Source organism: Rufibacter ruber (assembly GCF_014138425.1).
Classification (GTDB): Bacteria; Bacteroidota; Bacteroidia; order Cytophagales; family Hymenobacteraceae; genus Nibribacter; species Nibribacter ruber_C.
In genome coordinates this window covers 172,746-230,416 of record NZ_JACJIQ010000001.1, presented here as the reverse complement: position 1 = coordinate 230,416, position 57,671 = coordinate 172,746, and the positions used below count along the sequence as shown (strand labels likewise).

Here is a 57,671-nt window from a genome sequence, read left to right as displayed (position 1 = left end):
GCGGCGGCGGTCACACACATAATCCTGTAACAGCCCCTGGCGTCGCTTCAGAAGAACGCATTTTGCCAGCGGCCTTTCTGGCCCCTTTTAAAGAACCTGGCTTCGGCAACGCCGAGGCCTAAAGCGGCCCCTTTCTGTTTCCGGCCTGTTTTTCAGAAAACAGGCCGGAAACAGGTCAGCCTTGCAAGCCAGATTTTCGTACCTTTTGAGCCGTTGGCCCTGCTGGGCACCCGGCCCCCTTGCTGGTGCGGGGAAGGCTGCGCCGTTTTTGAACCTGATTGTGCATGACAGATTACCATATCCCTAAGCGGCTTCGGCCGGACACTATCTCCCGGAAGGCCGGGCAGCGGCCGGGGTCGCTGGCCCTGCCGGAGAACGCCCTTGCGCCCCGGTTTTTCCTGATTTCTTACGGGCCTGATTTTTTTCTGGAGCAGGAGCACCAGGGCTATGACAGCCTCATGCACACGTTCAGGGAACACCCGCAGGCCAAGCACTGGCTTGATGTACGGGGCTACGCCGATGTGCCGGTGCTGGAACGCATGATGGCTGATTTCCAGATCCACCCGCTGCAGATGGAAGACATAGTCAATGATTACCAGCGCCCCAAGGTGGAAGACGAAACCGACCGCCTGTTCATTGTGTCCCGCATGATTGAGTTCAATGAGGAGCACAAGCTGGAAGACCGGCAACTCACCCTGCTCACCGGCCCCAACTATGTGCTGACCTTCCAGAGTGACTACCATGACTGCCTGGACGTGCTGCGGGACCGCATCAGGTCGGGCAAGGGTACTATCCGGAAACGCCCCGTCATGTCGCTCACCCATGGCATTTTAGACGTGATCACTGACTACTATTTTCCGGCCATGGCCAAGATTGGCGACTACGCAGAGGAGCTGGAAGACTGCCTGTTTGAGAACCCCGGCCGCCAACTGCTCACCCAGATCCTGGACCTGAAGCGCGAGGTGGTGAAGCTGCGCCGCACGGTGTGGCAGGAGCGGGACAAGATCAACGAGCTGCTGCGCATGGATGAGGAGGTGATTCCGGCGGAGCTGAAAATCTACTTCCGGGATGTGTATGACCACGCCGTGCAGCTCATGGACCTGGTAGACAACTACAAGGAGACCACCAGCAACCTCTCAGACCTGTACCTCTCAAACGTGAGCAACCGCATGAATGAGGTCATGAAAGTATTGACCATCATCTCCACCATCTTTATTCCGTTGAGTTTTATTGTGGGGTTGTACGGCATGAACTTTTCGCGGGAGAACCCCCGCGGCGGTATCAATGAGTGGAACATGCCGGAGCTGTACCACCCGTACGGGTATGTGTACCTGCTCACTTTTATGGGGTTGGTGGTCACCGGTATGGTGTATTTCTTCTACCGCAAAGGCTGGCTCAGTAATAAGTAGCGCCAGTTTTGGGCCTTTTTTTCAGAAAACAGGCTCAAAACAGGCCTTCAAGCTACCCACTAAAAAAGGCGCCCCTTTTGGGAGCGCCTTTTTTGTTTTTGTAATTCTGTGTGCTGCTTATTTCTTAGCTACCAGATTGATGTCTAGCACAAAGTCATTGCTGATGGCTTTATCACCCAGGTTGTCAAAGAAGCTGCCTGACCCGTATTTGATGTCATATTTGGTTCTGTCAACGGTTACCTTGGCGTTGGCTTTGATCTGGTTACCGGCGTGCTGTATAGTAGCCGGGAACTGGATGGGCTTGGTGATGCCTTTGATGGTCAGGTCACCAGACACCAGGTACTGGCCTTTGCCGGTGGCTTTCGCGTTTTTGATCACCAGGGTAGACGTTGGGTATTTGGCGGTCCCAAAGAAATCTTCTGACTTCAGGTGACCCACCAGGTTCTGGTTCATTTTAGCATCAGAGATGTCTGTGCAGGCAATAGAACCCATGTCAATGGTAAAGGTACCCCCTAGAATGTTCTTGCCGTCGCTAACCAGTTTACCATCTGCAATACTGATGGTGCCTGAGTGCTCACCAGTCACCTTGGTGCCTACCCAGGCCACTTTAGACTGATTGGCTACTACTTTGTAGTCTGCGCCTTTGCCTGCAAATGCGAATGTTACCAACGCTACCAGCGCTGCTAAAACGGTGTTTCTTAGTTTCATTTCTTTTTGACTTACTGTTTAAGTGCTGCAAATGTATAAACAATTAATGTACATACAAATGTTGTGCAGAAAAAAAATTTGTCAACCCCGTCAAATAATCCCAAGTCTGTCAGCAAGAAAGCCCCTCTGCCTGTCTGCCACCAGGAAAGCCCCCGCTGTTTTAGGGCTGTTTTCCAGAAAACAGCCCTAAAACAGCAGCAGAGAAGCCAAAAGAAGTAGAAGCCCCGGTGGGCAGAGGTGGAGCTGCAGCGCTAATCAGTTTCTACCCTGCACCGTTATCTTCTGCAGCACCCGGTTAAAGGAGGCAAAGAGAATGTACTGGTTCTGCACCTCGTTGAACTGCACACTCACCGGGAATGAGGCGTTGATGGGGTCTTTGCCCAGCGGCTGGGCCTGCACGTCAAACAGATAGGCTTTGCGCGTACCGGTCTCCCTGATCACGTACAGCTTCTTGTCTCCCCCAAAGTGGAAGTACTGCACCTCCTTAGCTGACGACGTGACAAACCGCCGGTCTAGCAGCAGTTTGAGCTCCTGGCTGTACAGCGCCACCCGCCCAGGGTCTGTCCGGGCTATGATGTAAGATTTCCCGGTTGGCTCCGGCACCAGCTCAAAGGTGCTTCTCCGGTCTGGGCGCAGCAGCTGTTTCCGGCTAATGATTTCGCCCGTCAGGTCAAATGTGACCACTTCGCCACTCTGGGTAACGGTGGCGCAGGTAGAGCGGCGGAAGGAAATGCCCGGCTTGACAAAAAGCCCTGACCGCAGGTTGGCCCCCAGGTTGATGGGGAAACCGGGGTATGTCTCCCCCTGTTCGCCAAAGGCATAGACAAACCCATTCTCCAGCACCACCATGATCACGTTTCTGCCGTTGACCTTGAGGTGCTGCGGCGGCGCGGCCAGCCGGCTGTCTAAGCGCATAGGCGTCCACCCGCCCTGCAGGTTGCCCTGCATGTCCAGCAGGAAGATATTGCCCAGCTGGTCATCTACCGCCAGCCGGTAGTTCCCGTTCTTGTCATAGTCAAACACGGTCAACTGCTGCAGACGCAGGGAGTCTCCCAACGTAAACGGGAAGTTCTCCAGGTCATTCCCGTTCTTGTCTACCCCAAAGATACGGTTAGGCGTGGCGAAAAAATATTTGAGCCGTTTGTCTGCCCCATACACCAACTGGTGCACCGGCCCCATGACCCGGGCATCCAGCGTGTCTGTCCAGTTCTGCCTGTCCAGCTGGGCTGACACCCCGTGCAGCACCAGTGCCGAGTCCTGCACCACCAGCTCAGCGGTGTTGTCAACGGGGTACTGCAGCAGGAACGGCATGGTGAGCAACCGGCTCTTCAGGTCATACGTCTCTTCCTGGGTGATTCCCTGGGAGGCCAGCACCTTCTTCACAGAAGACTCCTCCTGGTGCCGCAAGATCAGGCTGGTGTAGTACTGCTGCTCGGCGGCGCTGAACTGGAAACTCAGGTAATTGAACTTCTTTACAATGCTGCTGTTGCGCAACAGGGCCGCCTGGTTCTGGTTGTTCATAGACCGCACCAGCAGGTTCCAGGCGTTGGCGGTGTGGATGTACAGCCCCACGTTGTCTTCCTGCTGCGTTTCTGCCAGCAGCGGCTCCATGGCCTCAGACTTGCCCCAGACCTTGCCCGCCTTCACCTCTGCCAGGAGCGAACGCATGGTGGCGACATCATCTGTGAACAGGATATAGTTTTGCAGCGTGGTATAATAGGTCTGGTCAAACCCCTTGAACATGTCTCCAAACAGCTGCTGCGGAAGATCTTTGGCCGTCAGCAACCGAATGGTGTGGTCGGCATACTTTTCCTGGGTACCGGCGGTCTGCCCCGGCTGCAGGCGGTTCAGCAGGGACTGGGTGTACGCCGGGTTAGACGCCTGCGCAAACAGGACCTTCTCTGGCGAGGTTCTGGTGTCATAGGCCTCTAAGTAGCAGAGCCCCAGCTCCCCGGCAAACGAATTGGCCAGAGTGTCCAGAAACGAGGCATTGGGCTTGCCTGACACCGCCCTGAGCACCCCCATCTGGTTCATGCCCAGGTGCAGCAGCACCGCCGCCCGGTTGGGAATCACCTCCCTGAGCTTGAAAGATTTGGCGGCATGCCCTTTCAACCGGCTGAACAGGGACCCCTCCACCGTCTCCGGGTTAGAGAAGCCGTTCAGGAAAAGCCGGTTGTTGTTCAGTTTCAGCTCCAGCATGCTGTTGCGGCAGAGGCTGCTCAACAGGTTCACGTCATCCAGCAGGTCTTCCTTCAGAAAGGTACTGAACAGGTCTGGCACGTGCTGGTAGTTGATGAACACGTTGGCGTACACCTCTGGCTGGCTCAGGTAGTTGGTGTTCTTGTAATCTTTGGCCGGTGATTCCAGCTGCCCCCGGTTTATGCGCCGCACCACCTCCTCAACCAGCACCGGGCTGGCGCTGATCACCAGGTTGTTGTGGTAGCTGAAAAAAGAAAAGTTGTTGGTGTTGTTCTGGTGAACGATGTCTGTGATCTGAAACCCCTGGTAATCCCGTACCTCCTGCCGGTACTCGTCTGCCTTCACCACATTCTCCACCAGGGTCCTGATGTAGCGGTGCTCTGCCACGGTGTTTACCGGTATGTAATAGAGCAGCTCCTGGTCAGTGCGCCCCATCACGTGCAAAGACACCAGCATGTTCTTATTGACCAGGAAGTTTCTGAACTGGGAGCGGCCGCCAGAAAGGCTGTCCAGGGTGGTCAGCTGGTCTTCCAGCCGCAGCACAAAGGGCATCTGCGAGACGGTAGACCACAGGTCTGACTCCTGCAGGTGGTCAATGAACCGGGGCACGCTGTTGGTTTCGGCAATAAAGACGGCATCATCAGGTACCAGCGTCCAGAGGTCTACTTTTTCGCGAGCCTCTGTCCATTTGGTAAACCCGTAAAAGCCCAGCGCCAACAGCACCACCACACCACAAAGCCAGTAAATCGTCTTTTTCGGCATCCTGTAAGGGTTAGGAAACACAAAAATAACGGAAAAACCTCCGCTTCAGCGTCCTTTCTCTACAAATTGATATGATCAGGGTGCAAAGCCACCCCGCGTTTTCTTAGTAACTTGCGCAAAGTTCAGAGCGCCCGGGGGAAACACCCCTCATGGGCGGTGTCTGTATTGGCGGCCGCCCGGGTCTGTTTTCGGCCTGTTTTCCCAAAAACAGGCCGAAAACAGAATACGCCCCCTCCTGTAGAGGCAGGTTTTTCTGAACCGATGACATTCACACAGTTAAAATTATGCGCGTAGTGCTACAGCGGGTCACGCAGGCATCTGTGACCATTGAAGGAAACGTGAACGGCCAAATTGGCCAGGGGCTGCTGGTGTTAGCCGGCTTCACCCCCACAGACACCCCCGAAGACCTGGCCTGGACAGCCCGGAAAATTGTCCAGCTCCGTATTTTCAATGACGCGGAAGACAAGATGAACCTGAGCGTGCAAGACGTGCAGGGCGGCCTTCTGCTCATTAGCCAGTTCACCCTGTACGCCAACACCAAGAAAGGCAACCGCCCTTCTTACATCAACGCCGCGCCGCCGGCCGTGGCCATTCCGCTGTACGGGCAGTTTCACCAGACCCTGGAAAAGGAGCTGGGCAAACCGGTTCCCACGGGTATTTTTGGCGCAGACATGAAGGTGAGCCTGCTCAATGACGGCCCCGTCACCATCACCATTGACTCGCAAAACCGCGAATAATTGTTCATTGTTGATTGTGTTTGGGCATCGGCCACAGGCCGAAACTAGAAAACGTGTTTTTGGCTTATTTCCCCGAAAACAGCCCTAAAACACAATTCTCATTTGCACATCAGTTCATTAAGAATTAGCACATTACAAAATTCACTCAATCTCGCATTCACTTCTTCACTCATTAAAAAATGACCCTAGAGCAAGCCCAACAAGCCGTAGACACCTGGATTAAAGACGTGGGCGTTCGGTACTTCTCTGAACTGACCAACCTGGCCATTCTCACAGAGGAGGTGGGCGAAGTGGCCCGCATCATTGCCCGCCGGTACGGGGACCAGTCTTTCAAGAAGAGCGACGAGGAAGTAGACCTGGCCACTGAGATGGCTGATGTGCTGTTCGTATTGATTGCGCTGGCGAACCAAACCGGCGTAAACCTGACCGAAGCGTTCCAGAAAGGCCTGGAGAAACGCACCGCCCGGGACAAAGACCGTCACCAGAACAACCCCAAGCTAAAGGGATAATTCAACAAAAGAGAAAAACCGTTTTCGGGCTGTTTTTCTGAAAACAGGCCAAAAACGAGAATTTAGCCAACATCACGCCTCCCCTCTTTGTCAATCTGGAAGAATCTTAGGGAACAGTGGGCGAACTAGAAAGCGGTAGCTATTACCGTTCGCCACCGGGATCCTTTCAGGATGACAGATTTAAAAAAGCAGAGAAAGAATTTACGCTTGCTTATTAGGGCTGTTTTAGCGCTGATTTCTAGAAAATAAGCCAGAAACGAAATTGCTACTAATTGGTATCTGTGGGCCGCTCCTGCCGTTTATGGAAAAAAGCGCTTACCCCAACTCTGCCGGCACCAGCACGTCACCTTGCAGCACGGGCACCAGCTGGTACACGTCTTCCTGCAGGCAGAACTCAATGTCTGGCAGAATGTGCAGCCGCTCCAGCCGTTGCACGTGTGAGGACTTGGACAAGAAACCAAGCAAATCAGTTTTGGCGGTCTGGTAGAGGTGGTACGCCGCCAGGGTGGCGTCATGGTTCAGGTGGAAGTCAGCTTGCAGGCGTTCAGCCAGCGCCCCGGCAAAGAGCGTGTCTTCCAGGTTGAACAGGCCTTTCCAGCCGGCACAGACCACTACCACGTCTTTGCCTTTGGCCCGCACGTAGCGGGCCACGGCGCCCACGTTCACAAACGCCCCCACCAGCACCTCATCTGCCGCGCGTGACAGCCTGATGGCCTGCGTGCCGTTGGTGGTGGTGATGGCCAGCCGCTTGCCTTCTACGCCCTCCCGGTAATGAAACGGCGAATTGCCAAAGTCAAACCCGTCTGCCTTGATGCCATCCCGCTCAGCGGCCACCAGGTAGCCCTTCTCCCGGAACGCCAGGCATTCCTGCAGGTCACTTACCGGGGCAATGTGGGAAACCCCGTGCGCCAGGGCGGTCACCATGCTGGACGTAGCCCGCAGCACATCTACCGCCACGGCAATCTTTCCCTTTAAATCATACAGCGGCAACAGCTCTGGGCTGAAACAAACATCTATAGAAGGCATTTTGAAAAAGTTCTGAGTTCTGAGCCTTGAGTCATATAAAAAATTGGCGTTTTAGGGCTGTTTTCTGAAAAACAGCCCTAAAACGCCTGCGGTTGTTCTGAGTCTAAAGCCTGAAAAATTAAAATTATATGACTCAGGACCCATGACTCAAGACTCAGAACTCTTTATACTGTTGGTTTGTAGAACGGCAGTTTCACCACCTGCGCCTTGAGCTGCTTGTTGCGCACTTTGATAAAGAGTTCTGTTCCGGGGGCCGAGAACTCGGTTTTCACGTAGCCTAAGCCCACGCCCTTGCCCAGAGAGGGCGACATGGTGCCAGAGGTTACTTCGCCAATGGTGGTGCCCTCTGCGTCAACAATCTCATAGTGGCTGCGCGGAATGCCCTGCTCCATCATCTCAAACCCCACCAGTTTTCTGAAGACGCCCTGTTCCTTCTGGGCTTTGAGGTTCTGGGCATTGGTGAAGTCTTTGGTGAACTTGGTCACCCAGCCCAACCCGGCTTCCAGCGGTGAGGTGGTGTCTGTGATGTCATTGCCGTAGAGGCAGTACCCCATCTCCAGCCGAAGGGTGTCACGGGCTCCCAGGCCAATGGGTTTAATCCCGAACTCGGCCCCGGCCGCCATGATTTTGTCAAAGACCTCTCTGGCGTTCTCATTGGGCACGTAGATTTCAAACCCACCCGCGCCGGTGTACCCCGTAGCTGAGATGATCACATTGGGCACCCCCGCAAATTCGCCTTTGTCAAAGGTGTAATAGACCATGTTGGCCAGGTCAACCGAGGTCAGTGACTGGAGCGCCTGTGCCGCCTTAGGCCCCTGTACCGCAAAGAGGGAAAGCTCGTCTGAGATATCTCTGAGCTGGGCACCGTTGGTGTTGAACTGGTTAACCCAGTTCCAGTCTTTCTCAATATTAGAGGCGTTGACCACCAGCATGTATTCTTCCTCTGCCAGACAATACACCAGCAGGTCATCTACAATCCCGCCCTGCTGGTTGGGAAACGTGGAGTACTGAATCTTGCCCGGGGTCAGCTTAGAGGCATCATTAGACGTCACGCGCTGAATCAGGTCCAGGGCCTGCGGCCCAGACACCAGAAACTCCCCCATGTGTGACACGTCAAAAACGCCCACGGCTTTTCTTACCGTGTGGTGCTCCTCCAGATCAGAGCTGTAGCGAACAGGCATGTTGTAACCGGCAAATGGCACCATTTTAGCGCCCAGCGCCTCGTGCACATCATTTAGAGCTATTTTCTTTAATTCCATGTATGGGTTGTTTAGGAGCACCTTCTAACAGAAAGGCAAAAGTAGGCAATTACCCTGGCTTTAGAAACCGTTTACCAGAGAACAACGGCTGAACCTTATTATTGCACTTATTCTTTATTCCTCCAATAAACTCCTGCTTTAAATGCAAATCTGCAGGCGCGCCGCCTTGTTGTCCGGAAGCTTCTTTTTGGCGGTTTTACTCACTTTTTTGGCAGCAGCAGTTTCTGTGTCCTTTAAAAAAAACGCTCAGCCCCTTCTTTCTTCTGACGGTGCAAAGGTTTGTTCTAAAAATCTAAAACCCTCCATTCCTAGGCTTCGTATCACATTTTATTGGTACAATTCTGCCAGCCTAGGCTCCAGAATGGCCGGTTGGAGAGGAGATTGAAGTCTTCTGGAACAGAGTTGTTGCGTTAGTACTTGGTTGGATATGAGTTTTAGGGATACCATTTTACACGAGGCTTTGGTGATTTTTGAGCAGAAAGGTATTGAGGATATCTCTACTGAAACTCTTCTGGAATTACTGGATATCTCCCGGGGCACTTTGAACGAGATTGCCGGCTCTAAAAAAGAACTGGTGCAGGAATGCATAAGCCACTCCATCAGAGTCAGGCAGAAGGTGGCAGAGCAGATTATCTCTGAGGCAGACCACTCGCTAGAGGCCTTGCTGCAGGTGCTGCAGCTGTGCCTTGAAGAGGTGTATTCTTTCAACCACGCGTTTGTCTATGACCTGCAGGTGTATTACCCCCAGTCATGGGCCCGGCTGCAGCTGCTCATGCGCCTGCTTACCCGCAACTACTTACGGCCGCTCATTCAGCAGAGCAAAGACCAGGGGTACCTGCAGCAAGACGTAGACGCAGAGCTGGCGGCCCGCATGTTCCTGAACCACATGTACGGGTTGTTGAACCCCAGGCTTTTCCCGGCCTTCGCCTTTGACTACCAGGAGCTATTCAAAACCATGATTTTAAACTATATAAAAGGGTGCGCCACCCCTCAGGGGCAGGCACATATTGACGTATTTCCGCTCAAAGCAATGGCCGTGTAGGTTTGCTTAAAATTGATACTTTTGTACAGCCGGTTGACCAGAAGGTGAACGCGGCTGTTTCTGTGTATACCAAAGCGGTGGCTCACCCCACCTCCATAGCCCCTTATACATGAATCTTTCAACCAAGCTCTTTGCAGGCTTTGTTCTCATCTCCTTCATTTTCACAGCGGTGGCCATTGTCAACTACCGGCTCTCTGAAGATGTGATTGCCAACTCAGACTTTGTATCTGACTCCCAGAACATTACCCGCACCTCGGCCTCCCTGCAACGGAGCCTCATTGACATGGAGACCGGTCTGCGGGGGTATCTGCTCACCGGTAAGAAATCATTTCTGGAGCCCTACAACGTGGCCGCTGAACTTCTGCCCAGCCAGTTTTCGCTCCTCAAAGAATATGAGAAAGACCACCCAGAGCAGCTCAGGCGGGTAGAGGAGATAGAGGAACTGCACAAGCAGTGGCGGTATGATTTTGCCGAACCCCTCATTGAGGAAAAAGAGAGAGCCATGGCAGACACGCTCGCCAGCATTGAGGGCATCAGCAACCTGAAGCACGGCTACCTGGTGGTCAATGAAGAAGGCAAGCGCCTCACAGACCGCATGCGTATCTACTTCAAAGCCTTTAACACCATTGAGTTTGAGCGCCGGGCCGTGCGCAAGAACCGTCTGGATGAAAGTATAGCCGACACCCGCTACGTCTCCACCTCCCTCACCATTCTCTCAGTGCTGCTGGGCATGGGCTGGGCCTACTACATCACCCGCCTCATCACCCGCCGAATCATGAAAATGGTGAACCTGGCAGACAAGATTTCGCATGGCGAATACAAAACCCAGATTGAAGACAACGAGCACGATGAACTGACCCGCCTGTCTGACTCCCTGAACCGCATGGCGGCCACTATTGACAAAACCTTCACCGAGCTGGACAGCAAGAACAAGGAACTGGACCAGTTTGCCTACGTGGTGTCACATGACCTGAAGGCCCCGCTGCGCGGAATTGAGAACGCCTCCCGGTGGGTAGAGGAAGACATGGGCAAAGAACTGCCGGGCCACATCCAGGAATACCTCATGATGATGCGCATACGGGTGCACCGCATGGAGAACCTCATCAACGGCATTCTGGCGCTGGCCCGTGTGGGCAAGTCTAACCTGCAGGAAGAGAATGTTGACGTGCAGGCGCTATTATATGAACTGGTAGACATGCTCAACCCGCCGGCCGGTTTCCAGTTCCATATTCCCAGCCGGCTCCCCACGCTCAGGGCGGCCAAGGTAGAGCTGCAGCAGGTGTTCTCCAACCTCATGAGCAACGCCATCAAGTACCACCACGGCCCTGAAGGCAACATTACCATTCTGCACCGGGAGCTGGACGAGGTGCATGAATTCTCAGTGATGGATGACGGCCCGGGCATTGAGCCAGAGTACCATGACAGAATATTTGTGCTTTTCCAAACCCTGCAGGAGCGGGATGCCGTAGAAAGTACGGGGGTGGGCCTGGCTATTGTCAAAAAGATCATTGAACGACGCGGCGGCCAGATACGGGTAGAGTCTAAACTGGGCGAAGGCTCAGTCTTTACCTTCACCTGGCCCAAATTTAAATTGACCGACAGCTAAGAAGTCCCTATTTTTGAACCTTATTTAGTATCATTAAATAATAGATGATGAGTGATTCTCAACCTAGTATTTTGTTAGTGGAAGACGATTACCTTGACGCCATCAGTGTTGAAAGGGAGTTAAGAAAAATCAAAGTAATGGTCCCGCTGCACAAAGCTAAGAACGGTCGCGAGGCCTTGGCCATGCTGCGGGGTGAGCCCGGCATACCTAAGCTGAACCCGCTGCCCACTATTATTCTGCTGGACATTAACATGCCCAAAATGAACGGGATAGAGTTTCTGGAAGAGATTCGCAGAGACCCTTTCCTGGCGCACCTGAACGTGTTTATCATGACCACTTCCAGTGAAGACTCAGACCGCCATGCGGCCCAGAGCCTGAGAGTGAGCGGGTATATTGTAAAGCCGTTAACGTTTGACACCTTTAATGACGGCGCCTCCAGCCTGGACAGCTTTAGCCTGTTCTTAGACCTTTTGAAACTGAAACCCCAATAGCAGACCAACTACCTGCTACACCAGAAGGGCCAGCTTGTTCGCAAGCTGGCCCTTCTGGTTTTAGGCGGCGGTGCACCCGTGTTTTTGGCTTGTTTTCCCAAAAACAGCTTAAAAACAGGAAATTGCCGGTATTTGACACGGTTGCCCCTGTTCCGCCGCCGGCGGAACGCCATCATTCTCTTAGCCCCACGCCAGCTCCAGCTGCTCTGGCAGCAGCCTGAACGTGAGCCGGTGGTGCACGCAGGTACCGTAACCGGCAATGGCGCTTCGGTGGTGTTTGGTGGGGTACCCGGCGTTTCTTTCCCAACCGTACTGCGGAAACTCCTGCGCCAGCCGGCACATCAGCTCATCCCTATGGGTTTTGGCCAGTACAGACGCGGCCGCAATGCTGTAAAACCGGCCATCCCCTTTAACCATGCACGCGTGCGGTACGGCCTTGTAGGCTTTGAAACGGTTGCCGTCTACCAATAGATACTCGGGCTCTGCCTGCAGCTGGTCCAGCGCCCGGTGCATAGCCAGAAAAGAGGCGTTTAAGATATTGATCTGGTCTATCTCTTCGGGGCTCACCTCAGCCACGGCCCAGTGTACGGCTTCCCGGCACACCTCTTCGCGCAGCAGGTCCCGCTGTTTGGCGGTAAGTTGTTTAGAGTCATTGAGCAGCGGGTGAAAGTAATCTGGCGGCAGAATCACCGCCGACGCCACCACCGGCCCCGCCAGGCAGCCGCGGCCCGCCTCATCCAGCCCGGCTTCTAAGGTTTTCCCACTGTGGTTAGAGAGCAACATGGTAGAATTTTATCAATTTATCTTCAAAACAGGCTTCTAAGGTAAAAAATTCTCTTTAAGTGTGCTTTCCCTGATATAAAATCTTATATTCAAATTAATTAATATGGGAAAGCCTGCCGTGTGGGCAAATTCCCGGTTAGCAGTACTTTGTTCCACCCTATCATCAAAAAAATGAGTGACCTTTCTACCCCCCCGCATGAAATTCTGGAAAGCAGCGCTTTCAAAAAGTTAGTGAAGCAGCGCTGGTCGGTTTCCCTGGTACTCACCTTTGCCATGCTGCTGGTGTATTTCGGGTTTCTGCTGGTGGTGGCTTTCAACAAAGAGCTGCTGGCAAAAAAAATTGGGGCGTATGCCACCCTGGCCATTCCCGTAGGGCTGGGCATCATTCTGTTCGCCTGGGTTCTGACGGGCATCTATGTCTTCTGGGCCAACAGCAAATATGACTCCTCTGTTGAGGAATTAAAGAAGAAGATCTCCTAAGCACCTCTCACCTACCCATCACCTACCTACTAACAAATGCAACCTTCTCTCCTTCTGCAGGCGTTACCCGCCCCTGCCGCCTCTACGCTAGGCACCGCCAACCCGGTGTCTATTGGCATGTTCTTTCTTTTTGTAGCGGTCACCTTGTACATCACATACTGGGCGGCCAAGAAAACCAAAACCGGCTCAGAGTTCTACGCCGCCGGCAGAAACATCTCTGGCTTCCAGAACGGCCTGGCCCTGGCGGGCGACTATATGAGTGCGGCTTCCTTTCTGGGGATTGCCGGCATGGTGGCCACCAAAGGGTATGACGGTTTGATCTACTCCATCGGGTTTCTGGTGGGCTGGCCGCTCATCATGTTCCTGATTGCCGAACCACTCAGAAACCTGGGCAAATACACCTTTGCTGATGTGGTGGCCTACCGGCTGCGGCAGCGGCCCATCCGGATTGTTTCTTCCGTAGGTTCTCTCCTCACCATTGCGTTTTACCTGATTGCCCAGATGGTGGGCGCCGGCGGCCTGATCAAGACCTTGTTCGGGCTGGAATATGAGATTGCGGTGTTGGTGGTAGGCTGCGTGATGACCCTGTATGTGCTGTTTGGCGGTATGATTGCCACCACCTGGGTGCAGATTATCAAAGCGGTGCTGCTGTTGAGCGGGGCTACGGTTTTGGTGCTGCTGTCGCTTTCCAAATTCGGCTTTAGCCCGGGCAATCTGCTGGAGTCTGTGAGCACCAATTACGGACAGGAGATGTTGGCCCCGGGCGGCTATATCACTAATCCGTTTGACGCGCTTTCTCTGGGGCTGGCACTGATGCTGGGCACCGCCGGCCTGCCCCATATTCTCATGCGCTTCTATACCGTGCCAGACGCCAAAGCCGCCCGCAAATCAGTGTTTGTAGCCACCGGGTTCATTGGGTATTTCTATCTGCTCACCTTCCTGATAGGGTTCTCTGCCATGGCGCTGGTGGGCAAACCCGCCATTGAGGGCATTGACAAAGGCGGCAACATGGCCGCCCTCCTGTTGGCAGAGCAGACCGGCGGAACCGCTTTCTTAGGATTTATTGCCGCCGTGGCCTTCGCCACTATTCTGGCCGTGGTGGCGGGGTTGACGCTTTCAGGGGCCTCCAGCATTTCGCATGACCTGTACGTGCACGTGTTCAAGAACGGCGTTTCTAACGAGCAAGGCGAAATGAAAGTAGCCAAGCGCGCCACCATTGCCCTGGGCATTCTTTCTATTGTCCTGGGCCTTGTCTTTAAAGGGCAGAACGTAGCCTTTATGGTGGGTCTGGCTTTTTCTATTGCGGCCAGTGCCAATTTCCCAGCGTTGCTCATGTCTATCATCTGGAAACGTTTCACCACCAAGGGCGCCGTCTGGAGCATTGCCACCGGCGCGGTGTTGTCACTGGTCCTGATTGTGCTCAGCCCCACCATCATGGTTGACATCATGGGCTACGATGAAGCCATTTTCCCACTTAAAAACCCAGCCCTGGTGTCCATGTCGGGGGCCTTTCTGATGGGCATTCTGGTTTCCCTCCTAAAGCCCGAGCCCACTGCCGCCGCCAAATTTGAGTCAGAGAAACTCAGAACGTATTTAGGAGTAGGCGCCGAGTAGCGGCCTCTTTCTGTTTTGGGGCTGTTTTTCAAAAAACAGCCCCAAAACAGAAAGTTCTCCTGGTTCACAGCCAACGGTACTGCGGGCAGGCGCTCTAGAACCCTTCCCGGGAGGGAGTAATAAAGGGAGTCTTGAGTCCTGAGTTCTGAGTCCTGAGTATTGAGTTCTGAGTCTTGAGTCTTGAGTCCTTTCTTTTCATCTTAGGCAATTCAGCAGGAATGAAGTAGCAATGCCTGGTCTCGCAGCCGCGCCGCGGGGGCAGTCAGAGACCGCCCGTCCTCTGTAGGCACGATTCTGGGGACCCGCGCCAGCGCGGGAGTATCAGCTGGCGTTAGAAGGCACGAAAGTAACTTCCGCGCCATAGGGGGCGAAGAAGTGTGAGGCTGACCCAGATCGCAGACCTGAACCAGGTCACCAGCAACTCCCAAACAGTTATCTACTAAATCAGACCAGCAAAAGAAAATAAGAGCTGCAAGCCTGCGCCAGCGGGAGTTCAAGAATTTCAGCACGGGTAAACCAACACTGCGCATTGTCGCTGCCCGGCAGCGAGGGCAGTCAGAGACTACCCATCATCACCAGGCACGAGTCTGGAGACTCGCGCCAGCAGCTACAGCAGCCCCTATCAATATGTCACTAACAGTCTGCCACAGACATTCCACCACCCATGCCCCTGGCTGATGTGCGCAGCACGGGCTCGTCTTAGGCTAGCGGATCAGCAACGGTTACCTGCAGAGGCAGACATAACCAGACAAGCTGATCAGTGAAGGAACCTAAACCAGTCCTGGGGGTGAGCGCCTCTGTTAATACGGTGCCGCGTGAGCGGCAAGGCCGGAGGGCCTAGTTTTAACAGCAGTGCTCACCCCCAGGACGGGGCCCCGCGGCCGTGAGCGCTTAGCGGAAAAGATGAAACAACACAGTAAATAAACCACCGCGTCAAGCAGACCAGCCAAGGGAAAAACGGACTACACCTTCCTGCCGCAGCTAAGGGAACAGCAGACTCCGCATTGCCACTGCAGCAGCAGCAGCAGCGCCACAGCCAAGGGCACTACAGACTACGCATTCCGTCGTCAACCGTCACCGCCAGGGGAACAGCCCCCCTTTATACAAACAGGCAAGCCAAACCAAAAGAACGGCCACAAACGTATTCCTTACAGAAAGCACCAGAAGCACCTGCATTCCTAAAAACCAAACCACTAGTTTCTGCTTATTTTCTAAAAAACAGCCTAAAAACAGAAACAGGCAGCAGGCTGTGGCTTTCTTTTATTGCCACTTTTGCAAGAAACCCTATCTTTAAGCCCTCAAACCACCAATCTAACAAACATGGAGTACCGCTTAAACTCTCTTGAAGAATACCAAGAAGCTTATAAACAAAGTGTAGAGCACCCAGAAGAATTCTGGGCCGGTATCGCTGATAACTTTATCTGGCGTAAGAAATGGGACAAGGTGCTGGACTGGAACTTTGAAGAACCCAACGTGAAATGGTTTGTGAACGGCAAACTCAACATCACCGAGAACTGCCTGGACCGCCACCTGGAGAAACGCGGCAACAAGCTGGCCCTCATCTGGGAACCCAACGACCCCAAAGAACGCTACATACGCTTCACCTACCGTGAGCTGCATGAGAAAGTGTGCCTGATGGCCAACATTCTCAAGCGTAACGGCGTGCAGAAAGGCGACCGCGTGTGCATTTACATGCCCATGATTCCAGAGCTGGCGTTTGCCGTGCTGGCCTGCGCCCGCATTGGTGCGGTACACTCTGTTATATTTGCCGGTTTCTCGCACACGGCCATGGCCGACAGAATCAACGACGCCCAGGCCAAAGTGGTATTGACCTCAGACGGGCTCAACCGCGGCTCCAAGCAGATTCCGGTAAAACGGGTGGTAGACGAAGCCGTAGCCGATTGCCCCAGCGTAGAGAGGGTGATTGTGGTGGAGCGTCTGGGCTGGGCCGTGAACATGGTAGAAGGCCGTGATGTCTGGTACCATGAGGAACTGGAGCACGTTGACAAAAACTGCCCCGCCGAGGAAATGGACGCTGAAGACCTGCTCTTCATTCTCTATACCTCCGGCTCCACCGGCAAACCCAAAGGCGTGGTGCACACCTGCGGCGGCTACATGGTTTACACAGACTATACCTTTAGAAACGTATTCCAGTACAATGAGAGCGACGTCTACTGGTGCACCGCAGACGTGGGCTGGATCACCGGCCACTCCTACCTGCTGTACGGGCCACTGCTCTCCGGAGCCACCACGTTAATGTTTGAAGGCGTGCCCACGTTCCCAGACCCGGGCCGTTTCTGGCAGGTGATTGACAAGTTTGGCGTGAATATCTTCTACACCGCTCCCACCGCCATCCGGTCACTGATGGGCGCGGGGCTGGACCACGTGCTTTCCTATAGCCTGGACTCTTTAAAGGTGCTGGGGTCAGTGGGGGAACCCATCAACGAGGAAGCCTGGCACTGGTACCACATTCACGTGGGCAAAGAGCGCTGCCCGGTGGTAGACACCTGGTGGCAAACCGAAACCGGCGGCATCATGCTAAGCTCCCTGGCGGGCATCACGCCTATGAAACCCAGCCACGCCGGCTTCGCGCTGCCCGGCATACAGCCCCTTTTGGTAGACCAGGAAGGCAAGGAAATCACAGAAAACGAAGTAGAGGGCTACCTGTGCATGAAATTCCCGTGGCCCGGCATCATCAGGACCACCTACGGCGACCATGAGCGCTGCCGCCAAAGCTACTTCAGCAACTACAAAGGCCTCTATTTCACCGGCGACGGGGCCAAGCGCGACAAAGACGGCCTCTGGCGCATCATTGGCCGCGTAGATGATGTGATCAACGTTTCTGGCCACCGCTTCGGCACCGCCGAAATTGAGAATGCCATTAACCAGAACCGCCACATTGTAGAAAGCGCCGTGGTAGGTTACCCGCATGACGTGAAAGGCCAGGGCATTTACGCGTTTGTGGTCTGCGGTGACGAGGCCCCCGCCAACCCTGAGAACCTGAGGGCCGAGGTCATTGAGACCGTGGTAGACCAGATAGGCAAGATTGCCAAGCCAGACAAAATCCAGATTGTGAGCGGCCTGCCTAAGACCCGTTCAGGCAAAATCATGCGCCGCATTCTGCGCAAAGTAGCCGAAGGGGACACGTCTAACCTGGGAGACACCAGCACCCTGCTGGACCCGCCGGTGGTAGATGAAATCATTCAAGGAGCCCTGTAGGCCACTTCTTTCCCCGCCTAAGCAGTAGCTTTTAAATTTCCGTTTTCGGCCTGTTTTTCTCAAAACAGGCCGAAAACAGAAATTTTCATTTTGAGGGCATGCTAAACTTTTGAATTGGCAAGACCAGCAAGGTAAAGTTCTGAAGCTCATTCGCGTTTTTCCCTTTTCTATGGCTAGGAATCGTGCCTGACCCGGGCATGGCGCCAGCGTGCGCTTGAGCGTCTGTTTTAGGGCTACTTTCCCAAAAAGAAGCTCACTTACCCTATAGGCATAAGCGCACGTTTGCGCCATTGTCTGAAAAAAACGTGAAACAGCTTCTCTGTGAGAGTGAGTATTTTCTTGTACCGCTTCGCAGTGCCACAATGGCGGCAAGAATCAGAAGGCAGGCTTTGGGTATGGGCTTTTGCAGCACAAAGAAAAGTGCAAAGCAGCGCTTTTTCTACAGCCGGCCCTCTTCCTTCAGAAGCGGCACAAGTTTCAGAAACTGATCTTCTGTGCCGTCCCTTTCCAACACCTTGTTCCCACCAGAACCTTCATTTTTGTATCTATGTACCTTCCGCCGCACTACCAATTAAAAGACCAGGCAAAGCAGTTGGCATTCATGGAGGCCTATCCGTTTGCCACGCTCATCAGCCAGCAAGACAACCGGCCAGTAGCCACCCATCTTCCGTTTACCGTAGACGAAAGGGAAGGTCAGGTGCTCCTGCACTCCCATCTGGCCCGGGCCAATCTGCAATGGACCCAAATGATAGGCCAGGAGGTGCTGGTTATTTTCCAGGAGCCGCACGCTTATATTTCACCTTCCCTATATAACAAGACCATGAACGTGCCCACCTGGAACTACGTGGCGGTGCATGTATATGGCAATGTCCAATTAATTGAAGACCCTGCAACAGTATTCCCGCTCCTGGAGAAAATGATCCAGGCGTATGAACCAGCTTACCAGCAACAGTGGGCACAGCTGCCGCAGCACTACAAAGAAGCCATGGCGCGGGGCATAGTGGCGTTTGAGGTGAGGGCCACTCAGGTCCAGGGCAAGGAGAAACTAAGCCAGAACAAATCACTGGAAGAACGACAGCGCATTGCAGAACACCTGAAGCAAAGCGCAGAGAGTCCGGCCGTTGCCATTTCCCAATTCATGGAGTCAACCTTTTAAACCCAAACAGGGTATTGTAAGCGGCTGCTACACGGGCAGCTGTTCTTAAAAACCAGCACTATGTCTTTAGAAATTCAGCACGATACCAGCGCCCAACAGTTTACCGCCTACCTGGGGAAAGAGGAAATTGGAGAGTTGGCGTACGCGCTTCCAGAAGAAGCAGCTATTGATTTTCAGCACACCTTCATTGAGCAGGAGTACCGCGGCAAAGGCTACGCCGATCAACTCATCAAACATGGGCTGGAGTATGCCCAAGAAAAAGGGCTTAACGTAATTGCCACCTGCCAGGCCGTCGCCAGCTACTTGGAGCGGCACCCTCAGGCCTAATATATTTTCCGTTTTTGGGCTGTTTTGGCCAAAACAGCCCAAAAACGGAAACGTGTGGCACTTAGGCACGCTTACGTATTCAATTTGTACGCTTAATTAGCCAGAGCAGTGATTTAACCAGGGCAAAGGTGAGCCTCATGTGGCGCTCCCAAAGCCACGGAAGCACGAAAAACGGTACCTGCCATGAATATGGGCAGGCAAAAAGCCACGCTTCAACCGGCTCTGCTACTTCTCTGCCACTCCATTCCATCACGCCAGCGTATAGGTTTGGGAGAGCCCTAAAACGAAAAAAAGCCTTGGCTTCTTCTGGCCAAGACTCTTTTCTCTACAAACAAACCTAATAAAATTCTTAGCCTCTGGGAATGATCAGCTTCTGCCCTGGTTGAATCAGGTTAGGGTCTTTGATCTGGTCCAGGTTGGCCTGGTGTATCTTGTGCCACTGCTGGGCATCTCCGTAAAAACTCTTCGCAATCTTAGAAAGAGAGTCGCCGCTTTTAACGGTGTACGTGTCTTGGGCGGCGGCGGCGGGTTGCGCTGCGGCTGCCGGCTGGGCGGGATTGCTCTTAAAAAAGTCGTTATTGGCAGCGGGCGTTGAGGCAGGCTTCTGTACCGGCTTCTCTTCGCCCTTGTTTTTCAGAAAATCAAATAGTCCCATAGTCGTATTTTGGATTAAAACCGTTCACACGGTGTGTAGTGAGCTGGTATACAAGATAGTTCTTACGCACACTTTTGGGTTAGGTTTATTTTTATTCAGAGATAACTGCCGCCAGAAACCCACGTATTAAAGGCAGGTTTTCAGCAAAAGAAGACCGTATTTCTACTGAACTTAACCATACAACTATGAAAAAGAGAAATGTTTTGCCTTTTCAGGGATTGTTCACCTGGCTGGTGGTGCTCTGCCTCAGCGTGGCCACCATCAGCTGCGGCGGCAAAGACAAGGAGGGCGGCAACACCAAAATGATCTCCGGTGACAACAGCAAAACCTGGAAAGCCAATAAAGAGACCAACTCGGCCGGCGACAAGGAGAAGCTTTCCAGCCAGGAGAAAAAGGAGCAGGTACAGTTCTTCGCCAACGGGAGTTTTAACCAGACGTCCAGCACTGAGACGGCCAGCGGCACCTGGACGTATGACGCCTCTACCAAGACCCTGAGCCTCACCTACGCCAACAACAACGTGAGCCAGAACTTCAACGTGACTGAACTGACAGAAGATGAAATGACCCTGCAGGGCCCAGACGGCTCAACCCTGGAATTAGAAGCTGAATAAGCTGCTTTCAGATATACCTGAGCCCGCTTTGCCCTGGCAGAGCGGGTATTTTTTTAGACAGCAAAGAACCGAACAGCCAGACCTCCTTCTGTTTTGGGGCTGTTTTCAGAAAAACAGCCCCAAAACAGGAAACAATTGCTTTTCTTTCTGCTAATAGCCAAGGCCTCTCAAAGCTTGCTTCCCTTTGGGTTTTGCAAGCGAAAACGGGGAGCGAAAGCTTCTTCTACAGCTTTTTGACCAGCATAGCAGCTCAACAGTGCCAGGCAACCGCTTTGCCCGGTTCTTTTTGAGGCCCGTTTGCAGCGCGAAAGACAACTATCAACCTACTCTCAGGCTACTTTCACCTTACCTTAAACAACCAGCATGCGGCACCGGTGGCAGCTTTTTGAACTGGAAGACCAGACGTGGTTTCCGCACGTGGTGCGGCAGGGCATGATGGATGTGCTGCGGTTCCTGATTACCGGCCTGGGGATTTACAAACCCGTTGTTCCGCTCCTGCGGAAAGCGTTACGGCACCAAAACCAGAACCATCTGGTAGACCTCTGCTCTGGGGCGGGCGGCGGCATTCTGCAGGTGTGGCAGGAGTTGGAACGTACTTCAGGCCAGCGGCACACCATCACCCTCACAGACAAGTTCCCCAACGTAGAAGCATACCGGTATTTGGCCGCCCAGTCAGGCCAGGCACTCACCTACACCCCAGACGCTGTAGACGCCACAGCGGTGCCCGAGCACCTGGAGGGGTTTAGAACGGTCTTCTCAGCGTTTCATCATTTCTCACCGGCCACGGCCCAGGCCATCTTAGCAGATGCCGTGCGGCAGAACCAGGGCATAGGCATTTTTGAAGGCGCCGGGAAAAAGTGGTATGAACTGCTGCTGGTGTGGCTGGTGTTCCCGTGGCTTATCCTGCTCATCACGCCGTTTATCAGGCCGTTCAAATGGAGCAGGCTGTTTTTCACGTACCTGCTCCCCCTGATTCCGCTGGGTACGGTCTGGGACGGTACGGTGTCCTTGTTCAGAATGTACACGCCCCAGCACCTGCAGCAGATGGTAAACCAGTTGAACGCCCCCCATTACACCTGGCAGATTGGGCGCGCCCGGCACTGGAGCGGAACGGGGGTGTTGTACTTAATAGGTTTTCCTTCGTAAACTGCCGGTATGACGTCTTCTCTCACCAACGCGCTGCGGTTGCTCAGAATCCCGTTTTCACTGTTCCTGATGCCCATCTACTGGTTCGCGTTGAGCGCGGCCCCGCAGGTGGAGCCTTGGCGCGCCGCCGCGGTGTTCCTGATCCTGCACCTGCTGGTCTACCCGGCCAGCAACGGGTACAACTCGTATTATGACCGGGACGAAGGCAGCATTGGCGGGCTTAAACATCCGCCGCAGGTAACAGAGGCGCTGTACTGGCTGGTGCTGGCGTTTGATGGGCTGGCGGTGGTGCTGTCTGCGCTGCTGTCACTGCCGTTTGCCGGCATGGTGGCGCTGTACCTGCTCATCTCCAAGGCCTACAGTTACAAAGGCATACGATTGAAGAAGTACCCGTTGCTGAGTACTCTGGTGGTGGTGCTTTTCCAGGGAGGGTTTACCTTTGCCATGGTACAGGTAGGCAGCGGTGTAGAGCCTGGCACTATCTTATCTGGCCCCAATCTGCTGCTGGCACTGGTGAGCACCCTGTTTCTGTGCGGCTCCTACCCGCTCACGCAGGTCTACCAGCATGATGAGGACGCCAGGCGCGGTGACAGAACTCTCAGCCTGCAGTTAGGCCTCTGGGGCACCTTCCTGTTTGCAGGCGTTAGCCTGGCGGTAGCTGCCGGGCTGCTGCTCTACACCTACTGGCTGAGGAATGAGCTGTACCACGGGCTCTTTTTCCTGCTCTGCACGTTCCCGGTGGTGGTATTCTTCACCAGGTGGCTCTGGAAAGTAAAAAAAGACACGGCTGCCGCTGACTTTGACCATACCATGCGCATGAACAAGATTTCATCGCTGAGCATGAGCCTGGCCTTCATCCTGATGCTGGTGTGGTAGCATATTCTTAAAATAATTTAAGAACCAACCCTTCGTTACCGCGTAGTAGGGGGAAATCCCCTCGTATGAACACTTCCCGTTATTTGTATTTCCTGCTGCTGGCATGGGTCTGCGGCTGCCAGCCAGCCCATGAGAAGAACCCGCCGGAGGAAAACCAGCCGCCTACTACCGCCACGCTTCCGCCGTCCTCTAAAGAGAGCAAAGAGTTCCAGAAAATGCCTTTGCTGCACGTGGTGCAGAGAACGCATCAGTTCTCCATCAAGGGGGAACCAGATTATTTCAGGCTCACGCTACGCGGAGAGTCAGTGACCGCCGGGCAGGTAGAGTTTGTGATTACCACCAGAACCGGCCAGCAGATATACCAGGAGTTATTCTCAGCGGCAGACCTGGAGGCCAACATGGTGTATACCTTGAAACAGAACACACCACCAACCGCGGCAGAACGGGAAACCTATATTCTGAACCGGATGAATGAGTTTGTGCAGGATGCCAACTTTCTGACCCCGGCCATCTCCCAGGGCGCTACCCCAGACACGTCCCTGGTGAAGCTGTCTACGTGGCGGGAACTGCAGGCAAACAAAGGCACAATTGGGTTCAAGTACCTGTTGGGCAAAGAAGACGGCAGGCTACTGGTCTATGACCCTAAGCAGCAGAAAGCCATCAGGTACGGTAGCTTTGGCGGGTAGTGCTTCCCCTCCGTAAGGCTATACCTGTTTTAGGGCTGTTTTCTAAAAAGTAGCCCATAATCGGAAAGCATATAAAACAGAAAGCCCCGCCAGCAGGACTGGCGGGGCTTTCTGTTTTATGAACTCCCTATAAACTAGCTGTTCATGGAGATCAGGAACTCGTCATTGTCTTTGGTGCCTTTCATGCGATCTTTCAGGAACTCCATGGCTTCTACAGAATTCATGTCAGACATGAACTTGCGCAGGATCCAGACACGGCTGAGCTCGTCGCGGTCCATGAGCAGGTCTTCACGGCGGGTACCTGAGGCCGGTACGTCAATGGCTGGGTACACGCGCTTGTTGGCAAGTTTTCTATCCAGCTGAAGCTCCATGTTACCGGTTCCTTTGAACTCTTCAAAGATGACCTCATCCATTTTAGAGCCGGTTTCAATCAAGGCCGTGGCAATGATGGTCAAAGAACCGCCGTTCTCCACGTTTCGGGCCGCCCCAAAGAAGCGCTTAGGCTTGTGCAGGGCATTGGCGTCAACCCCACCAGATAGGATTTTACCGGATGACGGCACCACCGTGTTGTAAGCACGGGCCAAACGGGTAATAGAGTCCAGCAGAATCACCACATCATGCCCACACTCTACCATGCGCTTGGCTTTGTCTAACACAATGCTGGAGATTTTCACGTGGCGCTCAGCCTGCTCGTCAAAGGTAGAGGCAATGACCTCGGCTTTCACACTGCGGGCCATGTCGGTTACCTCCTCGGGGCGCTCATCAATCAAGAGAATCATGAGGTACACCTCGGGGTGGTTCTCTGTGATGGCGTTGGCAATCTCTTTCAGCAACACTGTTTTACCGGTTTTCGGCTGGGCCACAATCAAACCACGCTGTCCTTTCCCAATAGGGGCGAACAGGTCCATGATACGGGTAGAGTACTGGCTGGAGCGGGTGGTGAGTTTCAAACGCTCTTCGGGGAACAGCGGGGTCAGGTGCTGGAACGGGATACGGTCTCTGATTTCCTCAGTGGTACGGCCGTTTACTGAGTCTACTTTCAACAGCGCGAAGTACTTCTCCCCTTCTTTGGGTGCCCGCACCGTGCCTTTTACGGTATCACCGGTTTTTAACCCGAACAATTTGATCTGTGACGGAGACACATAAATATCATCTGGGCTGGCCAGGTAGTGGTAGTGCGCAGAACGCAGGAAGCCGTAACCGTCTTGCATCAGCTCCAGCACCCCCTCATTGGCAATCACGCCGTCAAACTCACGGTAGTTATTGTTGTTGTTGGCGTTTGTCTGCTGTGCCCGGTTCTGGCTGGGATTTTGGTTCTGGTCACGGCGGTTCTGCCAGTTGGGGTTGTTCTCGCGGTTGTTGCTATTGTTTTCCCGGGGCTCACGCGGCGTATTCTCGCGTGGTTCGCGCGGGGTGTTCTCCCGGGGCTCGCGGGCTGCGTTGGCATTCTCACGCGGCTGGTTTGGCTCCCGCTGCTCCCGCGGTTCACGGGTTGGCGTCTCGCGTTGCTGTGGCTCCCTTGGCACACGGCTCTCCCGGGGCTGGAACTCACGCGGCTGCATACGGCTTTCACGCGGCTCCCGGGTCTCAGGGCGGGCGCTCTCCCGAGCTTCAGGAAGGGCAGCGGCCGGGGTGCGCTCTGCACGGGCCGGGCGGGCGGTACGGGCCGGGCGCTCCGGTGCCGCAGCGGCTTCGGCTTTGGCCTCAAACAAGGAAAGGGGGGCTTCGGCCGCGGGTGCCTCTGCCACAGGCGCGGGCGCGGGAGCAGCCTCTGCGTCTGGTTGGGCTTCTGCCGCTGCTGGAGCTTTCTTATATTTTTTGGGGAGTTTGTCTTCAGGGGTGACGGCTTGCTGATCCAATATCTTGTAGATCAGGTCCTGCTTGCTGAGCTTCTTGAAGTTGGTCACGCCGAGGTTCTCAGCAATTTCTTTGAGCTCTGAAAGAAGAGAATCTTTCAACTCGTCAATGTTGTACATAAATAGAGACAATAATTAGCTATTCAGTTTATAAGCATAGCGGTTGCAGAACGCAACAGGCAGACAGATAAAACAGGAAAATGGTTTGAGTAAGAGTTTTTGAAGAACCAGAGTGGCGGTCGTTCTGAAAATGTAATGCAATGTTAGACAGCCTTGTTCTAATTTACAAGCAATACGAATCTTTTTATATAAATAGTTACACAAAATTCCAGAAAAAAGTGCCTATTGCCGTAGCCTATTTAAAATATTCTATTTTTGCGACAGAATAAACCCACACACCATGTTACAGGTACCCGTTTTACGTGAGCAGACTGACCTTGTGCTCAAAGGTCTGGAGAAAAGGAATTTCAAGAACGCCGCCCAGGAGATACAGGCCATCTTAGACCTGGACCAGAAGCGCCGCTCCCTGCAGACTGAACGGGATGAGCTGCTGGGCCGCGCCAACGCCCTGGCCAAAGAGATTGGCGGCCTCATGAAGAGCGGCCAGAAAGAGCAGGCTGAACAACTGAAATCTGAAACCGCAGACCTGAAACAGCGCACCAAGTCCCTGGACGAGGAGGTGCAGCAACTGGAGCATGACCTGCAGCAGGCGCTCTATAAAATCCCTAATATCCCGCATGAGAGCGTACCCGCCGGCAAGTCTGCCGAAGACAACGAGGTGGTGCTGGAGCACGGCACCATTCCGGCGTTGCCTGAAAATGCCCAGCCGCATTGGGACCTGATCAAGCAGTATGACATCATTGACTTTGACCTGGGGGTAAAAATCACCGGCGCCGGTTTCCCGGTGTACAAAGGGCAGGGTGCCCGTCTGCAGCGCGCGCTCATCAACTTCTTCTTAGATGAGGCCCTCCAAGCCGGCTACGCCGAAGTGCAGCCCCCTATTGTGGTCAACGAGGCCTCTGGCTACGGCACCGGCCAGCTCCCTGACAAGGAAGGCCAGATGTACCACGCCACCGCCGACAACCTGTATTTAATTCCTACCGCCGAGGTGCCCATCACCAACCTCTACCGTGATGAGATCATTCCTGAGGGCGCGCTGCCCATCAAGAACGTAGGCTACACGCCCTGCTTCCGGAGAGAGGCCGGTTCCTGGGGAGCCGATGTGCGCGGCCTGAACCGCCTGCACCAGTTTGACAAGGTGGAGATTGTGCAGATCCAGAGCCCAGAGAAGTCATATGCAGCGCTGGAGGAGATGAGCCAGCACATACAGGGCCTGTTGCAGAAACTGGAGCTACCGTACCGCGTGCTGCGCCTCTGCGGCGGCGACATGGGCTTCACCTCTGCCCTCACCTATGACATGGAGGTGTACTCTGCGGCCCAGGGCCGATGGCTGGAAGTGAGCTCTGTCTCTAACTTTGAAACCTACCAGGCCAATAGACTGAAGCTGCGCCAGCGCACCGAAGGCGGCAAACCGCAGTTGCTGCACACCTTGAACGGCAGCGCCCTGGCGTTGCCCCGTATTGTGGCGGCCCTGCTAGAGAACAACCAGACCCCAGAGGGTATCAAGTTGCCGAAGGCACTGCACCGCTATACTGGCTTTGAGATGATCACCAGGTAGTGGCTCGTCTTTAAATTCACTCCATTAAAAAGAAGCCCGGGCGTTTTGGCGCTGTTTTTCAGAAAACAGCGCCAAAACGCCCGGGCTTTTCTATTCACCCTGAAAGGAGAAGGAAACTACTGGCTGCCCTTCTCCTCTTCCTTTTCGTTGTTGGCACCTGTTCTTTTTCATGGCTGCACGTTACCGCTTCTGAAACGCCTGCCTGCTCTGCTATTCCTTTGAAAACTGCTGCTGCTGCTGCTGCTGCTGCTGCTGCTGCTGCTGTGTTGAACGCAGGAGGCTGTATCATCTGTCAGCAGCAGTGGCAATGGTAGTCTGCTGTTTCCCTTGACGGGGCTACTAAACGCCGTGCCTCACTAATTTAATCTTCTCTTTGCTGCTGTTGGCATACATCGTCTTGTTTCGTCTTGAGGCTGGGTGGGTTGAGGCTGCCCTTACTGTTGGAGTGCGGAGTCTGCTGTTCCCCTGGCTGCGGCAGGTATGCGTAGTCTGCTGTTCCCTTGGCTTTAGCGCTTGTCGCGGTGGTTTAGTAGCTGCATTGTTTCATGTTTTCCGATAAGCGCTCACGGCCGCGGGGCCCCGTCCTGGCGGTGAGCACTGCTGTTAAAACTAGGCCCTCCGGCCTTGCCGCCGGAGCGGCACCGTATTAACAGAGGCGCTCCCCCCCAGGACTGGTTTGGTTCCCCACCTGTAGCTGCTTGTGCTGCTCTCTCTGCCTCTGCAGGTAACCGTTGCTGATCCGCTAGCCTGTGGCGAGCCCGTGCTGCGCACATCAGCCAGGGGCAGAAGTGTTGATTAACCCAGGTGCCACTGGCAGAAGTGTTGATTGTTTATTGTTGTTTGTTTACTTATTGCTGCTTGTTTGTCACAATCTCTGGTTCAGGTTTCCAACCTGGACCTGTGGTGGCGGAAGCTTTCAGCTTCCATGGGGCGGCAGCCTCACATGACTTTTGCTTCTTCTGCCCTCTATGGCTCGGAAGTTACTTCCGTGCCTTCTAACGCCAGCTGATACTCACGCGCTGGCACGGGCCCCCAGACGCGTGCCTACAGATGACGGGCGGCCTCTGGCTGCCCCCGCGGCACGGCAGCGAGAGCAGGCATAGCTGCTTCATTCGTGCTGAATTGCCTAAGATGAAAAGAAAGGACTCAGAACTCAAGACTCAGAACTCAGGACTCACTCCAATACTCCCCCTTTGAAGGGGGCGAAGGGGGATGTTGACACAGGAGGACACGCATTGCAGATACTCCCCTCCTCGGAGCATGGCTGTTAAGTTCTATTCCAGTAGTTTGTTTTCTTCTGGAAGGCATTGCCATTACTGTGGGTTTTGAGCCTCTCGGCTCACTGGAGTTGCAAACTTCCGCATCCTAGGTCCAAGTTGGAAACTTGAACCAGCTCTATTTTTAGAAGGTAACGGCCCTACCCTCCTCAGAGAGGTTGGGATGGGTTCTGCACATTGCTATCTTATCACAGTTCCCAGTGAATCTGGAGACACACGAGGGCACGAGCTGCAAGCCCGCGCCAGCGCTTATTTAGACATTAATCACTAAGCAATCAGCCGTTCTTCAAAGACCTCGTAGCGTCCGGAGGACCTGTGTGCGTCTTTGCCAACAGCTATCCCAATCCTGATAATTTACCTAATCCTGTAAATCCTGCTTCTTACCAATTGCACCACCCTCATCCTGGCCTTCTCCCCGGGGGAGAAGGAACTCCGCCGTTTGCGTTTCCGGCCTGTTTTTCTGAAATCAGCGATAAAACAGAGATTAGGGATTCTGTGCCAAGGCGGCAGTCAGTTCGTCTGGCGACGGGTTTTTCATGGGCGGCAGCTCCCCTACCACCACCATAGGAAACCGGACTTTGCCGCGGTTCATGTCTTTGATGGCCTGCAGGGCGGCATCACTCTGCTCTACATTGAGGTAGTCATAGGCCACGCCGTGTTCCTGGAAGTAGCTTTGAATGGCAATAGTCTTTTTGCACCAGTCAGCGCCGTAAAGAAGGGGAATAGCCGCCATAGCAGTTGAAAGTTGGTTTGGCGTTTTTTTACGTGTTTTCAGAAAAACAGGCCAAAAACGCACGTACTGCTGGCTACGCTTTCTGCCCCGCCACCGGCAAGGTGAAGTCAAATTTGATTTCGCGCATGCACCGGAAGTGTGTCTGCGGGCATTTGGAGTAGCCAATCTTGGAGCACGGGCGGCAATAGAGGTTCTTTACTTCCAGCACTTCAAAATCTGAGGTGAAGGGGTACATCCCAAATTCGGGCACCGTGTTTCCCCAGATGCTGTAGATTTTCTTCTGGAACGCGGCGGCTATGTGCATCAAACCGGTGTCATGGCTGAAAACAGCAGTGGCCTGCCGCACCAGTGAGGCTGAGCCGTTGAGGTTGTATTTACCGCAGGCGTTGTAAATGGCCAGGCGCGGGTGATCGGCTTTCTTGCTCAGGAACGGCTCGGTCTGGAAGTACATCTCCATCATGTTGGCCACGTCTGTGTCTTCTTTTCCGCCCAGGAGCACCACGGGGGCGTTGATTTTCTCGCAGAGTTCAATAAGCCGGTCAATGGGCAGGCGTTTGGTGTAGTGCTGCGCGCCAATGGCCAGGGCGTAGTAGCCGTTCTGGTGGGTCTCTGGCAGGGAAGAAATTTCTACTTCGTCTTTAGACGGAATGAAATAATCCAGCCCCTGCCCATCGTTCTGCACGCCCAGCGGGGCCGCCGTCTCCAGATAGCGGTCTACAATGTGCACCTTGGGCATGCGGTTGACCTTGAACTTGACCAGCAGCCATTTGCGGTAGTTGAGTTTGTTGAAACTTCGGGCGGGACGCCCCAAGCGGGCTTTCAAAATACGGGTTCTCAGGTTATTGTGCAGGTCCAGCACCAGGTCATAGTTTTCGGCCTTGAGTTGCTGCAGCAGGTCAGAGAGCGATTTCTCCAGGCAGAACACTTTGTCTACGTACGGGTTGCTGGCCACAAGACTGCGGAAGGCGGCTTTGGTACAGAAATGCACCTCGGCGCCGGGCACCTGCTGCTTCACACACCTGATGACCGGGGTGGTCAGCACAATGTCGCCAATGGACGAGAACCGGATAATGAGGATTTTTTTCAAACTGACTGCGGTTGACCTTCGGCAAAGGTACGGGTCTTGGCGGGAGTTTCCCAGCGTTGTAGCACTTGCGTTTTAGCGCTGTTTTCTGAAAAACACCGCCAAAACAGCTATGATGGAAAGCGCTACCGCGAGGTAAGAGAGGTAGTCTTTGTTTGGTGTTTGCGGCTGCGGTTGCTTTGGGTGGCTGTTCCGGTAGGCGTTGAGGAGAGCGTATTCTAGCATCCAGTTTTTGAGGAGGAGGGGCGCAGACGTTGCTATTCCCCTATCAGGTGATGCCCTAATCTCAGTTTCTGGTGTTTCATCTGAAAACAAAAAAGGTGGAATTTGGGAAGTAGGGAATTTATCTATGCTTCTTGTTATGCCACAAGAAGGAATTTCAATTGTACCGTCATCCTCATAAATAGCATAGATAATTGATAAACCTTCTTTGGGTAAGCTAGGGCAGCTGGTATTTACCTCATATTTGAATACTGAGTCAGTTCTTATGTTTCCTTTAAAAACGTCTATAACCTTTACTGAGACAACATCATCCTGCTCAGCAGGCGAAATTTTCCCTATAAAAATTAAGGACGATTTGTCCATATATTTTTCAACCACGGGCATCCAATTGTTTAAATTTTGTACACGGCACTCACAGGCATTGGCGCGTTCCTCAGTCACCAATAGTAAGACCAGGATCAAGTGTAGTTGTATCGCTTTCTTCATAAGATTTTTAATGTGACCTTCTGCTCCCTTTCCAGATGCACTCTCTGCTCTTTTTCCATAAAGAGCCGTCTTAGGCACAGACGCTCGCAGGTCTGGGAGACGCTACGAGGTCTTTTGAGCAGGCTTATAGGATATGCAACACAAAGAAGCCTGCAACTTTCGCCGCAGGCTTTCTCTTTCACATTACTAGCAACTCCTCTCTCCTGTCATCCTGAAAGGATCTTAGGGAACAGTGGACGAACGGTAATAGCATTACTATAACGCTCTTCTAGTTCGCCCACAAGCTCCTTTCAGGATGACAAAAATGGGAGAAAGCAATTAGCCGTTGAGCAGATAATTCTAGCTCCTGTATGGAGGTTAATTCAAACTGGAACGCTTACAACCCATACTTATCCAGCAGGTACACCAGCGCGGCCATAGAGGCGCCGCCTAGCTCCAGCTCCCGCTTGTTTACTTTGTCAAAGGTGTCATTGGCGGTGTGGTGAATGTCAAAGTAGCGCTGCGTGTCTGGCCGGAAGCCGATGAGCGCCACGCGGTCGTCTTTCAACGGCCCGATATCGGCCCCGCCGCCGCCGCGCTCTATGTCATGTAGGCCGTAGGGCGCCAGCAGTTGTTTCCAGCTGAACAGTTTCTGGAACACCGGTTCGTTGGGAGCGGTAATCCCGAAACCGCGGGGCGTGAACCCGCCGTTGTCTGACTCAATGGCCGCTATGTGCCTCTCGCCCTGCTGTTTGGCCACCTGGGCATACTTGGTGCCGCCGCGCAGGCCGTTTTCTTCGTTCATGAACATGACCGCCCTAATGGTGCGCTTGGGTTTGTAGCCCATAGCCTTGAGCAGGCGCAGCACCTCCATAGACTGCACACAGCCGGTGCCGTCATCATGGGCCCCTTCGCCAATGTCCCAGCTGTCCAGGTGGCCGCCCACCACAATGATCTCCTCTGGTTTCTCAGAGCCTTTGAGTTCGCCAATCACGTTGTAGCTGAGCACGTCTGGCAGCCACTGCGGGTTCAGGCGCATATGGAACTGCAGTTTAGCATCTTCTCTGAGCAGGTTGCTGAGCAGGTCAGCGCCTTTGGTACTGATGGCCACGGCAGGAATTTTAGGGGCATCTTCTGCGTAGCGGAGGCCGCCGGTGTGGGGGAAATCATCTGTGTTGGAGGCCATGGAGCGCACCACCACGCCCACGGCACCCAACCGCGCCGCCTCAGAAGGGCCGCTGGCGCGTTGGTCTACCGCGCCGCCGTAGGCCCGGTTTGTATGGATATGGGTTTGGTCAAAGCCGCGGTTGAAGAAGACAATTTTCCCCTGCACCTTTCTTTTGCCCAGTTTCTTGAGTTCGTCCAGACTTTTCACCTCCACCACCTCGGCGGTGAGGCCGTTGGCGGGCGTGGCCACTGAGCCGCCCAGCGCCAGTACGTTCACTTCACGGGAGGGGGAGATGCTGGAGTTGACAATGGCCGCATGCTCTTTGTCGCCGCGCACCCAGTGGGGCACCATCACCTCCTGCAGGTAGACGCGGTCAAGGCCCATCTGCTCCATCTCCTGCCGGGCCCACTCTACTGCCGCCGCCGCCTGCGGTGAGCCGCTCAGCCGCGCGCCAATGCGGCCAGTGAGGTAGCGCAGCTGCTCATAGCTTTTCCCGTTGGTGAGGGCTTGGTCATACATTTTCCGGATGAAGAGCGAATCCTGGTGCTGGGCAGAGGCCGTCAGGGGAAAGGAGAGCGCCGCCGACAGGGCCATGTGTTTGATAGTTTTGATCATGAAAGGTTTGGGTAAAAGATCAGCGTGAGGCCGCTAAGATAGCCTAATTCTCTTTTGACCGCTGCCCAATTTTCAACTTCTGTTTTCGGCCTGTTTTTGGGGAAACAGCCTGAAAACAGAAGAAAAAGATTTCTGCCCCAGTGACCACGGACAAAGAAGGGGCATCTAACCTCCCCCGCCCTGGGGGCTGTGTAAAAAAGATGGCCGTTACCGGCTCAATTTTCACACCTGTAAATCAACGCATTACATGTGCCTACAGTTTAATTAATACAATTTTTACACCCTGAATTTTGAACTAAATCAAATATTTTATTGCTTAGGAGAAAATAACGAATTTAAGCCTATCTTTGAGATAAGAAGCTAAACCCTAGACTTTTATAGCACTATTCCATGAAACGTTTACTAAAAAAGGTGGTAACGCCTTTCCTGCCTAAGTATGAGGTAACTACTACTACCTACCAGATCATTCCGGGCCTGCCGGTGACTAAGAAATTCTCCAGACACCCGTTTGAGCGCGGCGCCGGTAAAGAAGCCAAAGAGTTCTATGGGAAAGTAATTTCTTCAGAGTTCACTAAGAAGCTGGCCCCGGTTGAGGTGCACCTGAAAGTAGCCGGGTTCACTATTCAAAAAGCCCAGTTTGGCCCGGTGGAGAACCTGAACAAGAAGAAGATTGCCCACCTGGCCTAAGCGCCTTGTTGGTATCAGAAGCCGGGAGTGGTTCCCGCAGGGAGGAATTACAGGAAAACACCCCTCCCTACCCCCACCCGCATTGGGCTTTCTGTTTTCGACCTGCTTTTTTGAAAACAGGCTGAAAACAGCCTTCCGCACCCGCCTCTTTCTCTCAGCAGCAAGAGGCGGGTGTTTTTTATTCTACTGCCCAATCCTCAATTTTTCCCTGTCAGGAAGGGGCTGGCTGGAGAGGAAATAGTTTAATGATATTTGTGTAGAGAAATCTTTCAAAGATCCAGCGCAGCCAGATAGATGGAAGAACGGGCTGTTTGGCAAGGATGGAGGCGGCCCTACAGCGGCAGGTGCCCGTAGCACTCCCCCTGGCTTCTGGCTGTTAGTGCCGGTAATGAAAACAGCCCGAAGACATTTCTGTTTTCGGGCTGTTTTTTGAAAAAAAGGGTTAAAACGGCTTGTTGGCAGTTAAATCTGCCTTTTGCGCGGCAAACGGCATCAAAAGAACCTGACTTCTTTTTCCCGCACCATTGCTTTGCTGCTCATAAAAGGCTCCGCCAGAAACTTTTGCTCCCCATCTACGCCTGCAAAAGCAATTAATACAAAACGCTTAGCCTTCGGCCTCTGCCCCCTCTTTGCTTTTGCTGCCAATGGTAGGCTTGGCGTTTGGGTTCAGGTTCCAGTCATTGTTCAGGACTGAGATGACGTGGTTGGCGGTCATGTCAAACTGGCACGGCACCACTGAGACGTAATTCTGGGCCAGGGCGGCCTCATCTGTATCATCGCCTTTGTCAAAGTTCACGAAGTTGCCGGTGAGCCAGAAATAGCTTCGGCCGCGGGGGTCCAGGCGCTCGTCAAACTCCTCCTCCCATTTGGCCCGGGCCTGGCGGCACACCTTGATGCCCGCTATCTCCTGCTCAGATTTCTTGGGGAAGTTCACGTTCAACGCCACCCCCGCGGGTATGCCAAACTCCAGCGCCTGCCGCGTAATCAGTTCCACGTATTCTTCTGTGTGCGAAAAGTCAATGTCATGCCCATAGTCACAGAGTGAGAACCCAATGGCGGGCAGCCCCTCAATGGCCGCCTCAATGGCCGCCGACATGGTGCCGGAGTACAGCACGCTAATGCTGGAGTTGGAGCCGTGGTTGATGCCACTGACCACCAGGTCAGGCTTACGGTCTCTGAGCACGTGGTGCTTGGCCAGCTTTACACAGTCTGCGGGCGTGCCAGAGCATTCATAAGATTCCACATCGCTGAAGGCGAGCGAGCGGTCCAGCCGCAGGGTGTTGCCAATGGTGATGGCGTGCCCCATGCCTGACTGTGGGCCGTCTGGTGCCACTACCACCACCTCGCCAATCCGTTTCATCACTTTCACCAGCGTGTGAATACCGGGGGCGGTGATGCCGTCATCATTTGAGACTAAAATCAAAGGCTTCTTCTCCATAGTTGTCAGATTTACGGGGTCAAGTTACCTTGAATACGCACCAACGCCAAAAATGTGGGGTGCAACTTGCGCGGCGGCCTTGCGTTATGCCGCAAGAACGTGTACCTATGCCGTTCAACTTCAGAGTTATGAAAAAGACCACCCTACTTCTCTTTTCCCTGCTCACGCTGGCCGCCTGCAACAAAGGCGAAACCTCTGGCCAGAATGAGCAGGAAGCCCAGTTAGAGGAGGCCGCCACTAACGTAGAGGAGGCCGCCGCAGAAGACACCGCGCAGTCACCTGCCGGGGCTGAGACCCCGGCCCCAGCCCCGGTGGAGCTGCCAGACGAGCCCATGCCCGGCGCCACCTCTACGGCCTCTGCCGCCCCTTCTGCGGCCAACCCGCTGTTCAACTTCACCCTTCGGCCCGGCCAGGCGGGCGCCGTACAGGTGGGCATGAACATAGCTGAGGTGAAGCGCCAGTACGGCGAGACCAAACTGCGGGAAACCACCCTTCAACAGGAAGGCACTGACACCAAGGCATATGAGGTTTTAGGTGAGCGCCGCCGCACAGACCTGGTGGTAGAGCAGCAGTGCAAGGGCACCACCTGCAAAGTCTACCGCATCACCGTCATGAACCCCGCCTTTAAAACCGAGAGCGGCCTGGGCATAGGCAGCACCATGGCAGACCTGAAGAAAAACCTCTCCATTTCCAGCATTGGGGTGGGCGAAGGCAAACTGGTGGCCATCTCTGAGAATGCCCGCATGAGCTTTGTCTTAGAGACCGCCACTATTCCTTCTTCTAAATGGGCCAACCTCAAAGTCAATGATGTGCCAGAGTCAACCCCAGTCACCAGTATTCTGCTGTACTAACCGCGGCACTTCTGTGACCACGCACGTCTGTTTTTGAGCTGATTTCTGAAAAACAGCTCCAAAACAGACGCTTATAAAAACCACAAAAAAGGAGACGGCACTGGCCGTCTCCTTTTTTGTGGAGGCAGGTTCTTACTTAGCCATTTCTTTCAGCGCGGCGGCACTGAACGACTTCTGGTTCAGCTTGGCGTACTTCAGGTCCTGGCTTCCGGTGAACTGGGCGCCACTTACCTTCATAGGGTCTGAGAGGTGGGCGTACTTGAAATTTGCCAGCCCTGCAAACGTTGCTTTTCTGAAATCTGCCCCTTCTGTAAAGTGGGCGTATTTGAAGTTGGCCTCTTCTTCAAAAGTGGCCCCGTTAAAGTTTACCCCTTCCGGGAACTTCACATATTTGAAATTGGCGTCTTCTTTGAACCTTGCCTGGCTGAAGCTGACCCCGCCCCTGAACTTGCTGTACTTGAAGACTGCCTCTTCTTTAAACGAGCTGCCGGCAAAAGAGGCCGCCCCCCTGAACTCTGAATACTTGAAGGCGCTTTGCTGCTCAAACGTGCAGTTCTCAAACTTGACGTCTTGGGCAAAGTGGGTGTTGTAGACTTCGTTTTTGCTGTTTCGGTTCACCAGCTTTTTCAGGTCATCAACGCCGTCTACATTATCTGGGTTGAAATACGCCAGTACATCGCCCGTAAATGTGCAGTTAGAAAAAGACAATGGGGCGGTGACGGTGCTCACGTACTCCTTGCTGTCCTGATCCGCCGCTACGTCCCTTCTGGGTTTGAGGGTCTTGTTCTGCAGCTGGGTCAGATCCAGCTTTCCGGAGATGGTGACCCCGCTGTAACTTACGGCCTCGCCGCGGTTGATCCTGGCAAGAACCTCAGATGCCGGAACGGTTTTCTGCGCCCACGCCCACGCCGGGAGCACAAGTACGGCAAACAATAAAAGGAGGTGTTTTTTCATATTGTTGAGTAGAGCATCTGGTGAAACAGGTGAAACATTTAGAAACTGGCGGCGTCTGCCTTCCGTTAAAACAACCACGGCAAGATCGCTTCTTTCCAGTAGTTTTCTGAAGGCCCACCTGAGAAAGACAGCAAGAAGGCGGTCTGGTTGCACGACATCAGAAAAATTATGCTAGTTTTCTGCTGTTTTCAGAAAAGAAGCCCCAAAACAGAATTACACACCCCAATCTACATGGTTTTCTTCAAGAATCTGTACCGCTACCAGCAGGAAGGCCTGCTGCTTCTCAGAATAGGCATTGGCCTTATGTTCATCCTGCACGGCTGGCCCAAGATCACGGGCGGACCTGAGACGTGGGCGCAGATTGGCGGTTCTATGGGAAATCTGGGCATTAGTTACGCCCCTACGTTTTTTGGGTTTATGGCGGCGTTCGCCGAAGCCGTGGGAGGCCTGTGCCTGCTGCTGGGCCTGTTCTTCCGCCCCATGACGCTGCTGCTGTTTATCACCATGGAGGTGGCCACCATTCACCACATCACCGCCGACGACGGCTTTGGCGGCTATTCCCACGCCCTGGAAGCCGCCATCCTCTTCCTCAGCCTCTTCTTCATCGGCCCTGGCCGCTACAGCCTGGACCAAGCCTGGTTTGGCGGGGAAGCTCAGGAGTACGAATAGTGCACTTCCCTTGGTCTCTTTAAGTTACCCATGCCGGCGCAGAGACCCGCAGGCTCTCCAGATGGTTTCAGCTATTGCTGACTGCTGAATGATAGAACCGGGTCGAGGCCTGGTCCAGTGGCCTAGGATAGGGCGAGTCTCTATACTTTTATGGAAATGTGAGCAGGTGAGCAATGGGTAGAACCCACCCCTGCCCCTCCCAGGAGGGGAGTATCAGAAATGCGTAGGGAAAGGCCAAGACCTGTCCGTACCGTACCAAAGCGGGAATGCGTGCCCTCCTGTGTAAACATCCCCCTTCGCCCCCTTCAAAGGGGGAGTAACGGAAGGAGTCCTGAGTCAAGAGTTCTGAGTTATTTATTCCGCTCTGGAATTCCAGCACGAATAAACCAGCACTGCGCATGGTCGCTGCTAGGCAGCGAGGGTAGTCAGAGACTACCCGTCATCACCTGGCACGAGTCTGCAGACTCGCGCCAGCAGGACCTGCAGCAGCAGCAGCTGATGCAGCCACTAACAGTCTGCCACAGACTTCCACCACTCATGCCCCCGACTGATGTGCGCAGCACGGGCTCGCCTCAGGCTAGCGGAACAGCAACTATAACCTACTAAAGCAGCAGTAAACAGTAAAGCTGATCAGGAAAGGAACAGAAACCAGTCCTGCCGGTGAGCGCCTCTGTTAATACGGTGCCGAAGGCAACGCCAAAGGCGTAGTTTTAACAGCAGTGCGAACCGGCAGGACGGGGCCTCGCGGCCGTGAGCGCATAGCGGAAACCATGAAACAATAAAGGTATTTCGCACCGGAGCAAACGCCACAGCCAGGGGAACAGCAAACCACCCATTCCCGCAGCAGCAAGCAAACCAATCTGCCATTACAACCGCTTAGGACACATTGCCCCGGCAGAAGCCCCTCCTCCCTTTACATTTCCCCGCAGAATCCCTAACATTACCGCTTCAATCAACCACACACCCATGCTGCTTACTTTTTTAACCGTTCTCGGCACCCTCTTCCCCACCACCCCAGCCGAAGACTGGAAGACGCCCTACGAGAAAAGCAACCGCAACACCACCGCCACTTACCAGGAGTGCATCAGCTATTACCAACGGCTGGATGACGCGTATCCGGAGGTAAAGATGACCCCCGTGGGCATGACTGATGTAGGCAAGCCCCTGCACACGGTGGTGATCTCCACAGACCAGGATTTTGACCCGCAGCGTGTGCACCGCAAGGGCAAAACGGTGCTGCTGGTGCAGAACGGCATTCACCCCGGCGAGCCCGAAGGCATTGACGCCTCCATGATGCTGGCCCGCGACCTGCTACAGGACAAGAAACTCAGAAAGCAGCTGGACAACGTGGTGGTGGTGATCATTCCCATCTACAACGTGGGCGGCGCCCTCAATAGAAACAGCCATACCCGCACCAACCAGAACGGGCCGGAGAGCTACGGCTTCAGGGGCAACGCCCGAAACCTGGACCTCAACCGCGACTTCATCAAGGAAGACTCCAGAAACGCCAGAACCTTTGCCACCATCTTCAGGACCTGGGACCCCGAGGTGTTTGTAGACAACCACACCAGCAACGGCGCCGACTACCAGTACACCATGACGCTCATCCCTACGCAGCACAACAAACTGGGCGGGGCATTGGGGCAACTTCTGAAACAGCAGATGGTGCCCACGCTGTACCAGAACATGGAGAAGCGCCAATGGCCGCTGGTACCGTACGTGAATTCCCGCGGTGAAACCCCGGAGTCGGGCATCTTCGGGTTTATGGAGTCCCCCAGATACGCCACCGGCTACACCGCCCTCTTCCAGACCCTGGGCTTCGTGCCCGAGACGCACATGCTGAAGCCGTTTGACAAACGGGTGCAGTCTACGTATGACCTCATGCTGGAATTCCTGGACTTTGTGGCCAGGAACGGAAAAGCCATTCAGGCCGCCCGTGCCCAGGACCGCGCGCAGGTGCTTACCCAGCAGCAGTTCCCGCTGAACTGGGCGCCAGACACCACCCAGGCAGAAACCATCCAGTTCAGGGGCTATGAGGCCAGGTACAAACCCAGTGCCGTGAGCGGGCAGGAGCGGTTGTACTATGACCGCAAAGCCCCCTTCACCAGACCGGTAAAATTCTTTGACACCTTCCGCCCTACCGTGACCGTGACCAAACCTGTAGCTTATCTTATTCCGCAGGCGTGGGGCGAGGTGGTGGAGCGGCTGCAGCAGAACCAGGTAGAGCTGAAGCGCCTCACCAGAGACACCGTGCTTACGCCAGAAGTCTACTACATCACTGACTACAAAACTGGCCAGCGCCCGTATGAAGGCCATTACCTGCACACAGACGTGCAGGTACGCAAAACGCAGATGCCCATCCGGTACTACGCCGGTGATTACGTGGTGTACCTGAACCAGGTGAGCAACCGGTTTCTGGTAGAGACCCTGGAGCCGCAGGGGGTAGACTCCTACTTCGCCTGGAACTTCTTTGACTCCATTCTGGGCCAGAAAGAATATTTCTCAGCCTACGTGTTTGAAGACCTGGCCGCCCAGTACCTCAAGCAAGACCCTAAGCTGAAAGCGGCACTGGAGGAGGCCAAAGCCAAAGATCCCGCCCTGGCCAAAAGCGGAGCAGCCCAACTGAACTTCATCTACCGGAATACGCCGCATTATGAGAATACGCACCTGCGCTACCCGGTGACCCGGTGGCAAGGCGGCGCATTACCCGTGCAATAAGCCTGGCCAGTAGCAACAACAGCCTCTCCGGCTTCTATTCCCTTGGTGCTTATCCTGTTTTGGGCCTGTTTTTCAGAAAACAGCCCCAAAACAGGAATTAGTTTGTGCCTTTCGGCCTCCCTCCTCGCAATTCTGCCAAATCCTTCTAGCTTTGTGTAGTCTTGCAACTATTCTCTAACCAAAGACCATTTTGGCAAACGTATTAGACATTCAGGGGCTGAGCAAGCGCTACGGCAGCGTGCAGGCCCTGGATCAACTGACTATTGGCGTGCCGCAGGGCAGCATCTACGGGCTGCTGGGGCCAAACGGAAGCGGCAAAACCACCACCCTGGGCATTGTCCTGGATGTGATCAACGCCTCCGGCGGAAGTTTCAGGTGGTTTGGCGAACCTCTCTCCAAGGCGACCAAGCGCCGTATTGGGGCACTGCTGGAAACCCCCAACTTCTACCCCTACCTCAGCGGCGAGGAGAACCTGCGCATTACCGCAGATGTCAAGCGGGTAGACCACAGCCAGATTCAGCGGGCGCTGGAAATGGTGGGGCTGGCCACCCGGAAACAGAACAAGTTCAAAGGCTATTCACTGGGCATGAAACAGCGTCTGGCCATTGGCGCGGCGTTGCTGGGCGACCCTGAGGTACTGGTCTTAGACGAGCCCACCAACGGGTTAGACCCGGAAGGCATTGCCGAGGTGCGGCAGCTCATCCTGAACATTGCCGCGCAGGGGAAAACCATTCTGCTGGCCAGCCACCTCCTGGACGAAGTAGAGAAAGTCTGCACCCACATGGCGGTTCTGCGCAACGGCAAACTCAAGGCAGAAGGCCCGGTGGCGTCTATCATGGCCACCAATGACCTAGTATTCATCAGCGGCGGGGCACCGGCAGAGCAACTGCTGGCCGTGGCCCAGAGCCTTCCGTTTGTGTCTGAGGCCAGAATCCTGAACCACCAGGTGCAGCTGGTGCTGCAGACCGGGGTAGACAGCTCTGAGCTGAACCGTGCCTTTTTCACGCAGAACATAGCGCTGGGCCAGCTCACGGTACGCAAGAAAAGCCTGGAAAGCCAATTCATGGAAATCATCAAAGCCGACAAAGCATGACCTCCCTTTTAAGAATAGAGCTGAGAAAGCTCCTGCCCTACCGCACGTTCTGGGCCATACTGGCGGTGTTTGTGATTCTTCTGTTCGTGATTCTGTACGGCAGCAGCAACGTGACCATCAACGGGCAGTCTGCGGGCGCCACGTTTTACAAGTTCCCAGACATCTGGCCTAAGCTCACCTACATTGCCAGCTATTTCAACCTGCTGCTGGGCATCCTGCTCATCATCACCATCACAGACGAGTATTCGTTCAGAACCATCAGGCAGCAGGTGATTGACGGCTACACCCGCGCAGATGTGGTGCAGGCCAAGTACTCAGTGGTGCTCCTGCTGGGCGTGGCGTGCGCGTTGTATGTGTTCCTGCTGGGCCTTCTCTTTGGCATCGGCTTCGCCGATGAGGTGGCCACTGACAAGATCCTGACAGATGCCCAGTTTGTCTTCTATTACCTGGTGCAGGCCATTGGGTACATGTCACTGGCCATGCTCTTTGGCTTTCTGGTGAAGAAAAGCGGTCTGGCCATTATGGCGTTTCTGCTGTACGCCAAGGTGGTGGAGCCTATTATTCATTACAAGCTCCCAGACTCTTTAGACAAGTATTTCCCCATGAAGGTGCTTTCCAGCCTCACCCCCATGCCGGGCAAGGAGATGTTTGAAATGGTCACCGGTGCCTCAGAGGCACTCACACCGCTGGAGGCTTTGTTACCGGCGGTCCTGTATATCACCCTGTTCTGCCTGCTAAGTTACCTGCTCCTCAAGTCCCGTGACTTGTAGCAGCTCTCTGTTTTGGGGCTATTTTCCCAAAAACAGGCCAAAAACAGAAATCCCCGCCAGACTGTGCCTGGCGGGGATTTCTGTTTACGCTTCTTCAATAGGAATGCCTGAGGAAATCAATGTTCTTCAAACAGCAGGAAACCGTTAAGAATTCTTTACGTCTGCCTGTGAAATGCTCCCGAAGTAGCTGATGATTTTAGCCAAGTCTGGCAGGCTGGTATACTTCAGCTTGTTCTGCTTGATGTAGCTTTTCATCTGGCTGTTCTTCTTCCCAAACAGTACTTCCAGGTCTTTCTTCACGTTCCGGAGTTCCTTTACTTTGCCGCTGGGCAGCAGCACAAAGAAATTGTCCATGCGCTGGTCCACGTACATAGGCCCCCCAACCGGATAGCCGCCATACGCCCCGTACCCTCCCCCGTACGGACGGTAAGCCGGATCACGGCTTATGTCCCGCCGGGTCATGGTCTCGCGGCGCAGCAGGCTGTACTTGCCAGACACAATCTGCTCAAAAAACGCGGGAGCCAGGAAATCACTGTAGTCATTGCCCATGTTCCAGCGCTGGGTCACAAACACGCGGCGGTAACGCCCGTCATTGTCTACCGCTTCAAAGCCCCGCACCGCAACGGGCGCGTACGCCACCACCGCCCCGTTGGGTTTGGTGATCTTGACAAGGTCTTCTGTGCGGTGATAGGTGATCTTTCCGTTCACAGAATCTCCAGTTGCCAGATACACTCTCCCGAGCGGCCATTCATCTACCAGACCGGTAGATTGCGCCATGGCACCAACTGCCCCCAGGCAGAGCACCATTAAAAGTCCGTACACTTTTCTTACCATCGTCTTCTGGTTTGTAGTCCCCTGAAAATATATCAAATATGCTATACTTAAAAAAGCAGGAGAAAGTTAAACTTCGTCAGCTTTTAATAACGATAACGCGCTATTGGTATTGTAGTTGCGCCTTCTTGATTTCATGCAATTATGGCAATGTCCTACTTTCATTTGGCTGAATACCATGTTCTCTTGCCCCTATCCTTAAGAGGAAAGGCTACCCCAAAGCACAGACACCACCGCTGAAACGGTCTTCACTGCCTGGGAATTTCTGTTTACGCCTCTGGCTCGCGGCCCCCCCCCTGAGGTAGCCTTCGGGATGGCGCAGAGCGCCCTGTTTCAGTTTCACATTGCAGCCCACTGGCACCTAGGCCCAGCGGCACAGAAAATTTCTGTTTTGGGGCTGTTTTCCCAAAAACAGGTCAAAAACAGAAACACCTGCATCTGTTTGCGGCCATGCCTGTATGCCGTTTGATTGAAAGCCACCAGCGGGAGAAAGCAGTTGGGCAGGAAACACCGCCTTTGGAGGGAAATGGATCACAAAGACCTTCCAGCCACCATATCCAATACCAGAAGGGTTTTAGCCGGAATGCAAGGGTAACCGCCAAACCACCCTGCCTAAACACAGAGGGCGGAAATAAAATTTCCGCCCTCTGTGTTTAGGAGTGTTTCAGAATCTCATGCCCCAGTTTGTCCCGCTTGGTGGTCAGGTAGCGGGAGTTGTGTTCGTTGGGGGCAATTTCAATGGGCAGCTGCTCTACAATCTCCAGGCCGTACCCAATCAGGCCGGTACGCTTGCGCGGGTTGTTGGAGAGAAGCCGCATTTTGGTTACGCCCAAATCACGCAGGATCTGCGCGCCCACACCATAATCCCGCTCGTCTACGCCAAAGCCCAGCTGCACGTTGGCCTCTACCGTGTCTAAGCCCTGCTCCTGGAGTTTATATGCTTTGAGTTTGTTCAGCAGGCCAATGCCGCGGCCCTCCTGGTTCATGTACACAATAACCCCTTTGCCCTCCTGCTCAATCATTTCCATGGCTTTGTGCAACTGCGGCCCGCAGTCACAGCGGCAAGACCCAAAGATGTCACCCGTCACGCATGAAGAATGGACACGCACCAGCACCGGCTCGTTTTCTTCCCAGGTGCCTTTTACCAAGGCCAGGTGTTTGGCGTTATTGCTGCGCTGGGTGTAGGCATAGAGGTCAAAGTTGCCCCAGTCTGTGGGCAGCTCTACGGCAATCTCACGGTCAATGAGGCTTTCCTTCTGCAGGCGGTACTGAATGAGGTCTTTGATGGAGATCAGTTTCAGGTTGAACCTTTCAGCAACTTTCTCCAGGTCTGGCATGCGGGCCATGGTGCCGTCTTCGTTCATGATCTCTACCAGCACTCCGGCCGGGGCTAAGTCAGCCAGTCTGGCCAGGTCTACAGCGGCCTCTGTGTGACCCGCCCTTCTGATCACCCCCTCCTTACGCGCGCGCAATGGGAAAATATGACCGGGCTTGCCCAGTGAGGCGGGATCTGTGGTGGGGTCTGCCAGTGCCAAAATGGTTTTGGCACGGTCTGAGGCAGAGATACCCGTAGTACAGCCGTGGCCCAGCAAATCTACTGACACGGTGAAAGGGGTGGCGTGCAGCGCCGTGTTGCGGCCTACCATCAATTCTAAGCCTAGCTCATCACAGCGCTCCTCGGTGAGCGGGGCGCAGATCAGGCCGCGGCCGTGCGTGGCCATGAAGTTGACAATCTCAGGGGTGATCTTCTCAGCGGCGCAGATAAAGTCGCCTTCGTTCTCGCGGTCATCATCATCTACCACAATCACCACTTTCCCGGCCTTTATATCTGCTATTGCGTCTTCTATTTTGTCTAGCATTTTCTTATGCATCAAGTAATAGGCACTTTTGGCAGGACAGCTGCGCCTGCTTTTCTATTGCCTTGCGGCACAAAGATAGCGGATTTTAACTGTGAAAAGCGACTAACCTAACATGTGTTAGGTTTAGAAAAGAATACTGCTGTTTTTGCCCTGATTTGGGAAAAACAGGCCAGAAACACTCAGCAGGCAATCACAGTAGACACAAAAACGCCTGCTGGGCTCCTTAAAGGGCCGCAGCAGGCGCTGGCACACAAAAAAGCATTACATTTTCTTCAGAACAGGTAATCAGAAATGGGTTGGGTTAAAGGGAGAAAAGGTAGACAAAGGCGGCCCCGAAGGTGGTCTGGCTCTTTTTGGAGAACGCGCCGTTAGAGTCTTCAAAGAAGGCGTCTTTGGCTTTGTCAAAGCGCACCTCTGGCTTGATCAGGAAATTGCCGTCTGCCAGTTTAATGTTTCCGGTGAGGGTGTAGGAGGCTACTTCCAGGGGACCCGAGTAGCGGACTCCTTCCGGGTCAGAGAAGTACTCCCCCCTAACGCCTACCCCTATATTTTCTGAGAGGTCATAGTTCAGGTACAGCGCCCCGCCTTTCCAGACAGCGTCTTTTGACCACGGGTCTTCTGCGCTTTCAGTGCTGGCCCCTGAGGAGAACGTGCCGTGCGCGGCGTTTACGCCCACTTTCAAGGAACTGGTCATTTGGTAAGAGGCTGTTACATCAAACAAACTGGTGTAGCTGCCCCTGGTCTCGCCAAAGTAAGAGAGGGACTTGTACTCATCGCCGCCAATCCAGTTCACGTAAATGCCCAGGCCGTCTGTGGGCGTGAGGTGCACCTGGGCCGTCACAGATTTCTTGTCATTGAGGTCGTTGAGACAGTCCCAGCCATTCACCAGGCCCAGCATGAACCCTATTTTGGCGTTGGGGTTGTAGTCCAGCTTAGCGCCGGTATGGTAGAAAGGCCCGTTGCCAAACAGGTAAGAGAGGCTGTAGTTGTAGTTGAGCGGCGCGTCAATGAGCTCATAGCCAATGTGCGTGCCGTACTGCCCCACCGTGAACTTGAACTTGTCTGTCAGGTCATAGGCAATGTACGCCTGTTTGATGATGCGCGCCGTTCCCTCATTCCCGAAGTTGGCCAAATCTGCATTGGGCCCAAAAATCAGGTCTGCCACCACCGTTGCCTTGCCTCTGGTGTAGGTCATAGCCGTCTGCACCAGCCCCAGGGAGAAATTGTTGTGCTTGAGGTCAAAGATGCGGCCGCGGTTCACGCCAGACTCCGGCCGGTTGGTGTTGTACTGGAAGTAGGTATCGGCGTAGCCGCTGAGGCTAAACTTTCCTTTGGCTTCTTCTACTGGTAATTCTTGGGCAATGGCTATATTTGCACTTGCCAGGAGCGCAGCGGCTGAAATGGATAAAAGTTTTTTCATCTGTTAGGTTTGGTTAGGAATATTTTGGGAAAAGTGTTCAGGCTGGAACCCACCGGTGGCCCCCCTCAAATTGCCGTTTGAGAAACTGGGGATCACCGGAAAGAACTAGCGGTAATTAAACAGACACGTTGAAAGAGCCCAGACAGCAGCGGCCTCTTAGCAGAAGGTAAGAGCAGGGGTAATGTCTAGACCACATTATCCCCTGTTTTTACCAACCATGTCAAGGAGTTGTAAGCAGTATTTAAGCGGTAACCGGTGCTCTGCCGGGAACCGGCGCCACCAGCACTTCTTCTTTTTCTGGCATGCTGATCTCATACCCTGGCGCGTTAATGTCTGGGTAGGCGTGCATCTTGTGCTCGTGAATATCCAGCCCTTCTACCTCTTCCTGCTCGCTCACCCGTATGCCCATGGTTACCTTCAAAACAAACCATACCGCCAACGCGAACACAAAGCTAAAACCACCCACGGCCCCTACGCCTACCAACTGGCTCAGAAGCTGCGCAGGCCCCGCCAGTTTCCCAAAGATGCCAACTGCCAGCGTACCCCATACCCCACACAGCAGGTGCACTGATAAGGCGCCCACGGGGTCATCTAGTCTCAGTTTATCAAACATCACTACGCCCAGCACCACAATAGCCCCTGAGATAAGGCCAATCAGGACAGAATCAACCACGCCCATCTGATCAGCACCCGCCGTGATGCCCACCAGGCCCGCCAGAATGCCGTTCAACACCATGGTCAGGTCGCCGGTTTTGAACATGATGTAAGACATGAAGCAACCGCCCACCGCACCGGCCGCCGCCGCCAGGCTGGTCATGACCAATACCCTGGAAACCGCCCCAGGTGCTGCAGAAAGCACTGAACCACCGTTAAACCCAAACCAGCCCAACCACAGAATAAATACCCCAATGGTAGCCAACGGTATGCTATGCCCGGGAATAGGTTTGATCTTGCCATTCACAAACTTGCCAATTCTTGGCCCCAGCAACAGAATACCGGCCAGGGCTCCCCAGCCGCCCACTGAGTGCACAATGGTAGAGCCGGCAAAATCATAGAAAGGCGTGGCCAGCGTGTTCAGGAAGCCGCCGCCCCATTTCCACATGCCTACCACAGGATAGCAGATCCCTACAAACAGCAGGGAGAAGATCATAAAGCTGGACACCTTAATGCGCTCTGCCACGGCACCAGACACAATGGTGGCGGCTGTGGCCGCAAACATACCCTGGAAGAGGAAATCGGTCCAGAAGGTGTAGCCTGCGTTGTAGGCAGAAGTCTCACCGCCTTCAGGCAACGGAATACCAAACCCGGCAAAGCCGAAAAGCTTCCCGGCAAAATCTGCCCCCGGGTACATCAGAGAAAACCCCCACAGGGCGTACGCCAATAAACCAATGGGGGGAATCATGCTGTTCTTAAACAAAATATTGACCGTGTTCTTAGAACGGGCCAGGCCAGACTCCAGCGTGGCAAAGCCCAGGTGCATGATGAAAACCAGGAAGATGGAAACCATCATCCAAACGTTGTTGATGACAAACAAATCTGTTGACATAGTGTAAAAATTTAGTTGATAGAAATGAGTTAGTTTGGTTGCAGTGAGAAAAGAGAATTAAAGGGCCAGTTCACCAATTTCACCAGTCCTGATCCGGATTACCTCCTCCAGGTCCATGATGAAGATCTTACCATCTCCCACCTTGCCCGTGTTGGCCACCTTTAGAATAATAGACACCACCGTGTCTACCTGGTCATCTGTCACAATGATCTCCACCTTGGTTCTGGGAATAAACCCTACATGGTAGGCAGTTCCTCTATACACCTGGGAGGAGCCGTGCTCCAACCCAAACCCTTTCACATCATAGGTAGACATAAACGGAATCCCTATTTCTGCCAGGGCATCATACACATCCTCAAATTTGGATGTTCTGATGATTGCTTCAATCTTCTTCATAAACTTAGATGTTAAATTATGGTATGTTTTTAAAGAGCCTTATCTCTGTATTTACTATTAATTTATAAAAATACCCCCTAAAGTCAATAGCTATACCAAACAAAACTCATCATTCCCAGCCCAAACACCCCTTTATTTTAAAGGCATCACCATCAGTTAAATCCTCAGAAAAGTTTATAATAATTTTTATTAATCCATATATTTTATAAAATCTATACAGGACAATCGGTTGACCGGGAAAACTTGATAAGGGGAAAGGCAGCGAAGGAAGATGTTTTGAGAAATTGTTAAGTAGCCACCTGCTCCGTTCAGGATATTTAAACTGATGGACTGCCTGCCCTACAAACTGAAAATATTTTTCAGTGGCAACGCATTTTTTTTCATCTGAGCCTGTACACAACCCTCCCTCCTGCTGAAGAGCCTTTGCGGGAGAAGGGGTAGCCCGTTTCCTTTAAATGCCCGGGGCAGAGAATTGAACCAGCCCCACAGATTATGATTTTTTAAAGACACTACAGAAAAAGAAGCTATTCTTATAGAAGACCGCCTGCACAAAACCCTAACACACAGCCGTTAGCCCAGCTTACATTGCGCAGTTCTGAAACCAACCTCAACAGGAATAGCAAAAATAGAAGTTAGGCTTTGCCCAGGCCGGGCAGAGCAGCAACAGGGGAGAACAGGAGCAGCGTGTAGAAATACCCAATAAGGCATAACCGTTAAAGCCGTTGCGTTTTTGGCCTGTTTTTCAGAAAACAGGCCAAAAACGCAACGGCTTTAACGGTTATCTATGTTTAAAAGGAGAACGCTGCTACCCCTCTTCTTCCTTGAACAGCTGCTGGAACATACTTATTTGGGGGGAAGTCCCTAAGAGGATCAACACATCATCTGCCTGCAGACAGATATCAGCGTCTGGGCTGACCAGAAACTCGCTCCCGTTCCGGTTCAGGCCAATGAGGGTGGCACCGGTACGGTTGCGCACATCTAACTCCCGAATGCTCAACCCCTCCAAATCCCGCTGCAGGCGGTTGAGGTGCACTTCCTCCAGGTGCATCTTGTTGGGCCCGGTGCCGTTGAGCAGCTCCAGGAAATGAATCACTTCTGGCTGGGTGATCAAACTGGCCATGTGGCTGCCGCCAATCTCATCTGGCATGACCACATAGTTGGCCCCTGCCCTGATCAGCTTCTGCTCAGTGGTTTTCTCAGAGGCGCGGGCAATGATCTGCAGGCTGGGGTTTAGCCCGCGGGCCGTTAATGTGACAAACACATTGTCTGCGTCTTTGGGGAGCGTGGTGATGAGGGCCTTGGCCTGCCGCACCCCGGCCCGTTCCAGCAGCTCATCTTCTGTGGCATCACCGGTGAGGTAATGCAGGGAGTTACTTATCAGATGCTTACCTGCCAGCAGATCCACATTGGTCTCTATCACTACAATCTGCTCCTGGCTGGCCAGTAGATCGCGGGTGGCCTTCTGGCCGTTCCGCCCGAAGCCGCAGACAATCACATGCCCGCTGTAGCGCTGAATTTCCCGTTCGTTCATATAGGTTTTCCAGATGGTTCTGAGTTCGCCTTCAAAAAGGTACGTGGTGATCACTGACACCGTGTAGGCAATAATGGCCAGGTTCAACAAAAGATAAATAGAGGTAAACAGGCGCCCCTCGGGCGAAAGCGGGTGCACTTCCTGAAACCCCACCGTTGACACGGTGATCACGGTCATGTAAAAAGCCTCCAGCAGGGTGTATCTCTCCAGCAACATATAGGCCGCCACCCCCGTCAGGAGACTGGTCACCACCAGGCCCGTGGCCCAAAACAACCGGTAGAGTTTGAGCTGCTGCCACATAGCCTATCTGCTGATCACTATACCCAACATGTCTGCAATCTGCTTTTCAAACTCTTTGAGGGTTTTGATGGTGCGCAGGCATTTGTCTACCTCCTGGTCTTCTTTGAGGGTGGCCAGCCCGTCCATCTGCTCCTTGATCATGAGCTGCACGTTGCGCCATTTCAGCCGGAGCACCTCCCGCTCTGAGCCATACGTGACCAGGTCACTCTCATGCGGCACAATGATCTCATGCGTGGCCCAGCCGTTGCTGATCTCGTACTTCTCACTCACCAGGTCAATCACCTCGTTCCGGATCTCCTTCTCCTCATGCTGCATGAATTCTGTGGCCGTGGGAAAGAAACCTTGCTCCAATTTAAGCCGACACATATCAAAAAGGCGGGCGTAAATAGGTGTTTTGAATTCCACATCCTCCAGCTCACCCAGCATAAACTGGCTGGCGGTGAGCCCTTCGTCTACCTCTTTGTCAGCGTAATTGAGAATCCACCTAATCACTTCGCGCTCGCGGTTGCGGAGGGTGTTGTGCTGGTCTACCTCCTGCTGGTCCTCAGCCCCGTACATTTCGGCCTCGGCCGCCGCTGCGGCTTCCGCCTCGGCCAGTTCCTCATCACTGGGCATATACCCCGAAGACGGCTGTGACTGCTGCCGTGACGCCTTCTGCTCAGTGAGGTGAATCTTGTTGTACTCAGAGATAAGCACCTGCTCATCAATGCCAAACTGCAGACTGCACCGCTGCAAGAACACAGACCGCTTAATGGCGTCCGGGATCTTAGAGATAGACACCACCATCTCCCGGATGGCCTCGGCCTTTTTAACCGGGTTGTCCTTCGCCTCCTGGGCGAAGAGCTCAGATTTAAAGGATATGAAGTCCTGGCTATGCTCCTTCAGGTAATTTCTGAACGCGGTGTCACCCACTTTCCGGATGTAACTGTCCGGGTCGTCGCCGTCTGGGAACAAGACCACGTTCACGTTCAGGCCGCCTTCCAGAATGAGGTCAATTCCGCGCAGCGAGGCTTTGATACCCGCCGGGTCGCCGTCATAGAGCACCGTGATGTTCTTGGTGTAGCGGCCAATGAGCTTGATCTGGTTCTCAGTCAAAGACGTGCCCGAAGACGCCACCACGTTCTCAATCCCACCCTGGTGCAGCGAGAGCACATCCAGGTAGCCTTCTACCAGAAAGCACTCGTCTTCCTGCCGTATGGCCTGCTTGGCCTGGAACATGCCGTACAGCACATCACTCTTGTGGTAGATGCGCGACTCTGGCGAGTTGACGTATTTAGGCGATTTCTTGTCGTTGCTCTTGAGCGTGCGCGCGCCAAACCCAATGGTACGGCCAGACACGTTGTGGATGGGGAACATGACCCTTCCCCTAAAGCGGTCATACTGCTTGCCTTCCTCTTGTTTGACAATGGTGAGGCCGGTTTCCTCCAGGTATTTGAGTTGGTAGCCTTTCTCCAGCGCAGCCTTGGTGAAATCATCCCAGCTGTCCAGGCTGTAGCCCAGCTCAAACTTCTGGATGGTGGCCTGTGACAGCCCGCGCTGCTTGAAATACGGCATGCCAATGCTCTGCCCCTCGTCATTCTTGTGCAGCGCGTTGACAAAATACTGCTTGGCAAAGTCAGAGAGAATAAAGAGGCTGTCTTTCTCGTTCTGGGCCTGCACGGCCGCCGGGCTCTGGTCTTCCTCTATCTCAATGCCGTACTTCTTGGCCAGGTACCGCAGCGCCTCCACGTAGCTGGTACCCTCAATGTCCATGATGAACTGCACCGAGTTGCCCGCCTTGCCGCACCCGAAGCACTTGTAAATACCTTTCTTGGGCGCTACGCTGAAGGAGGGCGATTTCTCATGGTGGAACGGGCAGCACGCCCACATGTTCTGGCCCTTCTTCTTCAGATCCACAAAATCTCCCACCACCTCCACAATGTCGGCGTGCTGGATGATCTGGTCAACAACTTCTTTCTTTATCAGGGCCATGGGTACTCTGGGGTAAGCGGTAAGTAGACAAAGATACTTTTAAAAGTGGTTCGTTGGTAGTTGCCCGAGATTAGAAGGCGGGGCAAAGGGAACAAATGCTGCCGTTTCGGCCAAGGCCGGAAAAAAAGAAAAAGCCAGCTGGGGGAGCTGGCCTTGACAGGGAATCGTTTTGACGCTGTTTTGAAAAAAACAGGCCGGAAACAGCTTTTGTTTATTAGTTTACAGACGAAGCCTCATTTACGGTGGTTTAACACAAGGTTACCTTTCTATTTTGGCAGCCAATTGCTTCACAATGTTTTTCCTAAGAAGATACTTATTTGGTTAGGCTTATAATCCCCGAAGATTTCTACTTCCTGATAACCTGATTTTTTGTACAGCTTCAACGCACTGAAATGTTGGTTCCCGGTTTCCAGGCAAATCTTTTTCACGTGCTGTTGCTTGGCGTAGGCTTCCAGAGCCTGTAAGATTTTCCCGGCAATGGACAAGCCGCGGTAGTTTTCCTCCACATACATCCGTTTCACCTCGGCATAGCCATCTAGTAGTTTTACCGCTCCAATGCCCGCTAGCGTCTCATTTACAAAAGCGCCCACCATAAAGGCATGGTTCTTTTCAAGGATTTCCGGCGGCTCCAGGGTGCACATTTGCCGGCCGTACAGCGCTATTTGGTACTGGTTCAACTTTTCTATCAGGGCCACTACGTTTTCATGGGTGGGCAGCACCTGTTTCACGTGCACTTCTACTTGGGACGACGTTGGTGGTAGCATGGGCTTTCTGGCAGTTCCATATATAGACTCATCTCCGCTGGCTAAGGTTGCATGATGCAGCATTCCTGTTTCCGGCTTACTTTCTGTAAACCAGCCCCAAAACGCTTTTGGTAGCTTGTTACCCAGATAGTTTGTACCTTTGTCTACGCGACAAAAGCGCATTTTTTACCATGGCTATTACCCAGGAAGACGTATTAAAAGCCCTCAGCTATGTAGAGGAACCAGACCTAGGCAAAGATTTGGTGACGCTCAACATGATTGAGGATGTACAGATAAACGGTCTGGAGGTCACCTTCACGGTGATTCTGACCACCCCCGCCTGCCCGCTCAAAGAACTCATCAAGAACGCCTGTATCAGGGCCATTCACACCATGGTGAGCAAAGACGCCCACGTGACGGTGAACATGACCTCCCGCGTGACCTCGGCCCGCCAGGACAACCAGGCGCTGCTCAAAGGCGTGAAGAACATTCTGGCCGTGGCCTCCGGCAAAGGCGGCGTGGGCAAGTCTACGCTCACCGCCAATCTGGCCGTGGCCTTGGCACAGTCCGGAGCGAAAGTGGGCCTGGTAGACGCTGATATCTCGGGGCCAAGTGTACCTACCATGTTTGGCGTAGAAGATGCCCGCCCCAACGTGTACCGCATGCCAGACGGCCGCAACCTCATTGAGCCCATTGAGAAGTACGGCATCAAGCTCATGTCCATCGGGTTCCTGGCTCCTGCCGAAAGCGCGGTGGTATGGCGCGGCCCCATGGCCAGCTCGGCGCTGAAGCAGTTTATCACGGAGGTAGACTGGGGCGAACTGGATTATTTATTAATTGACTTACCTCCGGGAACCAGCGACATCCACTTGACGTTGGTACAGACAGTACCGGTCACGGGCGCCATTATAGTGACCACGCCACAGAAGGTGGCCATAGCCGATGCCGTGAAAGGTTTGCAGATGTTCCGGCAGCCGCAAATCAACGTTCCCATACTGGGGCTGGTGGAAAACATGGCGTATTTCACCCCGGCTGAGCTTCCTGAGAATAAATATTATATCTTCGGGCAGGGCGGCGGACGTGAGTTGGCAGAGCGCTACGGCGTACCGTTCATTGGTGAGGTACCCTTGGTACAGAGCATTAGAGAGAGCGGCGATATGGGCGCCCCGCAGATACTGCAGGAAGGCAGCCCGGCCTCACAGGCGTTTGAAGGAGTGGCACAGGAAGTGGCCCGTCAGGTTTCTGTACGGAACGCCAGCCTGGCCAAAACCCAAGTAGTAGAAATTAAAGCGTAAGGATATGGCAGAAAGCGCATACAATGAGATTTTACTCCAGCAAGTGGAGCAGGCCCTGGACACCATCCGGCCGTACCTGAAAACCGATGGCGGCGATGTAAAGGTGCTGGAGATTACCGAAGACCGCGTGGTACAGCTGGAACTGATGGGTGCCTGCGGCTCCTGCCCCATGTCTGCCATGACGTTCAAAGGCGGCATTGAGCAGGCCATTATGCGCGCCGTGCCCGAGATCAAAGGCATTCAGGCGGTGAACCTCACCCCGATGGACGTATAGACGAGTTTTTAATAGTTGTTCAAAGCCCACTAATGGTAGAAGCGCTTGCCTCTGCTGTTGGTGGGCTTTGCGTTTTCGGCCTATTTTGGCGAAAACAACCCCAAAACGCAGCTGTAGTTCTGCTTCCATTCAATTTTACCCTTTACTAAAGGAGATACTCCCCCTTTGAAGGGGGCGAAGGGGGATGTTTACACAGGAGGGTACGCATTCAAAGTCTTCTGTTTCAGATTTCCCCTCTGTAGAGACCAGGCACCGCCTTGTCTCTTACGCATTGCTGATTTGTGTGTGTGTTTGTGTCACTGGTTCTCCTTCTGCTTTTGGAACTGCTTTTGCTCCCACTACCTTATTGCCAAACTTCTAACTGCATTTTCATTCTGCCACTGTTTGTCACTTTTCTTCTTGATGCTCAACCTAACCAAAAGAATCAAGAAGCCCCTGACTCGCTGCCGCTCAGACAAGAGGGGCTTCATTTATTTTCGCACCTGGCAACCGCTATCTGTTCCATTGTTTCTGTAGCCACTACAGGTTTGAACTGTCTGCCCGTGCTCCCGCTAAGCGCCTTCGTGCCTGGCGGCACTGCGTTGCCCGCTCCCGCAGGCACTGGAAAGGAGGTTGTGCGTTTTGGAGCTGTTTTCAGGAAAATAGGCCAGAAACGGCAAGGTTGGGATGCAACTTTTGGTATGAGCTACTTTCTCGCTTCTACTTTCTATGGCGCGGAAGTTACTTCCGTGACGTACAAGGTTTGCTGATACTCCTTCGCTGGCGCGAGCTTGCAGCTCGTGCCTACAAGTGCAGGGTAGTCTCCAGACTACCCTCGCGGTAACGCCGCGAAACTGCGCATTCCTAAACAATTTATTGAGTGTTCTATATGAGAGCACCCTCTTTGCTCTCTGGAGACACACAGCACAAGTGGCCCTGCAAGCTCGCGCCAGCGCCTTATTCTTTGCAATCAACAATTAGCCATTCAAAGAAGACCTCATAGCGTGCGCAGTACCTGCGAGCGTCTGTGCCAACTGCTAATTCAATCCTATAACTGAGTTTAATCCTGAAAATCCTGCTTCAACCGCCTCTCCCTCATCCTAACCTTCTACCAGAGGGAGAAGGGACACCGCTATTTGCGTTTCCGGGCTGTTTTGGCCAAAACAGGTCAAAAACGGGGCTGGGCAGAAAAAGCACAAATCAACCTAATGCTGAAAATCAACCCGTATCCTGAAAATCCTACCCAAACAATCACCCGTTCATTTCCCGTATAGATTTTTATCTTTGTTGACCAACCTACCTGCGTGACCTATGCTGAAAACCAACGACCCTTCGCTGCATTCCTGGATACAGATTTCCCCTGAGTGCCACTTTCCTATCCAGAACCTGCCCTTCGGGATTTTTCAGGCCCCGGACCGTGACGCGCGGGTGGGGGTGGCCATTGGCGACTATGTGCTGGACGTGTACGTGCTCACGCAGCACCGCCTCTTTGACATGCTGGACATTGTGGATCCCACCGTGTTCCACCGTCCTTATTTGAATGACTTCATGGCCTTGGGCCGGGATATCTGGCGGCAGGTGCGCGGGCGTATTTCTGAGCTGCTGCGCAATGACAACCCCGAAATCAGGGACAACCGCTCGCTCATGGCCGAGTGCCTGCTCAAGCAAAAGGAGGTGCAGATGCTGATGCCCGTGCGGGTGCCCAACTATACAGATTTCTACTCCAGCATAGAACACGCCACCAACGTGGGCACCATGTTTAGAGACCCGGCCAACGCGCTGCTGCCCAACTGGAAGCACCTGCCAGTAGGCTACCACGGCCGTGCCTCGTCTATCATTCCTTCGGGCATGCCCGTGAGAAGGCCCAAAGGCCAGGCCAAACCCGCCGATGCGGATGCCCCCACCTTCGGCCCTACCAAACAGCTGGATTTTGAGCTGGAGGTGGCGTTTATCACCGGGCAGCCCACGCAGCTGGGCACCTCCCTCACCACCAAAGAGGCCGAGGAATATATCTTCGGGTTGGTGCTCTTCAACGACTGGAGCGCCCGTGACATTCAAGCCTGGGAATATGTGCCGCTGGGGCCGTTTCTGGCCAAGAATTTCGCCTCATCTGTTTCGCCGTGGGTGGTGACGTTAGATGCGCTGGAACCGTTCAGGGTGCCGGGGCCGGTGCAAGACCCCAAGGTGCTGCCGTACCTGGAGTTTGAAGGCAACAAGAACTTAGATATCAATCTGGAAGTGACACTGCAATCGCCCACGCTGCCGCAGGAGCAGGTCATTTGCCGCTCCAATTACAAGCACCTGTACTGGAACATGAACCAGCAGCTGGCGCACCACACCGTGAACGGCTGCAACATTGAAGTGGGTGATATGTACGCCTCCGGTACCATCAGCGGCCCTACGCCAGACTCGTATGGCTCTATGCTGGAACTCACCTGGCGCGGCACCAAACCGCTGCAACTGCCAGACGGCTCTGAACGCAAGTTTTTACATGATGGGGACGTGGTCACCATGCGCGGCTACGCCGAAAGAAATGGCGTGCGCATTGGTTTCGGCGAAGTACGCGCCGAGATTCTGCCAGCTTTGTAAACCTATATTCCCTTTTTAAGTTGTCATCCTGAAAGGAACTTGCGGGCGAGCTAGAAAAGCTTTGTTCATATTTGATGACCGTTCGCCACCTGTTCCGCAAGATTCTTCCAGCATGACAAAAAAGGCAAGAAACGCCACTTGACGGCACTTTATGGCGCAAGCGTCCGCTTGTGTCCGCATTCCGGGATTTTCTGTTTTCGGCCTGTTTTCGCCAAAACAGGCCGAAAACAGAAAACTCTAAACTTTTATTCCGCACCAAATAAATTTTAGACCAGCTATGCGTATAGGCACAAGCGGACGCTTGCGCCATCTCAAAACCATGAAAAGCCGGGAAAAACCAGTTTTAATTATCTCATCTTCAAATTTCCAAATCCTCACCTCTCCAAATTAGACCCGTGAAAACGTTTAACCCCAAAGAAATACCCACAGCTGAATTTCACAGCCTTATGTTGGGAACCATTGCGCCGCGGCCTATTGCGTTTGCCAGCACGGTTGACCAGGAGGGAAATGTGAATCTGAGTCCGTTCAGCTTTTTCAACTGCTTTGGGTCAAACCCGCCGGTGCTTATCTTCTCCCCCGCCCGCCGCGTGCGGGACAATACCGGTAAACATACCCTGGAGAACGTGCTGGAGACCGGTGAGGTGGTGATTAACATTGGCAACTACGCCATGGTAGAGCAAATGTCTTTGGCCAGCACTGAGTATGATAAAGGCGTAAACGAATTTGTGAAGGCGGGCCTCACGCCAGTGGCTTCCACGTTAGTGGCCCCGCCGCGCGTGGCCGAAGCCCCGGCCGCGTTTGAGTGCAAGGTACTGGAGGTAAAACCCATCGGGAACCAGGGCGGCTCAGCCAATCTGGTGATTTGCGAGGCGCGGCTGCTGCACGTGCAGGACGAGGTTTTCGGCGGAGACGGGAAAACCATTGACCCGTTCAAGTTAGATGCGGTGGCCCGCCTGGGCGGCGACTGGTACCTGCGCGCCAACGGCGACAGCCTGTTTGAGCTGCCAAAACCCGTGCGCAACAAAGGCATTGGCATTGACCAGCTTCCGGCGCACATCAGAAACAGTACCGTGCTCACGGGTAACAACCTCGCCCGGTTGGGCAATACAGAGGCCATTCCTTCTCAGGAGGAGGTGCAGGCGTTTGCGCAGGACCCTATGTACCGCTACCTGGCACAGAAATATGCGGACAATCCTATTGAAAAGGAGAAACAGGTGCACCTGCTGGCGCAGCGGTTGCTGGCGGAAGGGCGCGTGCCGGAAGCCTGGAAGGTGTTGCTGGTCAGCTCTCCCCTGCACCGGTAAACCAAACCTTCCTTAGCAAGAAGATAACAGGAATACGAAGATGAAAAACGTACG

General features: G+C 53.7%; 49 protein-coding genes (1 of these 49 only partly in view). 28 read left to right on the top strand and 21 right to left on the bottom strand.

The genetic code is table 11. The features are described 5' to 3' along the window. Positions 1-284 precede the first annotated feature (284 nt). Complete coding sequence (corA, locus tag FHS90_RS00925) at positions 285-1,409, top strand: magnesium/cobalt transporter CorA (RefSeq protein WP_066830941.1); 1,125 nt, start codon at positions 285-287, stop codon at positions 1,407-1,409. 117 nt (positions 1,410-1,526) lie between these two features. Here the strand turns inward: corA and FHS90_RS00920 are convergent, their stop codons facing one another. Both FHS90_RS00920 and FHS90_RS00915 read right to left on the bottom strand, forming a co-directional pair. Then, positions 1,527-2,117, bottom strand: a complete 591-nt coding sequence (locus FHS90_RS00920; RefSeq protein ID WP_066830943.1) for a YceI family protein — start codon at positions 2,115-2,117, stop codon at positions 1,527-1,529. Between the two features lie 255 nt (positions 2,118-2,372). Beyond that, the gene (locus tag FHS90_RS00915; protein WP_182511226.1) at positions 2,373-5,078 is read right to left on the bottom strand and encodes a hypothetical protein; all 2,706 of its coding nucleotides are present in this window, start codon (positions 5,076-5,078) and stop codon (positions 2,373-2,375) included. A gap of 284 nt (positions 5,079-5,362) precedes the next feature. Between FHS90_RS00915 and dtd the strand changes: the two genes are divergently transcribed. Both dtd and FHS90_RS00905 read left to right on the top strand, forming a co-directional pair. Then, positions 5,363-5,815, top strand: a complete 453-nt coding sequence (dtd, locus tag FHS90_RS00910; RefSeq protein WP_182511225.1) for a D-aminoacyl-tRNA deacylase — start codon at positions 5,363-5,365, stop codon at positions 5,813-5,815. Between the two features lie 179 nt (positions 5,816-5,994). Further along, positions 5,995-6,324, top strand: a complete 330-nt coding sequence (locus FHS90_RS00905) for a nucleotide pyrophosphohydrolase (protein ID WP_066830948.1) — start codon at positions 5,995-5,997, stop codon at positions 6,322-6,324. A gap of 315 nt (positions 6,325-6,639) precedes the next feature. Here the strand turns inward: FHS90_RS00905 and FHS90_RS00900 are convergent, their stop codons facing one another. Together FHS90_RS00900 and gcvT are read right to left on the bottom strand one after the other, a co-directional pair. After that, positions 6,640-7,350, bottom strand: a complete 711-nt coding sequence (locus FHS90_RS00900) for a 2-phosphosulfolactate phosphatase (protein ID WP_182511224.1) — start codon at positions 7,348-7,350, stop codon at positions 6,640-6,642. 164 nt (positions 7,351-7,514) lie between these two features. Next, complete coding sequence (gcvT, locus tag FHS90_RS00895) at positions 7,515-8,609, bottom strand: glycine cleavage system aminomethyltransferase GcvT (RefSeq protein WP_182511223.1); 1,095 nt, start codon at positions 8,607-8,609, stop codon at positions 7,515-7,517. A 427-nt stretch (positions 8,610-9,036) separates the two neighbouring features. On the opposite strand from gcvT, the gene FHS90_RS00890 reads away from it, so the two are divergent. The 3 genes from FHS90_RS00890 (at position 9,037) to FHS90_RS00880 (ending at position 11,748) form a co-directional block, all read left to right on the top strand. Next, positions 9,037-9,651, top strand: a complete 615-nt coding sequence (locus FHS90_RS00890; RefSeq protein WP_066830954.1) for a TetR/AcrR family transcriptional regulator — start codon at positions 9,037-9,039, stop codon at positions 9,649-9,651. Positions 9,652-9,760: 109 nt separating this feature from the next. Then, the gene (locus tag FHS90_RS00885) at positions 9,761-11,257 is read left to right on the top strand and encodes a sensor histidine kinase (RefSeq protein WP_182511222.1); all 1,497 of its coding nucleotides are present in this window, start codon (positions 9,761-9,763) and stop codon (positions 11,255-11,257) included. Between the two features lie 77 nt (positions 11,258-11,334). After that, on the top strand, positions 11,335-11,748 hold the full coding sequence (locus tag FHS90_RS00880; protein WP_343049531.1) for a response regulator: 414 nt from the start codon (positions 11,335-11,337) through the stop codon (positions 11,746-11,748). Between the two features lie 180 nt (positions 11,749-11,928). Here FHS90_RS00880 and FHS90_RS00875 read toward each other — a convergent pair whose 3' ends face one another. Next, positions 11,929-12,531 carry a ribonuclease HII gene (locus tag FHS90_RS00875; protein WP_182511221.1) on the bottom strand — a complete coding sequence of 201 codons (603 nt, stop codon included), beginning with the start codon at positions 12,529-12,531 and terminating at the stop codon, positions 11,929-11,931. Positions 12,532-12,702: 171 nt separating this feature from the next. Here FHS90_RS00875 and FHS90_RS00870 point away from each other — a divergent pair, with 171 nt between their 5' ends. The 5 genes from FHS90_RS00870 to FHS90_RS00850 all read left to right on the top strand — a co-directional run bounded on the left by FHS90_RS00870 (position 12,703) and on the right by FHS90_RS00850 (position 19,327). Continuing rightward, the gene (locus FHS90_RS00870; RefSeq protein ID WP_066830962.1) at positions 12,703-13,011 is read left to right on the top strand and encodes a DUF485 domain-containing protein; all 309 of its coding nucleotides are present in this window, start codon (positions 12,703-12,705) and stop codon (positions 13,009-13,011) included. A gap of 36 nt (positions 13,012-13,047) precedes the next feature. Beyond that, complete coding sequence (locus FHS90_RS00865; protein ID WP_182511220.1) at positions 13,048-14,625, top strand: sodium:solute symporter family transporter; 1,578 nt, start codon at positions 13,048-13,050, stop codon at positions 14,623-14,625. A gap of 1,320 nt (positions 14,626-15,945) precedes the next feature. Then, entirely contained in the window at positions 15,946-17,844 is a 1,899-nt protein-coding gene (acs, locus tag FHS90_RS00860; protein WP_066830966.1) for an acetate--CoA ligase, read from the top strand. A gap of 547 nt (positions 17,845-18,391) precedes the next feature. Continuing rightward, positions 18,392-19,000, top strand: coding sequence for an FMN-binding negative transcriptional regulator (locus FHS90_RS00855; RefSeq protein WP_182511219.1), 609 nt, complete (start codon positions 18,392-18,394; stop codon positions 18,998-19,000). Between the two features lie 60 nt (positions 19,001-19,060). Beyond that, entirely contained in the window at positions 19,061-19,327 is a 267-nt protein-coding gene (locus FHS90_RS00850; RefSeq protein ID WP_066830970.1) for a GNAT family N-acetyltransferase, read from the top strand. Between the two features lie 349 nt (positions 19,328-19,676). Here FHS90_RS00850 and FHS90_RS00845 read toward each other — a convergent pair whose 3' ends face one another. Next, positions 19,677-19,982: a LysM peptidoglycan-binding domain-containing protein gene (locus FHS90_RS00845; RefSeq protein ID WP_066830972.1), complete on the bottom strand. Its 306-nt coding sequence runs from the start codon at positions 19,980-19,982 to the stop codon at positions 19,677-19,679. A 185-nt stretch (positions 19,983-20,167) separates the two neighbouring features. Here FHS90_RS00845 and FHS90_RS00840 point away from each other — a divergent pair, with 185 nt between their 5' ends. From FHS90_RS00840 to FHS90_RS00825, 4 genes are all read left to right on the top strand, one after another. Beyond that, on the top strand, positions 20,168-20,593 hold the full coding sequence (locus FHS90_RS00840; protein ID WP_066830974.1) for a lipocalin family protein: 426 nt from the start codon (positions 20,168-20,170) through the stop codon (positions 20,591-20,593). Positions 20,594-20,956: 363 nt separating this feature from the next. Further along, positions 20,957-21,739 (top strand): hypothetical protein, encoded by a 783-nt coding sequence (locus tag FHS90_RS00835; protein WP_066830976.1) that lies wholly within the window; start codon positions 20,957-20,959, stop codon positions 21,737-21,739. Positions 21,740-21,748: 9 nt separating this feature from the next. Beyond that, positions 21,749-22,615: a UbiA family prenyltransferase gene (locus tag FHS90_RS00830; protein WP_182511218.1), complete on the top strand. Its 867-nt coding sequence runs from the start codon at positions 21,749-21,751 to the stop codon at positions 22,613-22,615. 65 nt (positions 22,616-22,680) lie between these two features. Then, entirely contained in the window at positions 22,681-23,301 is a 621-nt protein-coding gene (locus FHS90_RS00825) for a hypothetical protein (protein WP_182511217.1), read from the top strand. 134 nt (positions 23,302-23,435) lie between these two features. Here FHS90_RS00825 and rho read toward each other — a convergent pair whose 3' ends face one another. Further along, positions 23,436-25,277, bottom strand: a complete 1,842-nt coding sequence (gene rho, locus FHS90_RS00820; RefSeq protein ID WP_182511555.1) for a transcription termination factor Rho — start codon at positions 25,275-25,277, stop codon at positions 23,436-23,438. Between the two features lie 280 nt (positions 25,278-25,557). On the opposite strand from rho, the gene serS reads away from it, so the two are divergent. Further along, on the top strand, positions 25,558-26,835 hold the full coding sequence (serS, locus tag FHS90_RS00815) for a serine--tRNA ligase (protein WP_182511216.1): 1,278 nt from the start codon (positions 25,558-25,560) through the stop codon (positions 26,833-26,835). A gap of 1,761 nt (positions 26,836-28,596) precedes the next feature. On the opposite strand, the gene FHS90_RS00810 is transcribed toward serS, so the two are convergent. The 4 genes from FHS90_RS00810 to FHS90_RS00795 all read right to left on the bottom strand — a co-directional run bounded on the left by FHS90_RS00810 (position 28,597) and on the right by FHS90_RS00795 (position 32,399). Then, positions 28,597-28,845 (bottom strand): glutaredoxin family protein, encoded by a 249-nt coding sequence (locus tag FHS90_RS00810; RefSeq protein WP_182511215.1) that lies wholly within the window; start codon positions 28,843-28,845, stop codon positions 28,597-28,599. A 73-nt stretch (positions 28,846-28,918) separates the two neighbouring features. After that, positions 28,919-29,932 carry a glycosyltransferase family 9 protein gene (locus tag FHS90_RS00805; RefSeq protein WP_182511214.1) on the bottom strand — a complete coding sequence of 338 codons (1,014 nt, stop codon included), beginning with the start codon at positions 29,930-29,932 and terminating at the stop codon, positions 28,919-28,921. A gap of 72 nt (positions 29,933-30,004) precedes the next feature. Beyond that, positions 30,005-30,715, bottom strand: a complete 711-nt coding sequence (locus tag FHS90_RS00800; protein WP_182511213.1) for a hypothetical protein — start codon at positions 30,713-30,715, stop codon at positions 30,005-30,007. Positions 30,716-31,013: 298 nt separating this feature from the next. Beyond that, positions 31,014-32,399, bottom strand: coding sequence for a M28 family peptidase (locus FHS90_RS00795; protein WP_182511212.1), 1,386 nt, complete (start codon positions 32,397-32,399; stop codon positions 31,014-31,016). 390 nt (positions 32,400-32,789) lie between these two features. Between FHS90_RS00795 and FHS90_RS00790 the strand changes: the two genes are divergently transcribed. Further along, the gene (locus FHS90_RS00790) at positions 32,790-33,086 is read left to right on the top strand and encodes a hypothetical protein (RefSeq protein WP_066829977.1); all 297 of its coding nucleotides are present in this window, start codon (positions 32,790-32,792) and stop codon (positions 33,084-33,086) included. Between the two features lie 604 nt (positions 33,087-33,690). Here the strand turns inward: FHS90_RS00790 and surE are convergent. Further along, on the bottom strand, positions 33,691-34,524 hold the full coding sequence (surE, locus tag FHS90_RS00785) for a 5'/3'-nucleotidase SurE (protein ID WP_182511211.1): 834 nt from the start codon (positions 34,522-34,524) through the stop codon (positions 33,691-33,693). A gap of 128 nt (positions 34,525-34,652) precedes the next feature. On the opposite strand from surE, the gene FHS90_RS00780 reads away from it, so the two are divergent. After that, positions 34,653-35,375, top strand: a complete 723-nt coding sequence (locus tag FHS90_RS00780; RefSeq protein ID WP_182511210.1) for a hypothetical protein — start codon at positions 34,653-34,655, stop codon at positions 35,373-35,375. A 132-nt stretch (positions 35,376-35,507) separates the two neighbouring features. Here the strand turns inward: FHS90_RS00780 and FHS90_RS00775 are convergent, their stop codons facing one another. Next, on the bottom strand, positions 35,508-36,329 hold the full coding sequence (locus tag FHS90_RS00775) for a pentapeptide repeat-containing protein (RefSeq protein WP_182511209.1): 822 nt from the start codon (positions 36,327-36,329) through the stop codon (positions 35,508-35,510). Positions 36,330-36,560: 231 nt separating this feature from the next. Between FHS90_RS00775 and FHS90_RS00770 the strand changes: the two genes are divergently transcribed. The 4 genes from FHS90_RS00770 (at position 36,561) to FHS90_RS00755 (ending at position 41,579) form a co-directional block, all read left to right on the top strand. Beyond that, positions 36,561-36,998 carry a DoxX family protein gene (locus FHS90_RS00770; protein WP_182511208.1) on the top strand — a complete coding sequence of 146 codons (438 nt, stop codon included), beginning with the start codon at positions 36,561-36,563 and terminating at the stop codon, positions 36,996-36,998. A gap of 966 nt (positions 36,999-37,964) precedes the next feature. Further along, positions 37,965-39,716: a M14 family metallopeptidase gene (locus FHS90_RS00765; RefSeq protein WP_182511207.1), complete on the top strand. Its 1,752-nt coding sequence runs from the start codon at positions 37,965-37,967 to the stop codon at positions 39,714-39,716. A 190-nt stretch (positions 39,717-39,906) separates the two neighbouring features. Beyond that, complete coding sequence (locus FHS90_RS00760; RefSeq protein ID WP_182511206.1) at positions 39,907-40,809, top strand: ABC transporter ATP-binding protein; 903 nt, start codon at positions 39,907-39,909, stop codon at positions 40,807-40,809. Continuing rightward, the gene (locus FHS90_RS00755; RefSeq protein ID WP_182511205.1) at positions 40,806-41,579 is read left to right on the top strand and encodes a DUF2705 family protein; all 774 of its coding nucleotides are present in this window, start codon (positions 40,806-40,808) and stop codon (positions 41,577-41,579) included. Before FHS90_RS00760 ends, FHS90_RS00755 begins: the two co-directional genes overlap by 4 nt. Positions 41,580-41,723: 144 nt before the next feature. Here the strand turns inward: FHS90_RS00755 and FHS90_RS00750 are convergent, their stop codons facing one another. Together FHS90_RS00750 and FHS90_RS00745 are read right to left on the bottom strand one after the other, a co-directional pair. Continuing rightward, positions 41,724-42,413 carry a hypothetical protein gene (locus FHS90_RS00750; RefSeq protein ID WP_153042547.1) on the bottom strand — a complete coding sequence of 230 codons (690 nt, stop codon included), beginning with the start codon at positions 42,411-42,413 and terminating at the stop codon, positions 41,724-41,726. A 650-nt stretch (positions 42,414-43,063) separates the two neighbouring features. After that, on the bottom strand, positions 43,064-44,269 hold the full coding sequence (locus FHS90_RS00745; RefSeq protein ID WP_182511204.1) for a bifunctional 3,4-dihydroxy-2-butanone-4-phosphate synthase/GTP cyclohydrolase II: 1,206 nt from the start codon (positions 44,267-44,269) through the stop codon (positions 43,064-43,066). Positions 44,270-44,383: 114 nt separating this feature from the next. Between FHS90_RS00745 and FHS90_RS00740 the strand changes: the two genes are divergently transcribed. Next, entirely contained in the window at positions 44,384-44,554 is a 171-nt protein-coding gene (locus FHS90_RS00740) for a hypothetical protein (RefSeq protein WP_182511203.1), read from the top strand. A gap of 16 nt (positions 44,555-44,570) precedes the next feature. On the opposite strand, the gene FHS90_RS00735 is transcribed toward FHS90_RS00740, so the two are convergent. The 6 genes from FHS90_RS00735 to FHS90_RS00710 form a co-directional block, all read right to left on the bottom strand. Beyond that, on the bottom strand, positions 44,571-45,689 hold the full coding sequence (locus FHS90_RS00735) for a porin (RefSeq protein WP_182511202.1): 1,119 nt from the start codon (positions 45,687-45,689) through the stop codon (positions 44,571-44,573). Between the two features lie 241 nt (positions 45,690-45,930). After that, positions 45,931-47,235 carry an ammonium transporter gene (locus FHS90_RS00730; RefSeq protein ID WP_182511201.1) on the bottom strand — a complete coding sequence of 435 codons (1,305 nt, stop codon included), beginning with the start codon at positions 47,233-47,235 and terminating at the stop codon, positions 45,931-45,933. Positions 47,236-47,292: 57 nt separating this feature from the next. Further along, a complete protein-coding gene (locus FHS90_RS00725) occupies positions 47,293-47,631 on the bottom strand; it encodes a P-II family nitrogen regulator (protein WP_066829949.1) in 339 nt (112 codons plus the stop codon). A gap of 805 nt (positions 47,632-48,436) precedes the next feature. Beyond that, complete coding sequence (locus FHS90_RS00720) at positions 48,437-49,462, bottom strand: potassium channel family protein (RefSeq protein ID WP_182511200.1); 1,026 nt, start codon at positions 49,460-49,462, stop codon at positions 48,437-48,439. A 3-nt stretch (positions 49,463-49,465) separates the two neighbouring features. Further along, a complete protein-coding gene (gene dnaG, locus FHS90_RS00715) occupies positions 49,466-51,433 on the bottom strand; it encodes a DNA primase (RefSeq protein ID WP_182511199.1) in 1,968 nt (655 codons plus the stop codon). A 287-nt stretch (positions 51,434-51,720) separates the two neighbouring features. After that, positions 51,721-52,197, bottom strand: a complete 477-nt coding sequence (locus FHS90_RS00710) for a GNAT family N-acetyltransferase (protein WP_182511198.1) — start codon at positions 52,195-52,197, stop codon at positions 51,721-51,723. Between the two features lie 170 nt (positions 52,198-52,367). Here FHS90_RS00710 and FHS90_RS00705 point away from each other — a divergent pair, with 170 nt between their 5' ends. From FHS90_RS00705 to FHS90_RS00685, 5 genes are all read left to right on the top strand, one after another. Beyond that, positions 52,368-53,471, top strand: a complete 1,104-nt coding sequence (locus FHS90_RS00705) for an Mrp/NBP35 family ATP-binding protein (RefSeq protein WP_182511197.1) — start codon at positions 52,368-52,370, stop codon at positions 53,469-53,471. Between the two features lie 4 nt (positions 53,472-53,475). Next, positions 53,476-53,745 carry a NifU family protein gene (locus FHS90_RS00700; RefSeq protein ID WP_182511196.1) on the top strand — a complete coding sequence of 90 codons (270 nt, stop codon included), beginning with the start codon at positions 53,476-53,478 and terminating at the stop codon, positions 53,743-53,745. A 1,290-nt stretch (positions 53,746-55,035) separates the two neighbouring features. Next, entirely contained in the window at positions 55,036-56,313 is a 1,278-nt protein-coding gene (gene fahA / locus FHS90_RS00695) for a fumarylacetoacetase (protein ID WP_182511195.1), read from the top strand. 395 nt (positions 56,314-56,708) lie between these two features. Next, complete coding sequence (locus tag FHS90_RS00690; protein WP_343049530.1) at positions 56,709-57,617, top strand: flavin reductase family protein; 909 nt, start codon at positions 56,709-56,711, stop codon at positions 57,615-57,617. A 40-nt stretch (positions 57,618-57,657) separates the two neighbouring features. After that, positions 57,658-57,671: the 5' end (the start) of a patatin-like phospholipase family protein gene (locus FHS90_RS00685; RefSeq protein WP_066838383.1), read on the top strand. Its footprint extends 871 nt past the window's final position; 14 of the gene's 885 nt are visible here — the first part of the coding sequence; the start codon lies at positions 57,658-57,660; its stop codon lies off the right edge, out of view.

Bases quoted from the DNA above. Each gene is read 5' to 3' on its own strand.
- FHS90_RS00750 (WP_153042547.1), bottom strand. From the start codon at position 42,413: ATGGTAAGAAAAGTGTACGGACTTTTAATGGTGCTCTGCCTGGGGGCA.
- FHS90_RS00775 (WP_182511209.1), bottom strand. From the start codon at position 36,329: ATGAAAAAACACCTCCTTTTATTGTTTGCCGTACTTGTGCTCCCGGCG.
- FHS90_RS00890 (WP_066830954.1), top strand. From the start codon at position 9,037: ATGAGTTTTAGGGATACCATTTTACACGAGGCTTTGGTGATTTTTGAG.
- corA (WP_066830941.1), top strand. From the start codon at position 285: ATGACAGATTACCATATCCCTAAGCGGCTTCGGCCGGACACTATCTCC.
- FHS90_RS00700 (WP_182511196.1), top strand. From the start codon at position 53,476: ATGGCAGAAAGCGCATACAATGAGATTTTACTCCAGCAAGTGGAGCAG.
- FHS90_RS00840 (WP_066830974.1), top strand. From the start codon at position 20,168: ATGAAAAAGAGAAATGTTTTGCCTTTTCAGGGATTGTTCACCTGGCTG.
- FHS90_RS00730 (WP_182511201.1), bottom strand. From the start codon at position 47,235: ATGTCAACAGATTTGTTTGTCATCAACAACGTTTGGATGATGGTTTCC.
- FHS90_RS00900 (WP_182511224.1), bottom strand. From the start codon at position 7,350: ATGCCTTCTATAGATGTTTGTTTCAGCCCAGAGCTGTTGCCGCTGTAT.
- gcvT (WP_182511223.1), bottom strand. From the start codon at position 8,609: ATGGAATTAAAGAAAATAGCTCTAAATGATGTGCACGAGGCGCTGGGC.
- FHS90_RS00770 (WP_182511208.1), top strand. From the start codon at position 36,561: ATGGTTTTCTTCAAGAATCTGTACCGCTACCAGCAGGAAGGCCTGCTG.
- acs (WP_066830966.1), top strand. From the start codon at position 15,946: ATGGAGTACCGCTTAAACTCTCTTGAAGAATACCAAGAAGCTTATAAA.
- FHS90_RS00765 (WP_182511207.1), top strand. From the start codon at position 37,965: ATGCTGCTTACTTTTTTAACCGTTCTCGGCACCCTCTTCCCCACCACC.
- FHS90_RS00915 (WP_182511226.1), bottom strand. From the start codon at position 5,078: ATGCCGAAAAAGACGATTTACTGGCTTTGTGGTGTGGTGGTGCTGTTG.
- FHS90_RS00735 (WP_182511202.1), bottom strand. From the start codon at position 45,689: ATGAAAAAACTTTTATCCATTTCAGCCGCTGCGCTCCTGGCAAGTGCA.
- FHS90_RS00830 (WP_182511218.1), top strand. From the start codon at position 21,749: ATGACGTCTTCTCTCACCAACGCGCTGCGGTTGCTCAGAATCCCGTTT.
- FHS90_RS00885 (WP_182511222.1), top strand. From the start codon at position 9,761: ATGAATCTTTCAACCAAGCTCTTTGCAGGCTTTGTTCTCATCTCCTTC.
- fahA (WP_182511195.1), top strand. From the start codon at position 55,036: ATGCTGAAAACCAACGACCCTTCGCTGCATTCCTGGATACAGATTTCC.
- FHS90_RS00745 (WP_182511204.1), bottom strand. From the start codon at position 44,269: ATGCTAGACAAAATAGAAGACGCAATAGCAGATATAAAGGCCGGGAAA.
- FHS90_RS00720 (WP_182511200.1), bottom strand. From the start codon at position 49,462: ATGTGGCAGCAGCTCAAACTCTACCGGTTGTTTTGGGCCACGGGCCTG.
- FHS90_RS00790 (WP_066829977.1), top strand. From the start codon at position 32,790: ATGAAACGTTTACTAAAAAAGGTGGTAACGCCTTTCCTGCCTAAGTAT.
- FHS90_RS00905 (WP_066830948.1), top strand. From the start codon at position 5,995: ATGACCCTAGAGCAAGCCCAACAAGCCGTAGACACCTGGATTAAAGAC.
- FHS90_RS00875 (WP_182511221.1), bottom strand. From the start codon at position 12,531: ATGTTGCTCTCTAACCACAGTGGGAAAACCTTAGAAGCCGGGCTGGAT.
- FHS90_RS00705 (WP_182511197.1), top strand. From the start codon at position 52,368: ATGGCTATTACCCAGGAAGACGTATTAAAAGCCCTCAGCTATGTAGAG.
- dnaG (WP_182511199.1), bottom strand. From the start codon at position 51,433: ATGGCCCTGATAAAGAAAGAAGTTGTTGACCAGATCATCCAGCACGCC.
- rho (WP_182511555.1), bottom strand. From the start codon at position 25,277: ATGTACAACATTGACGAGTTGAAAGATTCTCTTCTTTCAGAGCTCAAA.
- FHS90_RS00865 (WP_182511220.1), top strand. From the start codon at position 13,048: ATGCAACCTTCTCTCCTTCTGCAGGCGTTACCCGCCCCTGCCGCCTCT.
- FHS90_RS00780 (WP_182511210.1), top strand. From the start codon at position 34,653: ATGAAAAAGACCACCCTACTTCTCTTTTCCCTGCTCACGCTGGCCGCC.
- FHS90_RS00810 (WP_182511215.1), bottom strand. From the start codon at position 28,845: ATGGCGGCTATTCCCCTTCTTTACGGCGCTGACTGGTGCAAAAAGACT.
- dtd (WP_182511225.1), top strand. From the start codon at position 5,363: ATGCGCGTAGTGCTACAGCGGGTCACGCAGGCATCTGTGACCATTGAA.
- FHS90_RS00835 (WP_066830976.1), top strand. From the start codon at position 20,957: ATGCGGCACCGGTGGCAGCTTTTTGAACTGGAAGACCAGACGTGGTTT.
- FHS90_RS00845 (WP_066830972.1), bottom strand. From the start codon at position 19,982: ATGGGACTATTTGATTTTCTGAAAAACAAGGGCGAAGAGAAGCCGGTA.
- surE (WP_182511211.1), bottom strand. From the start codon at position 34,524: ATGGAGAAGAAGCCTTTGATTTTAGTCTCAAATGATGACGGCATCACC.
- FHS90_RS00725 (WP_066829949.1), bottom strand. From the start codon at position 47,631: ATGAAGAAGATTGAAGCAATCATCAGAACATCCAAATTTGAGGATGTG.
- FHS90_RS00870 (WP_066830962.1), top strand. From the start codon at position 12,703: ATGAGTGACCTTTCTACCCCCCCGCATGAAATTCTGGAAAGCAGCGCT.
- serS (WP_182511216.1), top strand. From the start codon at position 25,558: ATGTTACAGGTACCCGTTTTACGTGAGCAGACTGACCTTGTGCTCAAA.
- FHS90_RS00920 (WP_066830943.1), bottom strand. From the start codon at position 2,117: ATGAAACTAAGAAACACCGTTTTAGCAGCGCTGGTAGCGTTGGTAACA.
- FHS90_RS00850 (WP_066830970.1), top strand. From the start codon at position 19,061: ATGTCTTTAGAAATTCAGCACGATACCAGCGCCCAACAGTTTACCGCC.
- FHS90_RS00825 (WP_182511217.1), top strand. From the start codon at position 22,681: ATGAACACTTCCCGTTATTTGTATTTCCTGCTGCTGGCATGGGTCTGC.
- FHS90_RS00710 (WP_182511198.1), bottom strand. From the start codon at position 52,197: ATGCTACCACCAACGTCGTCCCAAGTAGAAGTGCACGTGAAACAGGTG.
- FHS90_RS00855 (WP_182511219.1), top strand. From the start codon at position 18,392: ATGTACCTTCCGCCGCACTACCAATTAAAAGACCAGGCAAAGCAGTTG.
- FHS90_RS00795 (WP_182511212.1), bottom strand. From the start codon at position 32,399: ATGATCAAAACTATCAAACACATGGCCCTGTCGGCGGCGCTCTCCTTT.
- FHS90_RS00755 (WP_182511205.1), top strand. From the start codon at position 40,806: ATGACCTCCCTTTTAAGAATAGAGCTGAGAAAGCTCCTGCCCTACCGC.